This window comes from Sphingomonas sp. Leaf257 (assembly GCF_001422185.1).
Classification (GTDB): domain Bacteria; phylum Pseudomonadota; class Alphaproteobacteria; order Sphingomonadales; family Sphingomonadaceae; genus Sphingomonas; species Sphingomonas yabuuchiae.
Genome location: NZ_LMMH01000037.1, coordinates 56,631 through 114,301 on the forward strand (window position 1 = coordinate 56,631; position 57,671 = coordinate 114,301).

General features: G+C 66.8%; 51 protein-coding genes and 1 tRNA gene (2 of these 52 cut by a window edge). 18 read left to right on the plus strand and 34 right to left on the minus strand.

Translation table 11 applies throughout. The features are described 5' to 3' along the window. The 3 genes from ASF14_RS20120 to ASF14_RS20130 all read left to right on the plus strand — a co-directional run. A protein-coding gene (locus ASF14_RS20120; RefSeq protein ID WP_056439634.1) for an efflux RND transporter periplasmic adaptor subunit crosses the window boundary here: on the plus strand, positions 1–444 show its final stretch. Its footprint begins 741 nt before the window's first position; 444 of the gene's 1,185 nt are visible here — the last part of the coding sequence; its start codon lies off the left edge, out of view; its stop codon occupies positions 442–444. After that, positions 444–2,003, plus strand: a complete 1,560-nt coding sequence (locus tag ASF14_RS20125) for a DHA2 family efflux MFS transporter permease subunit (RefSeq protein WP_056439637.1) — start codon at positions 444–446, stop codon at positions 2,001–2,003. The genes ASF14_RS20120 and ASF14_RS20125 overlap by 1 nt, the downstream gene beginning before the upstream one ends. 160 nt (positions 2,004–2,163) lie before the next feature. Then, positions 2,164–2,964, plus strand: coding sequence for a ThuA domain-containing protein (locus ASF14_RS20130; protein WP_056439639.1), 801 nt, complete (start codon positions 2,164–2,166; stop codon positions 2,962–2,964). Here the strand turns inward: ASF14_RS20130 and ASF14_RS20135 are convergent, their stop codons facing one another. The 14 genes from ASF14_RS20135 to rpsB all read right to left on the minus strand — a co-directional run bounded on the left by ASF14_RS20135 (position 2,965) and on the right by rpsB (position 16,665). Further along, positions 2,965–4,365, minus strand: coding sequence for an L-serine ammonia-lyase (locus ASF14_RS20135; RefSeq protein WP_082442389.1), 1,401 nt, complete (start codon positions 4,363–4,365; stop codon positions 2,965–2,967). Positions 4,366–4,437: 72 nt separating this feature from the next. Then, positions 4,438–4,755: a PilZ domain-containing protein gene (locus ASF14_RS20140; protein WP_056439642.1), complete on the minus strand. Its 318-nt coding sequence runs from the start codon at positions 4,753–4,755 to the stop codon at positions 4,438–4,440. A 136-nt stretch (positions 4,756–4,891) separates the two neighbouring features. Beyond that, a complete protein-coding gene (gene rpmE / locus ASF14_RS20145; RefSeq protein WP_042487709.1) occupies positions 4,892–5,122 on the minus strand; it encodes a 50S ribosomal protein L31 in 231 nt (76 codons plus the stop codon). Between the two features lie 100 nt (positions 5,123–5,222). Continuing rightward, positions 5,223–5,666 (minus strand): 3-hydroxyacyl-ACP dehydratase FabZ, encoded by a 444-nt coding sequence (gene fabZ, locus ASF14_RS20150; protein WP_042487765.1) that lies wholly within the window; start codon positions 5,664–5,666, stop codon positions 5,223–5,225. 52 nt (positions 5,667–5,718) lie between these two features. Then, positions 5,719–6,390, minus strand: a complete 672-nt coding sequence (locus ASF14_RS20155) for an OmpH family outer membrane protein (RefSeq protein ID WP_056439645.1) — start codon at positions 6,388–6,390, stop codon at positions 5,719–5,721. Next, on the minus strand, positions 6,390–9,134 hold the full coding sequence (gene bamA, locus ASF14_RS20160) for an outer membrane protein assembly factor BamA (protein ID WP_056439648.1): 2,745 nt from the start codon (positions 9,132–9,134) through the stop codon (positions 6,390–6,392). Before bamA ends, ASF14_RS20155 begins: the two co-directional genes overlap by 1 nt. A 70-nt stretch (positions 9,135–9,204) precedes the next feature. Continuing rightward, the gene (rseP, locus tag ASF14_RS20165; protein ID WP_056439650.1) at positions 9,205–10,341 is read right to left on the minus strand and encodes an RIP metalloprotease RseP; all 1,137 of its coding nucleotides are present in this window, start codon (positions 10,339–10,341) and stop codon (positions 9,205–9,207) included. Further along, complete coding sequence (dxr, locus tag ASF14_RS20170) at positions 10,338–11,495, minus strand: 1-deoxy-D-xylulose-5-phosphate reductoisomerase (protein ID WP_056439652.1); 1,158 nt, start codon at positions 11,493–11,495, stop codon at positions 10,338–10,340. Before dxr ends, rseP begins: the two co-directional genes overlap by 4 nt. After that, positions 11,495–12,262 (minus strand): phosphatidate cytidylyltransferase, encoded by a 768-nt coding sequence (locus ASF14_RS20175; protein WP_056439842.1) that lies wholly within the window; start codon positions 12,260–12,262, stop codon positions 11,495–11,497. The genes dxr and ASF14_RS20175 overlap by 1 nt, the downstream gene beginning before the upstream one ends. A gap of 65 nt (positions 12,263–12,327) precedes the next feature. Further along, complete coding sequence (locus ASF14_RS20180) at positions 12,328–13,044, minus strand: isoprenyl transferase (protein ID WP_156361347.1); 717 nt, start codon at positions 13,042–13,044, stop codon at positions 12,328–12,330. Between the two features lie 41 nt (positions 13,045–13,085). After that, positions 13,086–13,643 (minus strand): ribosome recycling factor, encoded by a 558-nt coding sequence (gene frr, locus ASF14_RS20185; RefSeq protein ID WP_042487694.1) that lies wholly within the window; start codon positions 13,641–13,643, stop codon positions 13,086–13,088. A 3-nt stretch (positions 13,644–13,646) separates the two neighbouring features. Further along, positions 13,647–14,372: a UMP kinase gene (gene pyrH, locus ASF14_RS20190; protein ID WP_056439658.1), complete on the minus strand. Its 726-nt coding sequence runs from the start codon at positions 14,370–14,372 to the stop codon at positions 13,647–13,649. Positions 14,373–14,759: 387 nt separating this feature from the next. Continuing rightward, the gene (gene tsf / locus ASF14_RS20195) at positions 14,760–15,695 is read right to left on the minus strand and encodes a translation elongation factor Ts (protein ID WP_056439660.1); all 936 of its coding nucleotides are present in this window, start codon (positions 15,693–15,695) and stop codon (positions 14,760–14,762) included. Between the two features lie 160 nt (positions 15,696–15,855). Continuing rightward, positions 15,856–16,665 (minus strand): 30S ribosomal protein S2, encoded by an 810-nt coding sequence (gene rpsB, locus ASF14_RS20200; RefSeq protein ID WP_042487688.1) that lies wholly within the window; start codon positions 16,663–16,665, stop codon positions 15,856–15,858. A 372-nt stretch (positions 16,666–17,037) separates the two neighbouring features. Here rpsB and ASF14_RS20205 point away from each other — a divergent pair, with 372 nt between their 5' ends. Beyond that, a complete protein-coding gene (locus ASF14_RS20205; protein ID WP_076718045.1) occupies positions 17,038–17,274 on the plus strand; it encodes a hypothetical protein in 237 nt (78 codons plus the stop codon). On the opposite strand, the gene pssA is transcribed toward ASF14_RS20205, so the two are convergent. Beyond that, positions 17,213–18,034, minus strand: coding sequence for a CDP-diacylglycerol--serine O-phosphatidyltransferase (gene pssA / locus ASF14_RS20210; RefSeq protein ID WP_056439665.1), 822 nt, complete (start codon positions 18,032–18,034; stop codon positions 17,213–17,215). The genes ASF14_RS20205 and pssA overlap by 62 nt on opposite strands. A 13-nt stretch (positions 18,035–18,047) precedes the next feature. Then, positions 18,048–18,770, minus strand: coding sequence for a phosphatidylserine decarboxylase (locus ASF14_RS20215; RefSeq protein ID WP_056439669.1), 723 nt, complete (start codon positions 18,768–18,770; stop codon positions 18,048–18,050). 143 nt (positions 18,771–18,913) lie between these two features. On the opposite strand from ASF14_RS20215, the gene ASF14_RS20220 reads away from it, so the two are divergent. Continuing rightward, complete coding sequence (locus ASF14_RS20220; protein WP_056439671.1) at positions 18,914–20,134, plus strand: NADP-dependent isocitrate dehydrogenase; 1,221 nt, start codon at positions 18,914–18,916, stop codon at positions 20,132–20,134. A 112-nt stretch (positions 20,135–20,246) separates the two neighbouring features. Further along, positions 20,247–20,789 carry a TIGR02594 family protein gene (locus ASF14_RS20225; RefSeq protein WP_082442390.1) on the plus strand — a complete coding sequence of 181 codons (543 nt, stop codon included), beginning with the start codon at positions 20,247–20,249 and terminating at the stop codon, positions 20,787–20,789. Positions 20,790–20,798: 9 nt separating this feature from the next. Here the strand turns inward: ASF14_RS20225 and ASF14_RS20230 are convergent, their stop codons facing one another. Further along, positions 20,799–21,251: a c-type cytochrome gene (locus ASF14_RS20230; protein WP_056439674.1), complete on the minus strand. Its 453-nt coding sequence runs from the start codon at positions 21,249–21,251 to the stop codon at positions 20,799–20,801. 113 nt (positions 21,252–21,364) lie between these two features. Between ASF14_RS20230 and ASF14_RS20235 the strand changes: the two genes are divergently transcribed. Further along, positions 21,365–23,143, plus strand: a complete 1,779-nt coding sequence (locus ASF14_RS20235) for a cation:proton antiporter domain-containing protein (protein ID WP_056439676.1) — start codon at positions 21,365–21,367, stop codon at positions 23,141–23,143. A gap of 139 nt (positions 23,144–23,282) precedes the next feature. Here the strand turns inward: ASF14_RS20235 and ASF14_RS20240 are convergent, their stop codons facing one another. The 5 genes from ASF14_RS20240 to ASF14_RS20260 all read right to left on the minus strand — a co-directional run bounded on the left by ASF14_RS20240 (position 23,283) and on the right by ASF14_RS20260 (position 30,512). Then, the gene (locus ASF14_RS20240) at positions 23,283–25,955 is read right to left on the minus strand and encodes a valine--tRNA ligase (protein WP_056439679.1); all 2,673 of its coding nucleotides are present in this window, start codon (positions 25,953–25,955) and stop codon (positions 23,283–23,285) included. A gap of 44 nt (positions 25,956–25,999) precedes the next feature. Then, entirely contained in the window at positions 26,000–27,622 is a 1,623-nt protein-coding gene (locus tag ASF14_RS20245; protein ID WP_056439682.1) for a histidine kinase famiy protein, read from the minus strand. 73 nt (positions 27,623–27,695) lie between these two features. After that, a complete protein-coding gene (locus ASF14_RS20250; RefSeq protein ID WP_076718043.1) occupies positions 27,696–28,262 on the minus strand; it encodes a DUF2497 domain-containing protein in 567 nt (188 codons plus the stop codon). A gap of 42 nt (positions 28,263–28,304) precedes the next feature. Then, on the minus strand, positions 28,305–29,837 hold the full coding sequence (locus tag ASF14_RS20255) for a TolC family outer membrane protein (protein WP_056439685.1): 1,533 nt from the start codon (positions 29,835–29,837) through the stop codon (positions 28,305–28,307). A gap of 6 nt (positions 29,838–29,843) precedes the next feature. Continuing rightward, entirely contained in the window at positions 29,844–30,512 is a 669-nt protein-coding gene (locus ASF14_RS20260) for a protein-L-isoaspartate O-methyltransferase family protein (protein WP_156361341.1), read from the minus strand. A 183-nt stretch (positions 30,513–30,695) separates the two neighbouring features. Between ASF14_RS20260 and ASF14_RS20265 the strand changes: the two genes are divergently transcribed. From ASF14_RS20265 to ASF14_RS20290, 6 genes are all read left to right on the plus strand, one after another. Then, complete coding sequence (locus tag ASF14_RS20265; protein ID WP_156361342.1) at positions 30,696–30,947, plus strand: hypothetical protein; 252 nt, start codon at positions 30,696–30,698, stop codon at positions 30,945–30,947. A gap of 107 nt (positions 30,948–31,054) precedes the next feature. Further along, positions 31,055–31,128, plus strand: a tRNA-Cys gene (locus ASF14_RS20270). Positions 31,129–31,287: 159 nt separating this feature from the next. Beyond that, a complete protein-coding gene (locus ASF14_RS20275) occupies positions 31,288–33,174 on the plus strand; it encodes a M61 family metallopeptidase (protein WP_056439691.1) in 1,887 nt (628 codons plus the stop codon). A gap of 132 nt (positions 33,175–33,306) precedes the next feature. After that, positions 33,307–33,867, plus strand: a complete 561-nt coding sequence (locus tag ASF14_RS20280; protein ID WP_236697170.1) for a PAS domain-containing protein — start codon at positions 33,307–33,309, stop codon at positions 33,865–33,867. Next, entirely contained in the window at positions 33,864–37,325 is a 3,462-nt protein-coding gene (locus tag ASF14_RS20285) for a CheR family methyltransferase (RefSeq protein ID WP_330218806.1), read from the plus strand. Before ASF14_RS20280 ends, ASF14_RS20285 begins: the two co-directional genes overlap by 4 nt. Further along, positions 37,318–37,704: a response regulator gene (locus ASF14_RS20290; protein ID WP_056439694.1), complete on the plus strand. Its 387-nt coding sequence runs from the start codon at positions 37,318–37,320 to the stop codon at positions 37,702–37,704. The genes ASF14_RS20285 and ASF14_RS20290 overlap by 8 nt, the downstream gene beginning before the upstream one ends. Before the next feature lie 169 nt (positions 37,705–37,873). On the opposite strand, the gene ASF14_RS20295 is transcribed toward ASF14_RS20290, so the two are convergent. From ASF14_RS20295 to ASF14_RS20315, 5 genes are read right to left on the minus strand one after another with little or no spacing between them, the layout of a single operon-like run. After that, on the minus strand, positions 37,874–39,127 hold the full coding sequence (locus tag ASF14_RS20295; RefSeq protein ID WP_236697171.1) for a TolC family outer membrane protein: 1,254 nt from the start codon (positions 39,125–39,127) through the stop codon (positions 37,874–37,876). Between the two features lie 13 nt (positions 39,128–39,140). Beyond that, entirely contained in the window at positions 39,141–41,570 is a 2,430-nt protein-coding gene (locus ASF14_RS20300) for an ABC transporter permease (protein ID WP_056439699.1), read from the minus strand. Between the two features lie 25 nt (positions 41,571–41,595). Beyond that, complete coding sequence (locus ASF14_RS20305; RefSeq protein WP_056439702.1) at positions 41,596–42,354, minus strand: GIN domain-containing protein; 759 nt, start codon at positions 42,352–42,354, stop codon at positions 41,596–41,598. Positions 42,355–42,366: 12 nt separating this feature from the next. Then, positions 42,367–43,044 (minus strand): ABC transporter ATP-binding protein, encoded by a 678-nt coding sequence (locus ASF14_RS20310; RefSeq protein WP_056439707.1) that lies wholly within the window; start codon positions 43,042–43,044, stop codon positions 42,367–42,369. 12 nt (positions 43,045–43,056) lie between these two features. After that, a complete protein-coding gene (locus tag ASF14_RS20315) occupies positions 43,057–44,289 on the minus strand; it encodes an efflux RND transporter periplasmic adaptor subunit (protein WP_056439710.1) in 1,233 nt (410 codons plus the stop codon). 90 nt (positions 44,290–44,379) lie between these two features. Here ASF14_RS20315 and ASF14_RS20320 point away from each other — a divergent pair, with 90 nt between their 5' ends. Both ASF14_RS20320 and ASF14_RS20325 read left to right on the plus strand, forming a co-directional pair. Then, positions 44,380–45,708 carry a sigma-54-dependent transcriptional regulator gene (locus ASF14_RS20320; RefSeq protein WP_082442391.1) on the plus strand — a complete coding sequence of 443 codons (1,329 nt, stop codon included), beginning with the start codon at positions 44,380–44,382 and terminating at the stop codon, positions 45,706–45,708. Next, entirely contained in the window at positions 45,698–46,879 is a 1,182-nt protein-coding gene (locus tag ASF14_RS20325) for a sensor histidine kinase (RefSeq protein ID WP_082442392.1), read from the plus strand. Before ASF14_RS20320 ends, ASF14_RS20325 begins: the two co-directional genes overlap by 11 nt. An 82-nt stretch (positions 46,880–46,961) precedes the next feature. On the opposite strand, the gene tpiA is transcribed toward ASF14_RS20325, so the two are convergent. Then, a complete protein-coding gene (gene tpiA, locus ASF14_RS20330) occupies positions 46,962–47,687 on the minus strand; it encodes a triose-phosphate isomerase (RefSeq protein WP_056439863.1) in 726 nt (241 codons plus the stop codon). Between the two features lie 2 nt (positions 47,688–47,689). Further along, positions 47,690–49,183 carry a glycerol kinase GlpK gene (gene glpK, locus ASF14_RS20335; protein WP_056439711.1) on the minus strand — a complete coding sequence of 498 codons (1,494 nt, stop codon included), beginning with the start codon at positions 49,181–49,183 and terminating at the stop codon, positions 47,690–47,692. A gap of 121 nt (positions 49,184–49,304) precedes the next feature. Here glpK and ASF14_RS20340 point away from each other — a divergent pair, with 121 nt between their 5' ends. From ASF14_RS20340 to ASF14_RS20350, 3 genes are all read left to right on the plus strand, one after another. Continuing rightward, positions 49,305–50,822, plus strand: coding sequence for a glycerol-3-phosphate dehydrogenase (locus tag ASF14_RS20340; protein WP_056439714.1), 1,518 nt, complete (start codon positions 49,305–49,307; stop codon positions 50,820–50,822). Further along, positions 50,819–51,628: a DeoR/GlpR family DNA-binding transcription regulator gene (locus tag ASF14_RS20345; RefSeq protein WP_056439717.1), complete on the plus strand. Its 810-nt coding sequence runs from the start codon at positions 50,819–50,821 to the stop codon at positions 51,626–51,628. Before ASF14_RS20340 ends, ASF14_RS20345 begins: the two co-directional genes overlap by 4 nt. Positions 51,629–51,690: 62 nt before the next feature. Beyond that, entirely contained in the window at positions 51,691–52,443 is a 753-nt protein-coding gene (locus ASF14_RS20350) for a FadR/GntR family transcriptional regulator (protein ID WP_056439720.1), read from the plus strand. A gap of 46 nt (positions 52,444–52,489) precedes the next feature. On the opposite strand, the gene ASF14_RS20355 is transcribed toward ASF14_RS20350, so the two are convergent. From ASF14_RS20355 to ASF14_RS20375, 5 genes are all read right to left on the minus strand, one after another. Next, positions 52,490–54,760, minus strand: a complete 2,271-nt coding sequence (locus ASF14_RS20355; RefSeq protein ID WP_236697172.1) for a TonB-dependent receptor — start codon at positions 54,758–54,760, stop codon at positions 52,490–52,492. A 99-nt stretch (positions 54,761–54,859) separates the two neighbouring features. Next, the gene (locus ASF14_RS20360) at positions 54,860–55,855 is read right to left on the minus strand and encodes a DUF2891 domain-containing protein (protein WP_056439723.1); all 996 of its coding nucleotides are present in this window, start codon (positions 55,853–55,855) and stop codon (positions 54,860–54,862) included. After that, positions 55,852–56,757 carry a DUF979 domain-containing protein gene (locus ASF14_RS20365; protein WP_056439871.1) on the minus strand — a complete coding sequence of 302 codons (906 nt, stop codon included), beginning with the start codon at positions 56,755–56,757 and terminating at the stop codon, positions 55,852–55,854. Before ASF14_RS20365 ends, ASF14_RS20360 begins: the two co-directional genes overlap by 4 nt. Beyond that, a complete protein-coding gene (locus ASF14_RS20370; protein WP_056439731.1) occupies positions 56,754–57,416 on the minus strand; it encodes a DUF969 domain-containing protein in 663 nt (220 codons plus the stop codon). Before ASF14_RS20370 ends, ASF14_RS20365 begins: the two co-directional genes overlap by 4 nt. Continuing rightward, positions 57,416–57,671 carry the end of a hydantoinase B/oxoprolinase family protein gene (locus tag ASF14_RS20375; protein ID WP_236697173.1) on the minus strand. The gene runs 3,338 nt beyond the window's last position, so 256 of the gene's 3,594 nt are visible here — the last part of the coding sequence; its start codon lies beyond the right edge, outside the window; it ends in the stop codon at positions 57,416–57,418. Before ASF14_RS20375 ends, ASF14_RS20370 begins: the two co-directional genes overlap by 1 nt.

The following is a 57,671-nucleotide window of genomic DNA, read 5'->3' on the forward strand; positions in this document are numbered from 1 at the left end:
ACGCCGTTGATGGCCGTGGTGCCGCTCGACCGGCTGTGGGTCGACGCCAATTTCCGCGAAACCCAGCTCAAGGACCTGCGCATCGGCCAGCCCGCGACGATCACCGCCGATATTTACGGCGGCAAGACCGTCTATCACGGCAAGGTCATCGGCCTGGGTGCAGGCAGCGGCAACGCCTTCGCGCTGCTGCCGCCGCAGAATGCCAGCGGCAACTGGATCAAGATCGTCCAGCGCGTGCCGGTGCGCATCGGCCTGAACGCCGATGAGTTGCGCCAGAACCCGTTGCGGGTCGGCCTGTCGGCGACGGTCACGGTCGATACCGCCGACCAGCGCGGGCCGCGTATCGGTTCGGCCGCGACCCAGGTCGACAGCACCAGCGGCACCGATGGCAAGGACCCGGCGATCGAGGCGCGCATCGCACAGATCATCGCGGCCAATCGCTGATGGCCGGGGCCTCCGCTCAAGGTGGCGCGGGGGCATCCCCGGCGCCGCTGAAAGGCCCGGCGCTAGCGCTCGTCGCCTTTGCGCTGGCGCTGGGCACCTTCATGCAGGTGCTCGACTCGACCATCGCCAACGTCTCGCTTCCCACCATCGCGGGCAATCTGGGCGTCAGTTCGGACAACTCGACCTGGGTCGTCACCGCCTTTGCCGTCGCGAACGGCGTGGCGGTGCCGCTGACCGGCTGGTTGATGGGCAAGTTCGGGGTGGTGCGGACCTTCTGCGTCTCGGTCTTCCTGTTCACCATCGCGTCGTTCCTGTGCGGCATCGCCTGGAACCTGTCCTCGCTGATCGGCTTCCGCATCCTTCAGGGCGCGGTATCGGGGCCGATGATCCCGGGCAGTCAGGCGCTGCTGATCTCGATCTTCCCGCCGCAAAAGCGGTCCACCGCACTCGGCATCTGGTCGATGACCACGCTGGTCGCGCCGATCATGGGGCCGATCCTGGGCGGATACATCTCCGACAATTACCACTGGAGCTGGATTTTCCTCATCAACGTCCCCGTAGGTCTGTTCTGCGCGGGCGTGTGCTGGCGCGGGCTGTCGAGCCGCGAAACCCCGACCCGCAACCTGCCGATCGACAAGGTGGGGCTGATCATGCTGGTCGTCTGGGTCGGTGCGCTTCAGATGATGCTGGACCTGGGCAAGAATGACGACTGGTTCAACTCGACCCGGATCGTTGTGATGACGGTGATCGCCGTCGTCGGCTTTATCGCCTGGCTGATCTGGGAGCTGACCGACGCCAATCCGGCGGTCGACCTGTCGCTGTTCAAGGGCCGCAATTTCAGCATCGGGACGCTCGCCTTCTGCCTGGGCTATGCTGTGTTCTTCGCCAACACCCTGCTGCTGCCGCTCTGGCTCCAGACGCAGCTGGGCTATACCGCGACCTGGGCGGGCCTGGTTGCCGCGCCGAGCGGGGCGGTGGCGGTGGTGCTGACCCCCATCGTCGCGCGACTGTCGGGCAAGGTCGATGCGCGGATCATGGCGACCATCGCCTTTGCCGCCTTCGGTCTCTCCTATTGGATGCGCTCGGGCCTGAATACGCAGGCGGGTTTCAGCGACTTCGTGCTGCCGCTGATGGTGCAGGGCATTGCGATGAGCACCTTCTTCCTCGCCATGCTGACCATCGCGCTGGACGGCGTGCCGCAGGCGCGCATCCCCTCGGCGACCGGCATCTCGAACTTTGCGCGCATCACGGCGGGCAGCTTCGCCGCCTCGCTGACCACGACCATGTGGGACCGGCGCGAGGCAATGCATCAGGCCCATCTGTCCGAGGCGATCGGCCAAGGCCCGGTGTGGCAGATGGCGAAGAACGGCCTGAATCATCTGGGCCTGACCGACGTCCAGGCCGCCGCCGCCGTCACGCGGCAGATGGTGGGCCAGGCCTATCTGCTGGCATCGACCGACATCTTCTATGTGTCGGCGTGGTTATGCATCGTGCTGGCGGGACTGACCTGGTTCACCCGGCGGCCCAAGCCGCATGACGGCCCCATCGCGGCGGATTGATAACGATCCTCCCCGGTCCGGGGAGGTGGCAGGCCGTCAGGCCTGACGGAGGGGGGCTTCCTCAAGGGACGACCTTCGCGGCGATCCCCCTCCACCAGCTTCGCTGGTCCCCCTCCCCGTGCCGGGGAGGATTTGCTACGCTCCCCCAAAAGGGAGACGGATGATGCTGAAAACGCTGATGATGATGGCGCTGGTCGCCGTGACGCAGGCGCCGTCCGACCCGCATCTGCCGCCCAGGGTCGTCGACACCGTCGCCCCCACCCTGCCCGCCGGGCTTAGCCACGGCGTGCTGATCGTCTCCAAGACCAATGGCTGGCGGCATTTCGAGCATATCCCGCATTCCAACGCAGTCCTGGCCGCCATCGCCAAGCAACTGCACCGCCCCAGCTTCACCACCGAAAATGCCGCCGTCTTCAACGACGATCAGCTGTCCCGTTTCTCCGTGGTGGTCCTGAACAGCGCCAGCGGCGACTTCCTGACGCCCGAGCAGCAGGCCGCCTTTGCCCGTTTCGTCGCACGCGGCGGGGGCGTGGTCGCGCTCCACGCGGCGGGTGACAACAGTCACAAGGCGCCCTGGTATGTCGACACAATCATCGGCACGACCTTCACCGGCCATCCGAACGGCGACGACCATATCCAGCCCGCCCGCGTCGACATCGTGCAGCCCCGCCATCCGATCATGGCAGGCGTACGGACGCCGTGGACCCCGCGCGACGAATGGTACAGTTTCGACAGCAACCCCGCGACGCACGGCATGACCATCCTGGCGCAGGTGGATGAGGCCAGCTACCGTCCCGGCGAGACGCTGCGCATGGGGGCAGCGCATCCCGTCATGTGGATCAACCCTCGTAGCAAGGGCCGGGTCTTCTATTCCGCACTGGGGCATGAGCCACAGCTGTACGACGATCCCGATTACCGCCGCATCCTGACCAACGCGGTACGCTGGGCGGCGGGGAAGTAATCAGCACTCGACGACGTTGACCGCCAGACCGCCGAGGCTGGTTTCCTTATATTGCGACTTCATGTCCTCGCCGGTCTGGCGCATCGTCTCGATCACCTGGTCCAGGCTGACGATGTGCTTGCCGTCACCGTGCAGTGCCAGATAGGCGGCGTTGATCGCCTTGATCGCACCCATGGTGTTGCGCTCGATGCACGGGATCTGGACCAGCCCGCCGATCGGGTCGCAGGTCAGCCCCAGATTATGCTCCATGCCGATCTCGGCGGCATTCTCGACCTGCGCCGGCGAGCCGCCCAAGGCCGCCGCCAGCCCCGCCGCCGCCATCGAGCAGGCGACGCCGACCTCGCCCTGGCACCCCATCTCGGCGGCCGAGATCGACGCCCGCTTCTTGTAGAGCATCCCCACCGCCGCCGCCGTCAGCAACAGCGTACGCACCCCGTCGCGCGTCGCGCCATGGACGAAGGTTTCGTAATAACGCAGCACCGCCGGAATGACGCCTGCCGCGCCATTGGTCGGCGCGGTCACGACCCGGCCGCCCGCCGCATTCTCTTCGTTCACCGCCAGCGCCCAGAGGCTGACCCATTCGAACACCAGGCTGGGATCGGTGCGCGGTCCCCGGTCTAGCAGCTTCTGCCGGATCGCCTGCGCGCGGCGCTGAACCTTCAACCCGCCCGGCAGGATGCCTGAGGCGGCGCAGCCCCGCTCGATCGAGGCGCACATGGCGTCGCGCACCCGGTCCAGGAACGCGTCGGTATCGGCGTCCTCGCGCCATGCGGCCTCGTTGGCGCGAACGATCTGGGCGATGGACAGCCCGGTTTCGTCGGTCCGTTCCAGCAATTCGGCGCCCGAGGCGAAGGGATGCGCCAGCCGCCGGTTGGTCCGCATCGGCTCGGCCCCCTCCATCCGGATCGCGCCGCCGCCGATCGAATAGAAGCGGCGGACGACCGAACTGCCATCGGGCAGGAAGGCGGTGAAGACCATGCCATTGGGATGCGCGGGCAGGAAGCCGGGCCGGAACAGCAGGTCCTGTTCGGGATCGAAGGGCAATGGGTGGCGTCCGTCGAGCATCAACTGCCGCGTCTCATGGATCCTCCCGAGCAAGCCATCGATGGCATCGGGATCGACCCGTTCGGGCGTCTCGCCCGCCAGGCCCAGCAGCACCGCCCGGTCGCTATGGTGCCCGCGCCCGGTCAGCGAGAGCGATCCGAACAGCTCGGCCTGCACCCGGTCGGGGATCAGACCGGTGTCGAGCATCTCGACCGCGAATGCCTTGGCCGCGCGCATCGGGCCGACCGTGTGCGAGCTGGAGGGGCCGATGCCGATCGTGAACAGCTCGGTCACGCTGACCGCAGCGATACTGTCCTCGCTGCGCGGCGTACCCACGGGAATGGCGGAGAGCGTCAAGATCGTTCCAATTGTTACGGCTTTTGCCTCGTCTAGCGCACTCGCCATGCACTGACCAGCCGATGGAACGGATCAGGCGGTCATCGGGGCCAGTATGCCGAACGCCTCAGGCGTCAATGGCGTCTGGAAATGGCAACCGGCGGAAAAGTCGGACGCCCACACGATCTTGGCCTCGACCTCGCCGACATGGGGCAGGCGCAACCAGATCTTCAGGCCGCGACGCAATTCGGTATAGGTCTGGAGACGCGCGCCGGTGGTGGAAATGTCGGTGACCCGGCACAGTGCGCGGTCGAGTCCGCCACGTCCCAGATCGGTGTCCAGCGCGGTCGCCGTACGCGGGGAGCGGCGGCGATTGGCAAATTCGGCAGGTTCGAATTCGGCGGCGAACATGGCTTCACCCTAAACACCGCTGGTTAACATACTGCAAACCTATTCCGCCCTCCCCTTCTCCGGCGGACGCGAAAAACCCGGCGCTTCGTGGGAAGCACCGGGTCCTTCGATCGTCCGGCGATGAGGCCGGAAGCGATTACTTGCGGAGCGTGAGACCGCCGCCGAAACGCTTGTTGAAGCGCGCGACCTGACCGCCGGTGTCCAGCATGGTGCCGCGACCGCCGGTCCAGGCCGGGTGCGCCAGCGGATCGATGTCCAGCTGCATCGTGTCGCCTTCCTTGCCCCAGGTGGAGCGGGTTTCGAACACGGTGCCGTCGGTCATCTGCACCTTGATCATGTGATAGTCGGGATGCGTATCGGTCTTCATGATATTGCTCCGGAAAATGGCTGGTTCCGACCAGCCTTCAAGCTCAAGGCGCGGCCCATAGCGGACCGCGCCCCGTTAGTCAAAAGCCCGTGACGGTCGCTTACGCTTCTGCGGGCGGATCGGCGATCATCGCGGTGAAATTGGCTTCCGCGACGACGACGCCGTCGATCTTGGCGACCCCTGCGAACTTGCAGACGCGGGTCCGCTTCGACACGAACTCGACCTCCAGGTGCAGGAGCACGCCGGGCTCGACGGGCTTGCGGAACTTCACGCCGTCGATCGACATGAAATAGACCAGCTTGCCCGAATTCGCGAGGCCCAGGCTTTCCACGCCCAGCACACCGGCGGCCTGCGCCAGCGCCTCGACGATCAACACGCCCGGCATGATCGGACGGCCGGGATAGTGACCCTGGAAAAAGGCCTCGTTGATCGTCACCGCCTTCACCGCGCGGATCGACGTGTCGAGAACCAGCTCCTCGACACGATCGACCAGCAGCATCGGGTAACGGTGCGGGATCGCCGCCATGACCCGCGTCACGTCCATCGGGCCGATGACGGTCTTCGCCTCTTCGTTCACGACATCGCTCACCGGGATATTACCGGCCGCTGTTCTGGCGACGGGCAGGCGCCGGGGCGGCGGCGGCCGGAGCGGCAGCGGCGGGGGCAGCGCCCTGCTGCTGACCCTGCTGGCCGGGCTGCCAGTTGGCGGGCGGCGTGATGCTGACGGTCGGGACCAGCTTGTCCAATTCCGCCGTCACCGCGGACGTGATGTCGGCGGTCGGCTGCATGAACAGCACGGCCTGCGGGCTGACCAGCAGGCTGACATTCTTGGCGCGCACGGCGTTCTGCACCGCTTCGCCCAGACGCGCCTGGATTTGCTCGACCGCATAGGTCTGCGCACGGACGGCGGGCTGGGTCAGACGGCCGAGTTCCTGCTCGGCGGCCTGCTGCTTGGCCTGGATCGACTGGGCCTGGGTGCGCAGCGCGGCTTCGTTGGCGTTCGGCGCGGCGCGGGCGGTCTGGAACGCCTGGACCAGCGGCTCCAGCTCACGGCCGAGCGCGGTGCGGCGGGTTTCGGCCTGGTCGAGCTGCGCCTTGTAGGTCGTCTCGATCTGCTGACGGGCGGCGGCCCAGGCACGCGAACCGGCGATCGCACCCTGCGGGTCGGCCACGGCGACGCCGTTCACCTGGGCGCTGGCGGTGGTGGCGACGGTCGCGGCCGGCGCGACAAGGGCCGCCGCGAGGAGGAGCTTGGAAATCGTCTTCATCAGAACTGCGTCCCTACGTTGAAAGTAATGAGCTTGGGGTCGTCGCCCGGCTGCGTAACCAATGCCTTGGCAAGGTCGATGCGCAGCGGTCCGAATGGTGAATTCCAGTTCACACCGATGCCGATCGACACGCGCGGCTTCCAGGTGCCGAGATAGAATTGTTCCTGGGCATAGTTGGTGTTCTGAAGCGCGATGTTGGCCGTCCCGCCGGAGCAGGCGCCACCCAGCGTCGCGGAGTAGCCGGTCTGGCAGGTGGTGGTGAGGCCCGCCGTCTTGTCTGCCGTCGTGCTGTCATTGGTAGGCACCTGAAACAGCGGGCGCCCCTGTGCATCGGTCTGCGCCACCGGCGCCAGCGTCGGCGAGCCGTCCTTGTTGAACAGCGGATTGCCGTTGGCGTCCTTCGCCTGCGGGAAGTTGAGCGAGGCCAGCGGGCGGGTGACGCCCCACAGGCTGCCGGCCTGGACATAGACGCTGGGGCGCAGGCCCATCTCACGCGCACCCGAACCCAACGGGATTTCCAGCTCCGCACGCGCCAGATAGTAAGCGCGGCCACCCAGTGCGTCGTCGACGAACTGCTGGCGGTCCTTGCTCAGCGACTGGCTGCCGTCGTTGCCGATGACATAGGGCACGCGCAGCACGCGCGGACCGACGCCGCGAATGTCGAAGCCGCGGAACTGCGGCTCGCCCAGATAGAAGCGGTCGACGATACGAACCGGATCGATGCCCGGACCACGGCTGCCCTCGAGCGAGTGGATGTAACCGCCCTCACCCAGGATCGAGAAGACGAAGCCCTTGCCCAGCCCCTTGAACTTGGCGCCTTCCGCGCGGGTGCGGATATACTTCACGTCGCCGCCCAGACCGGCAAAGTCCTGACTGAACGAGAAGCGATGACCCGCCGTCGGACGCAGGCGGCTGTTCAGGCTGTCATAGATCAGCGAGTAGCCGACCGACGAGGTCCAGCGATTGCCGATCGAGTCGCAGAGATAGCGACCCGCCTGCTGGAAGTTACAGGTCCCGTCCGCGTTGAAGAACGACGCGTCTAGGCCAACCTGGTCATAGGTCAGGCCGTAACGACCCGACAGCGACCAATATTCGGTCAGCGGCACGCCCGCGCGCACCTGGAAGCCGGTCGACACCTGGCTGTAGGTCGTCTGGCGCGTGGTGCCCAGATAGTTGAACGAATTGAAGTCGCGACGGAACACGTCGACGCCCAGCGCGATATTCTTGTCGAACACATAAGGCTCGGTGAAGCCCAGTTCGATCGACTTGGAATAGGCCGAATAGTTCACGCCTGCGCGCAGTTCCTGGCCCTTGCCGCGGAAGTTACGCTGGGTGATGTTCGCCTGGATGATGAAGCGTTCCAGCGACGAGTAACCGGCCGACAGCTGGAGCGAACCGGTCGACTGTTCCTCGACATTGGTCTCCAGCACGATGCGGTCGGGCGTCGAGCCGGGGTTCTGCTTGATCTCCAGCTTTTCCTGGAAATAGCCGAGCGAGTTGATGCGATCCTGGCTGCGGCGGACCTGGAAGCTGTTGAAGGCGTCACCCTCGGCCACGCGGATTTCGCGGCGGACGACCTTGTCCTGCGTCTGCGTGTTGCCGTTGATGTCGATCCGCTCGACATAGGTCCGCTTGGCCTCGGCGATGTTGAAGGTGATCGCCATCGTCAGCGTGTCCTTGTCACGCTGGAAGTCGGGGTTCACATCGGTGAAGGCATAGCCGAACAGGCCCGCCGTCTGGCTGAGGCTGTCGATCGAGTCCTCGATCAGCTTGGCATTGTACCAGTCGCCCTTCTTCATGGGCAGCGACTGGGCAAGCTTCTCATTGTCGAAGTCGCGAATCTGGCTGTCGACCTTCACGTCGCCGAACTTATAGCGAGGGCCTTCCTCCACCACATAGGTGATGATGAAGTCCTTCTTGTCCGGCGTCAGCTCGGCGACCGCGCTCGTCACCCGGAAATCGGCATAGCCGTTGGTCAGGTAGAACAGGCGCAGCTTCTGCTGGTCGGCGGCCAGGCGATCCTGGTCATAGCTGGTGGCCGAGGACAGGAAACGGAACCAGCGCGACTGCTTGGTGTACATCGCACCGCGCAGTTCGTCGTCGGAGAACTTCTCGTTGCCGATGATGTTGATCTGGCGGACCTTGGACTTCGGCCCTTCGCTGATCTCGAACACCACGTCGACGCGGTTCTGGTCGAGATTGACCATCTTGGGCTCGACCACCGCGCCGAACCGGCCCTGGCGGCGGTACAGCTCGACGATACGCGCCACGTCCTGGCGAACCGCGGTCCGGGTGAAGATCTGGCGGGGAGACAGCTTGATCTCCTTCTTGATCTTGTCTTCCTTCAGGCGCTTGTTGCCCTCCAGGATGACCCGGTTGATGATCGGGTTCTCGCGCACGCGCAGCACGATGTCGCCCGTCTCCACACCGGAGATCGAGAAGTCGGCGAACAGCTCGGACGCCTGAAGATCCTTCAGTGCCTGGTCGAGCGTTTCCGGGGTATAGGGAATGCCGACCCGCAGCTTGGTGTAGGACAACACCGTCTCGGGCTCGATACGCTGGGCGCCTTCGACCCGCAGTGTCTTGATCGTGCGCACCGGCGCAGGTGCCACGGCCTGCGTCGGGGCAGCACCGGCCCCCGCGCTCGGCGCGGCAGGCGCGGTCTGCGCCATGACGGGAACACCCGACAGCATCGTGCCCGCCAGCAGCATGGCGCCCGCGCGCACAGTCTTCATACCCGTCATTGCTGTCACCAAACCCACCCCAGAAAAGTCGAACCGACCCCTGTCGTCGTCGCGCCCTGCCCCATCGGCGTCAGCCGATCAAGCTGCGGATATTTTTCCACAGCCCCAAATTGCCCAGATCGTTGAACGTTACGAAGAGCATCAGGGCCAGGATCGCGATCATGCCGCCACGGAATGCCCATTCCTGAGCCACCGGCTCCAGGGGGCGTCGCCGCACCGCTTCGATCGCATAGAAGAGAAGATGACCGCCATCCAGCATCGGCACTGGCAAGAGGTTGATGAACCCCAGATTGATGGACACCAGCGCCACGAAGAAAACGAACGCGTCGAGGCCCAGCGACATCTGCTCGCCCGACACTTTCGCAATGGACACCGGTCCGCCCAGTTCCTTGACCGAGCGGCGGCCCGAAATCACCTGGCCCAGCGTCTCGACCATCATGCGGACGATCTCGCCGGTACGCTGGACCGCCACCACGGGTGCGCGCACCAGGCTGACCGGACGGACGTCGACCGTACCGGCACCGCGCAGGCCCAGACGGCCGATGCGATAGCTGTTGCCGAAGCGGTCGCGCTGTTCCTCGGTGCCGATCGTCGCGCTGGTGGTGAAGGGCGTGCCGCCGCGCGTCGCCGCGATCGTCACCCGGTCCCCGGCGCGAATCTGCACATAGCGGGCGATATCGGCAAAGTCGGTGACGGCACGGTCGTCGATCGCCGTCACCCGGTCACCGGGGCGAAGCGAGGTCGCTGCCGCCGCGCTGCCGGGCATGATCTGTCCCACGACGGGCGGCACCACCGCCTCGCCATAGGCGTAGGCGAAGCCCGCCAGGATCAGGATGGCGGCGGCGAAATTGATCGCCGGGCCCGCCGCGACGATGATCGCGCGCTGCCACACCGGCTTGGCCTGGAAAGTACGGGCGCGTTCCTCGGGCGGCAGCGACAGCCAAGCGGCATCGGGCTGGCTGGCCGGGTTCATGTCGCCCGCGAACTTCACATAACCGCCCAGCGGCAGCCAGCCGATCTTCCACCGCGTATCGCGCTTGTCGGTGAAACCGGCGATCTCGCGCCCGAAACCGACGGAGAAGGTCTCGGCCTTCACGCCGAACAACCGTCCCGCGAGATAATGCCCCATCTCGTGCACGAACACGAGCGGGCCGAGGGCAAGGACAAAGGCCAGGATGGTCAACAACAGGCCGGGGGTTTCGATCAAACGACGCAATCCTCAACGCGCTCGGCCGTTATTGCCCTGGTCTCCGCATCGATCGCGATCACCGCATCGAGCGACTCCGGTGGGGCGGGGTCGTAGCGATGGAGAACATCCTCGACGATTGCGGCAATTTCGAGGAAGCCGATGCGACGCGCGAGAAAAGCCGCCACCGCGATCTCGTTCGCGGCATTGAGGATGGCCGGAGCCGCCCCGCCCGCCTCCAACGCGGCCCGTGCCAAGCGCAGCGCCGGGAAGCGCACCGGATCGGGCGCGGCGAAGTCCATCCGCCCCAGCGCGACCAGGTCGAGCGGCGCCATCGGCGTCGGCATCCGGTCGGGCCAGGCCAGGCAATGCGCGATCGGCACGCGCATGTCCGACGGCCCAAGCTGCGCCAGCATCGAGCCGTCGACATAATCGACCGCCGAGTGGATCACCGACTGCGGATGCAGCACGATCTCGATCCGGTCGGAGGGGACCGGGAACAGGCGCGCCGCCTCGATCAGTTCCAGCCCCTTGTTCATCATCGTCGCCGAGTCGACCGAGATCTTGGCGCCCATCGACCAATTGGGATGCGCCACCGCCTGTTCGGGGGTGACGCGGCGCATCTCTTCGGTCGTAGACTGGCGGAACGGGCCGCCGCTGGCGGTCAGGACGATCCGGCGCACCCGCTCGGGCCGTTCGAAGTCGAAGCATTGATAGATGGCGTTATGCTCGCTGTCGGCCGGGAGCAGCGTCGCCCCCGCCTTGGCCGCCGCCGCCAGCACCACCTCGCCCGCCGACACCAGCGGCTCCTTGTTGGCGAGCACCACCGTGCCGCCATTGGCGATGGCGGCCATGGCGGGTTCCAGCCCGGCGCAACCGACGATGGCACCCATCGTCCAGTCGGCGTGCAGGGCCGCAGCCTCGATCACCGCCGCCCGACCGCCCGCCACGTGGGTTTCGGTTCCGGCCAGCGCCGCGCGCAGATCGGGCAGGCAGCGTTCGTCCGCCACGACCGCCAGTTCGGCGTTGGTCCGCTTCGCCGCCGCCGCCAGCTTGGCGACGTCGCAATTGGCAGTCAGGGCCCGGACGCGGTAACGATCGGGCTCACGCTCGATCAGGTCCAGCGTCGAGGTGCCGACCGATCCGGTCGCGCCTAAAATGGTCACGCTACGCATCAGAACAGGTCCGGCAGGAGGATCAGCAGCGCGGCGATCGGCGCGACCGGCACGATGCCGTCCAGCCGGTCCATCACGCCGCCATGGCCGGGCAGCACGTTACCGCTGTCCTTGACGCCTGCGCGCCGCTTCAACGCGCTCTCGAACAGGTCGCCCATCTGCGCCAGCACCGCCAGCACCGGAGTCGCGATGACCAGATGCAACGGCAGGCCATGCGCCCAGCGCATCAGCACCGCCAGCAACGTCGCCGCCGCCACACCGCCGATCAGGCCGGACCAGGTCTTGGCCGGGCTGATGCTCGGGGCCAGCTTGGGTCCACCGAACTGCCGCCCGACGAAGAACGCGCCGCTGTCACAGGCCCAGACGATCGCCATCGACCAGAGCGACAGCACCAGCCCGTCGTCATGCAGCCGGATCGCCAGCAGCGAGAAGACGGGCAACCCGACATAAAGGGCCCCTGCCCCGAACTCCGGGCGGCGCGACACGATGGTCAGGAAGAAGAAGGTCGCCGCGATCAGCCCCAACGCGAAAAAGCCCGGCCCGGCGGCCAGACCCGGCGCCATGATGGCCAGTGGCACCGACAGCGCGAACTGGGCCAGCCGCTTCTGCTTGGCATCGACCTTCAACAGGTCGGACCATTCGGCCATCATGAACAGCGCGACGACGACGGCCAGCAGCCAGAAGGCCAGACCGCCCAATACGAGCGAAACGCTGGCCACGGCGATCATGACGATGCTGGCCAGCACCCGCTTGGTCAGGTTGGACATGCCGGACGCGGGTGGGTTGGCCGGGGCCGCCTCGGGCGCTCCGGCCTTGGGGGATTTGGGCTCGGTCACAGGCCGCCGAAACGCCGGTGTCGTCGGCCGAACTCGGCCACTGCATCGGCCAGCGCCGTCTCGTCGAAATCGGGCCAGAGCTTGTCGACGAACAGCAGCTCGGCATAGGCCGCCTGCCACAGCAGGAAGTTGGACAGGCGCTGCTCGCCCGAGGTGCGGATCACCAGGTCGAGCGGCGGCAGGCCTTTGGTCTGCAACTCGCCCTCGATCGCCTCCGGGGTGATCGCCTCCGCCGTCATCTCTCCGGCCGCGACCTTGCGGGCCAGCCGCCGGGTCGCCTCGACCAGTTCCGCCTGCGCGCCGTAATTCAGCGCGATGGCGAGGATCGGACCGCTATTGGCCGCCGTACGCTCGATCGCATCGTCGATCAGCGCCACGAGGTCGGCGGGGAAGCGGCGATAGTCGCCGATCACCCGCAACCGGACATTGTCCGACACCAGCTCGGCCAGGTCCTTGCGCAGGAAGATGCGCAACAGGCCCATCAGGTCGCTGATCTCGGTCTCGGGCCGCCGCCAATTCTCCGACGAGAAGGCGTAGAGCGTCAGCGCCTCGATCCCCATCGCCCGTGCCGCGCGCGCGATCCGGCGCACGGCATCGACCCCGGCCTTGTGACCGGCGAAGCGGGGGAGCAGACGGCGTTTGGCCCAGCGGCCATTGCCGTCCATGATGATCGCGACGTGACGCGGGACCGCACCCGTATCGGGCACGGCCACCAGCGACCCCAGAGCCGTCTGGGCCGAGGCGGCCGGAGGACTCACTTGCCCAGGATTTCCTTTTCCTTGGCCGCCGCAGCCGCATCCAGCTCGGCGATGGTGGCGTCGGTCAGCTTCTGCACCTCGGTCTCGTGGCGCTTGCGCTCGTCCTCGCCGAAGACGCCCTTCTTCTCGTCGACCTTCAGGCTGTCCATGCCGTCGCGGCGCACGTTGCGCACCGCGATGCGGGCGCCCTCGGCATACTTGCCGGCCAGCTTGGCGAGTTCCTTGCGGCGCTCCTCGGTCAGGTCGGGGATGGGCAGGCGCAGCGTCTGGCCGTCATTGATCGGGTTCAGGCCCAGACCCGCCGAGCGGATCGCCTTTTCGACCGACGACACGTTCGACTTGTCCCACACCTGCACCGACAGCATGCGCGGTTCGGGCGCGGAGACGGTGGCGACCTGGTTCAGCGGCATGTGGCTGCCATATACCTCGACCGTCACCGGATCGAGCAACGCCGTCGAGGCGCGGCCGGTGCGCAGACCGTTCAGGTCGTGCTTCAGCGATTCGACCGCGCCCTGCATACGGCGCTCGAGGTCGGACTTGTCATAGGCTGCCATGATTTAAGCTCCTGCGTTCTGGACGATCGTCGACACACCCTGGCCCGACAGCACGGCACCGAAATTGCCATGTTCGCGGATGTTGAAGACGACGATCGGGATATTGTTGTCGCGGCACAGCGCGATGGCCGAGGCGTCCATGACCTTCAGGTCGTCGGACAGCACCTTGGAGAAGGTGACGGTTTCGTAGCGGGTCGCGGTCGGCACCTTCTTGGGATCGGCATCATAGACGCCGTCGACGCTGGTGCCCTTGAACAGCGCATCGCACTTCATCTCGGCGGCGCGCAGCGCGGCACCGCTGTCGGTGGTGAAGAAGGGCGAACCGACACCGGCGGCGAAGATCACGACGCGGCCCTTTTCCAGATGCCGCTCGGCACGGCGGCGGATAAAGGGTTCGCACACGCTCGACATCGGGATGGCCGACTGGACGCGGGTATCGACGCCGATCTGTTCCAGCGCGTTCTGCACCGCCAGCGCGTTCATCACGGTCGCCAGCATGCCCATATAATCGGCGGTCGCCCGCTCGATCCCCTTGGCCGCCGCCGACAGGCCGCGGAAGATATTGCCGCCGCCCACGACGATGCACAGCTCATAGCCCTGCGCGCGGACATCGGCGATCTCCTGCGCGACGCGCGCGGTGATCTCCGGCGAGATGGCGAGGCCACCCTCGCCCATCAGGACCTCACCCGACAATTTCAGAAGGATACGTTTGAAGCGCGGGGTGGTCATCGTTTCTCGGATCTTGGTGATGAAAGTGGCGCGGACCTTAGGCGGCGACCGGCCAGCGGGCAACCATGGAGCGGCGGGTTGCGGGGATTTTCGTGGGACAATGGGCAAGCCGCCCCGATCCATTGCCCCGCCCCGCGTTCAGGTTGGGCGAACGGTAAACCCATTCCTCCCCAAGCTGTGCTTGGGGAGGGGGACCGCGCCCGCAGGGCGTGGTGGAGGGGCATGGCCGGTCCGTCACGCCCCTCCACCATCGCTGGCGCGATGGTCCCCCTCCCCGAGCATAGCTCAGGGAGGATTTGGAGAGACCCCAAACGCAAAGGGAGCGGCCCCCTCGCGGCGGCCACTCCCCTCTACCCTTACCGTCCCATCACGGAACGGCGCGAGGCATTACGCCTTCTGCGGAACGCCCGACGCGGCGGCCACTTCGGCCGCGAAGTCCGACGCTTCCTTCTCGATGCCTTCGCCCAGCTGGAAGCGGACATAGTCCACCAGCTTGATCTCGGCACCGGCGTCCTTGCCGGCCTTCGCCACGACGTCGCTGATCTTGGTCTTGCCGTCGATCACGAACAGCTGGCTGACCAGAGCGTGCTCCTTGCGGTACTTGGCGATGCCGCCTTCGACCATCTTGGCGATGATGTCGGCGGGCTTGCCCGATTCGGCGGCCTTTTCGGTCGCGATCGCGCGCTCACGCTCGATCTCGGCCTCGTCCAGGTCTTCCTCGTTCAGCGCCTTGGGGAAGGCAGCGGCGATGTGCATCGCCAGCTGACGGCCCAGCGACTGCAGCACGTCGTCGGCGGCTTCCGACTCCAGCGCGACCAGCACGCCGATCTTGCCCAGGCCCGGGGCCTGCTGGTTGTGGACGTAGGACACGACGGCGCCCTTCGACACTTCGAGGCGCTTGGCGCGACGCAGCGACTGGTTCTCACCGATGGTCGCGACATTGTTGGTCAGCACTTCGGCGACAGTGCCGCCCTGCGGCATCGCTTCGTTCTTCAGCGCTTCGACGTCGTCGCTGGTCTTCAGCGCGATCGCGGTCACGTCCTTCACGAACGCCTGGAACTGGTCGTTCTTGGCGACGAAGTCGGTTTCCGAGTTCACTTCGACGGCAGCGCCCACGGTGCCGCTGGTGGCGACGCCGACCAGACCTTCGGCTGCGGTACGGCTCGACTTCTTCTGCGCGGCCGCCAGGCCCTTCGTGCGCAGCCAATCCAGCGCGGCGTCCATGTCGCCAGCGGCTTCGTTGAGGGCCTTCTTGCAGTCCATCATGCCCGCGCCGCTTTTTTCGCGCAGGTCCTTGACCATCGCTGCGGTGATATCGGCCATTGTCTGATTTCCTCTGTCTGAAAAGGGGGATGCGGGTAGGGCCGCCCCATCGGAGGCGGCCCTTAGCACGGCTTGCATGTCAAGCCGATGTCACCGACCGGAGGCCATGCCCGCCTGGTCGATGATCGCCCCGCCCGCACCGCGGGGCATTGTCACGCGATTACGCGTCGATCTGGCGCTCGGCCTCGACCGCCTGCTCGGCGGCTTCGGTCGGGGCGACGGTCAGCGCTTCCTCGACGGGCGGCTCGGCCATCGCGCCGAAGTCCGCGCCGCTGCGGCGCTGCTGCTCGTTGTTGCCACGGGTGGCGGCAATGGCGACGGCTTCGCAGTACAGACGGATCGCGCGGCTGGCGTCGTCATTCGCCGGAACCGGGAACGCGATGCCGTCGGGCGAGACGTTCGAGTCCAGGATCGCCACGACGGGGATACCCAGCGTGTTGGCTTCCTTGATCGCCAGCTCTTCCTTGTTGGCGTCGATCACGAACATCACGTCCGGAATGCCGCCCATGTCGCGGATGCCGCCCAGCGACAGCTCGAGCTTGTCGCGCTCGCGGGTCAGGTTCAGCACTTCCTTCTTGGTCAGGCCGTGCGTGTCGCCCGACAGCTGCTCTTCAAGGGTCTTGAGGCGCTTGATCGAGTTCGAGATCGTCTTCCAGTTGGTGAGCATGCCGCCCAGCCAGCGGTGGTTGACGAAGTGCTGGCCCGCACGGCGAGCGGCCTCGGCGACCGGCTCCTGCGCCTGGCGCTTGGTGCCGACGAACAGGACCTTGCCACCGCCCGCGACGGTCGAGCTGATGAACTCCAGAGCGCGCGCGAAGAGCGGCACGGTCTGCGACAGGTCGAGGATGTGGACGCCGTTGCGGTCGCCAAAGATGTAGGGCTTCATCTTCGGGTTCCAGCGGTGGGTCTGGTGGCCGAAGTGCGCGCCGGTCTCGACCAGCTGCTGCATGGTGACGACGGGTGCCGCCATAATGTAATTCCTTCCGGTTAATCCTCTGGGAAGCGGATGACGCGGCGGGCAAAGCCCATGCGCACCGAAATATGATGCTTCCCATGCGGTGTTGAGGCGCGGGCCCTTAGCCGATGCAAAACCGGATGGCAAGCGCGCGAGCGCGTTCACTTTTGTTCCAACACCGATTGACAAGAGAACATCGGCGGAACATAAAGCGATCACAACAGGGTTGAGATTCCAGCCATCGCATAACGTCTTCGTAACGTCGCGAATTTGGCACGACTCAACCTGATGTCGGCGTTTCGGCGACGGAACTCGACGAAAAAATCAATGGTTACGGTCTGGTTAATGTGCCGGACCGTATCGGACGGACGGCAGGAGGCTGGCATCATGATGATCGTGGTGAGTGTTCTGGTTTTCACGGGCGCACTGGTCGCCGCCCTGACCACCATAGCGATGATGGTGGCGCCGCAATGGCGTCGCATCCTGCATCTCGCCACGGGTCACATCGAACCGGCCTTCACGCCATTGGCCACCCTGGTAGTGGCCGAGCGCCGGATCGCCGTCAGGCGCTGGGCGGCGGGCTCCCCTGCCCCTTCGCTGGTACGCCGCCGCGTGGCCGCCTGAGCCGCGCATAGGCGATCATGGTGGCGGGGATGCTCAGCAGATAGGCCAGACACAGCGCGGTCAGCGCGTGCCAGGGTGCCGAGATCAGCGCGACGCCGACCAACACGATGATCGCCAACGCTTCGAACCGCACATGGCGGCGCAGGCGGAACGAGGTCCAGGACAAGGTCGGCAGGCTCGACACCATCAGCAAGGCGACTAGCGCGACCCACGGCGCGACCAGATAGGGCGACGAAAAGATCGGCTCGCCCGTCCAGAACCATAGATAGAGCGGCAGCATGGCCAGCCCGGCTCCGGCGGGGGCCGGAACGCCGGTGAAGAAGCCCGCCGTCTTGCGCGGCTGATCCGTGACATCGAGCTGCGAGTTGAACCGTGCCAACCGCAATGCGCAGAACACCGCCTGGAGCACCGCGCAAATCCAGCCGATGCGCGGGAGGTTTTCGAGCGACCAGAGATAGAGGATCAGAGCAGGCGCGACGCCGAAGGAAATGGCGTCGGATAGCGAATCGAGTTCCGCTCCGAACCGGCTTTCCCCGCGCAGCAAGCGCGCGATCCGGCCGTCCAACCCGTCCAGCACCGCCGCGACCATGATCATGGTGACGGCCGCCTCCCATGATCCCGCAATGGCGAACTTCACCCCCGTCAGGCCGGACACCAGCGCAAGCGCGGTCACCGCATTGGGAATGATCGCCCGCAGCGGCAGACCGCGGGGCGGCTCGCCATCGGCGCGGCGACGGGCGAAACGGGGGGAAATGGCCATCGGAGCGTGCGGCTTACTGCGCGATGCCGGTCATCGGCTTGCCGCCGACACGGCCGATCACCGTCTCGCCCGCGACCGAACGCTGGCCCAGGCAAACCTGCGGCGTGACGTCATCGGGCAGGTACACGTCGACGCGGCTGCCGAAGCGGATCAGGCCGACACGCTGACCGGCGGCGACCATATCCCCGGGCTTCACGAAGCCGACGATACGACGCGCGACCAGCCCGGCGATCTGGGTGAAACCATATTTCCGGCCATCGCGACCCTCGACCACGAAATGCTGGCGCTCATTCTCGTCCGACGCCTTATCGAGATCGGCGTTGAGGAACTTGCCCGAGATATAGACGACCTGGCGGATGACACCTGCGACCGGCGTGCGGTTGATATGCACGTCGAACACCGACATGAAGATCGACACGCGGACCAGCGGCGCCTCGCCCAGTTCGCCGACCAGCTCGCGCGGGATCGGAACGCGCTGGATCATCGTCACCAGGCCATCGGCGGGCGCGACGATCAGGTCGTCGCCCTGCGGCGTGGTGCGGACGGGGTCCCGGAAGAACGCCGCGATCCAGATGCACAGGCCGACGAACGGCCAGAACAGCACCTTGGTGATCAACGTGGCGACGATGGTCAGGCCCGCCCCGATCAGCACATATTTGCGCCCTTCGGGATGGACGGCGGGGAAGCGCCACTTGACGGTGGTGGTCGCGACGGGGGGCTTTTCAAGCGAAGGCATCGGGCCTGTGTACCTGTCCACCGGCCATCGCACAATCTTTTCGGTTCGCCCCGGCCCTTTCGCGTGATGTGCAGGGTGGTTGATCCGCCGCGCCCCCTCCCCTAGACGCGTCACCAAACCTGCCTAATCTGAAGGATGCGCATATGGCGAAGATCAAGGTAAACACCCCCGTCGTGGAGATCGACGGCGACGAAATGACCCGGATCATCTGGGAATGGATTCGCGAACGCCTGATCAAGCCGTATCTCGACATCGAACTGGCCTATTTCGACCTGTCGGTCCAGAATCGCGACGCGACCGCGGACCAGGTGACGATCGACAGCGCCCATGCCACGCAGAAGTACGGCGTCGCCATCAAGTGCGCGACCATCACCCCCGACGAGCAGCGCGTCGAGGAGTTCGGCCTGAAGAAGATGTGGAAGTCGCCCAACGGCACGATCCGCAACATCCTGGGCGGCGTGGTCTTCCGCGAGCCGATCGTCATCAAGAACGTTCCCCGCCTGGTCCCCGGCTGGACCCACCCGATCGTCGTCGGCCGTCACGCATTCGGCGACCAGTATAAGGCGACCGATTTCAAGGTGCCCGGCAAGGGCAAGCTGACCCTGAAGTGGGAAGGCGAAAATGGCGAGTCGATCGAGGAGGAGGTGTTCAACTTCCCCGCCGCCGGCGTCGCCATGGGCATGTACAATCTCGACGAGTCGATCCGCGACTTCGCGCGCGCCTCGATGAACTATGGCCTGAATCGCGGCTGGCCGGTCTATCTGTCGACCAAGAACACCATCCTGAAGGCCTATGACGGCCGCTTCAAGGACATCTTCCAGGAGGTGTTCGACACCGAATTCGCCGAGCAGTTCAAGGCGGCGGGCATCGAGTATCAGCACCGTCTGATCGACGACATGGTCGCCTCGGCACTCAAGTGGCACGGCGAATTCGTCTGGGCCTGCAAGAACTATGACGGCGACGTGCAGTCGGACACGGTCGCGCAAGGCTTCGGCTCGCTGGGCCTGATGACCTCGGTCTTGATGACCCCGGACGGCAAGACGATCGAGGCGGAAGCGGCGCACGGCACCGTGACCCGTCACTATCGCCAGCACCAGCAGGGCAAGGCGACCTCGACCAACCCGATCGCCTCGATCTTCGCCTGGACCGGCGGCCTGAAGTATCGCGGCAAGTTCGACAACACCCCCGACGTCGTCCGCTTCGCCGAGACGCTGGAAAAGGTCTGCGTCCAGACCGTCGAGAACGGCCAGATGACCAAGGACCTCGCCATCCTGATCGGCCCGGACCAGCCCTGGATGACCACCGAGCAGTTCTTCGAGGCGATCCGCGTCAACCTCGAAACCGCGATGGCCAACTGGCAGTAAGGTCCGTTTCGGTTCGGTCGTCGATAGGCGACCGATCGCAGCGCGAGCAAGTTGGACCCGGGGGGCATGCCTCCCGGGTCTTTTTGCGTATCGCTCGATCGGGAGACAGGAAATGGATCTGGGAAATTATAGCTGGCTGACGACGATCGGCACCTTGCCCCGCATGGTGTCGGAGGCGCTTGGCATCTATGGCACCAAGGAAGCGCCGGGTGACGAAAACAACGCTGATATTTTGGCATGGGCCAAGGAGGTCGGTGGCGAAGTCGGCAAAAGCTATAAGGCAGATTCCACTCACTGGTGCGGGCTGGCGATGGCGCTCGTGGCGCGCCGGGCTGGCAAAACGCCGCCTTCCGAACCCTTATGGGCCTTGAATTGGCGGAAATTTGGTGAGCCTAGCGGCCAGCCCGATCTGGGGGACGTCGTCGTCTTCGTTCGCCCTGGTGGTGGCCATGTCGGGCTCTATGTCGGCGAAGACGCCACCCATTATCATGTGCTCGGAGGCAATCAGAGCGATACCGTGCGCATCAGCCAATATTCCATCGAGCAGTTCCGGGAAGCACGCAAGCCTCCCTATATGACCGCTCCTTCCATCGCGGTTCCGGTAGACCTGAATGAAGACGGGACATTGATGGACGGTCAATTCCCTACGGCCTGACCGTTAAGCCTATCTGGAACGCCCTTCGCGCTCCAGATAGGCGATCACATCCGCCCGGGCGAGCGGGTCGGGCAGGCCCGGAAAGGTCATCTTCGTCCCCGGTGCGAAGCGTTGCGGCGAGGTCAGCCAGCGGTCCATCGTCGCGCGGTCCCAATGCCCACCGACCCGCTCCAGTGCGGCGGTATAGCCATAGCGCAGGCTGCCCCCGGCGACCGGCTTGCCCATGATGCCGTGCAGATTGGGCCCCGCCCGATCGAGTTCGCCCTTGCCGATCGTGTGACAGGCCAGACACTGGCCGAAGGTCCGCGCGCCCGCATCGGCATCCGCGACCCGCATCAGCGCGTCGAGCGACGGGTTGGGCCCCGCCGCCTTCAGCCGTTCGGCCCGGTCGCCATCCCCGCAGGCGGTCAGTGCCAGGCAAGGCAGGATGGCGAACAGGACGGTCGATCGGGGCGGCTTCATCGTGCCGCCCTAACGCCGCCTTCGCACCATACCCCATTGGACGAATCGCCCCATCGTCGTTTCGTGGGATTAACGACCTGACAAGCGCGGCAAAGCCGGGTTAGGCTGTCGTCATGGCACTTCGGTTAGACAATCAGGGCTTTTCCGACGCCCTCGTGATCCTCGGGTCGGCGGGGATCGTCATTCCGGCCTTCGCGCGCTTTCGGGTCAGCCCGGTCATCGGGTTCATCCTGGTCGGGCTGCTCGTCGGCCCGGCCGGGCTGGGATCGCTCGTCCCCCATGCACCGTGGCTCTATTATCTAACCATCTCCAACCCGGAGTCGATCGAGCCCTTTGCCGAGTTTGGCATCATATTATTGCTGTTTTCCATCGGGTTGGAGCTATCCTTTCGCAGGCTTTGGGCGATGCGACGGCTGGTGTTCGGCACCGGCGCGGCCGAGTTGATCGGCTCGGCGGCGCTGATCGGGATCGCGCTCCATATGCTGGGGCAAGGCTGGGCGGGAGCGATCGGGCTGGGCCTTGCCCTTACCCTCTCCTCGACCGCTTTGGTGCTGCCGCTGGTCGGCACGACGAGCCCGGTGGGCCGCGGCGCGTTCGCAATGCTGCTCTTCGAGGATCTGGCGCTGGTGCCGATCATCTTCGCGCTGGGCGCCATGGCGCCGACCGCCAGCGACGAGGGCTGGGTCGGGATTGCGGGCGTCGCCCTGCGCGGCGGCCTGACGGTGGTCGCCATGTATCTGGGCGGCAAGTTCGTCCTGCCGCGCCTGTTCGCCCAGGCCGCGCGGACCAAGAGCCCCGAGCTGTTCCTGGCCGCCTCGCTGCTGGTCGTCATCGTCGCCAGCGTCGCGACGACCGCCGCCGGGCTGTCGCCGATCGTCGGCGCGCTGCTGGCGGGCCTGCTGATCGCCGAGACCGAATATCATTCCGAGGTCGAGGTGATGACCGCGCCGTTCAAGGGCCTGGCGCTCGGTGTGTTCCTGATCACCGTGGGCATGAGCCTGGACCTGCGGTTGATCGCGAAGAACTGGGACATGCTGCTACTCGCGGTGGTCGGCGTGGTCGCGGTGAAGGCGATCGTCACCTATCTGCTGCTGCGCGTCGCCCATGCCCGGCGCGGCGTGGCGGCGGAGACGGGCCTGCTGATGGGCAGCCCGTCCGAGACGACGCTGATCGTGCTGGGAACGGCAGCACAGGCCCAGCTGATCCTGCCCTCGACCGCCAGCTTCTGGCAGACGGTGACCGCGATCGGCCTGACCATCACCCCGTTGCTCGCCAAGGCAGGCCGGGTCATCTCGCGTCGGATCGAAGCGCGCAGCGGCGAATTGCCCCCCGCTCCCGAGGCGGATGCCGATACCGGACGCACCGTGGTCATCGGCTTCGGTCGCGTCGGCAAGATGATTGCCGACATGCTGACCGTCCATGGCCAGCCCTATGTCGCGGTCGAGGCCGATATCGATTCGGTCAGCGAGGCGCGGCGGGCAGGCTATCCGGTGCTGTTCGGCGACGTGGCGCGGGCCGAGCTGGTCGACCGGCTGAACCTGCCCGCTGCGCGCGCGCTGATCCTGACGATGGACGATCCGGTGCTGACCGTGCGGCTGGCGCGGCGCATCCGTGAGGCCGCGCCCGACCTGCCGATCATCGCGCGCGCCCGCGACATGGCGCATGCGACCGAGCTGTACCGTGCGGGCGTCAGCGAGGCGGTGCCCGAGACGCTGGAAAGCTCGCTGCAATTGTCGGAGGCGGTGCTGGTCGATCTGGGCGTCGCGATGGGACCGGTGATCGCGTCGATCCATGAAAAGCGCGACGAGCTGCGGCAGGTGATCCGGCGCGAGGCGCAACTCCAGCGCGAGCCGCGTATCCGGCGACTCAAGCGGCTGGGGGAACAGGGGTAACGAACCCCATTCCTCCCCAAGCTTGCTTGGGGAGGGGGGCCGCGGCCGTCAGGCCGTGGTGGAGGGGCATAGCCCCTCGCCCTTCCACCATCGCTTCGCGATGGTCCCCCTCCCCATGCCCAGCATGGGGAGGATCGGGTCAGCCCAGGCGACCCAGTGCGGCGTGCAGGCGCGCGGCCTCCGCCATCTTGTCGGCATGGTCGGCGCGGGCCTTTTCGACCGCTTCGGGCTTGGCGCGCTCGACGAAGCTGGCATTGCTCAGCCGCCCGCCCAGCGCGTCGCGTTCCTTCTCGACCGCCGCAATCGCCTTGGTCAGGCGCTGGCGTTCGGCGTCGAGGTCGATCACGCCTTCCAGCGGCAGGACGAAGGTCGCCTCATCCACCACGACCTGCGCGGCCCCGCCGGTGGCATCGCCCTCGGCAGCCTCGACACGCGCCAGACGCGCCAGTGCCGAAGCCTGACGGGTCAGACGTGCCGTCGTCCCCTCGTTCGCATCACGCACATGCATCGGCAAACGCGCGCCCGGCGGCACGTTGAGTTCGGTGCGCGCGGCGCGGATCTCGCTGACCAGACGGATCAGCCAGTCGATCTCACGCTCCGCCTCCGGGTCGAGCGCGCGGGCGTCGGCCATCGGCCACTGGGCCACGATCAGGTCATGATCGCGCGCACCCATGGCATGCCACAGTTCCTCGGTGATGAAGGGCATGAACGGGTGAAGCAGGACCAGGATCTGGTCGAGCACCCAGCCCGCCACCGCGCGGGTTTCCTCCCCGCCCTCTTCGCCGCCCTGGAGGACCGGCTTAATGAGTTCGAGATACCAGTCGCAGAAGCGGCTCCAGACGAACTGGTAAATGGCGTTCGCCGCGCCGTCGAAGCGGTAATCGGCCAGCGCGAGGTCGACCGTCTGCACCGTCTTCACCGTCTCGGCGATGATCCACTTGTTGACCGCCAGCGTCGCGTTGGGCGCCTCCAGCGTGGTCGAGGCGCCGATGCCGTTGGCCTGGGCGAAGCGCGCCGCGTTCCACAGCTTGGTCGCGAAGTTGCGATAGCCCTCGACCCGGCGTTCATCCATCTTGATGTCGCGGCCCTGGCTCTCCATCGCCGCCATGAAGAAGCGCAGCGCGTCGGCGCCATACTGGTCGATCAGGCCCAGCGGATCGACCGTATTGCCCTTCGACTTCGACATTTTCGAGCCATCGGCGGCACGGACAAGACCGTGGAGATACAGCGTCTTGAAGGGCACCTCTTTCATGAAGTGCATGCCCTGCATCATCATCCGCGCATCCCAGAAGAACAGGATGTCGAAGCCGGAGATCAGCACGTCGTTCGGGTAGCGGCCCGCCAGCGTCTTGTCGCCGTTATCGGGCCAGCCGAGCGTCGCGAACGGCCAGAGGGCGGAAGAAAACCAGGTGTCGAGCACGTCCGGATCGCGGGTCAGGGTGACGCCCTCACCTGCTTCTGCGCGCGCCTCTTCCTCGGTTTCGGCGACGAACACGCGGCCGTCCTCGGCGAACCAAGCCGGGATCTGGTGGCCCCACCAGAGCTGGCGGCTGACGCACCAGGGCTGGATATTCTCCATCCAGTTGAAGAAGGTCTTTTCCCAGGCCTGCGGCACGATCTTGATATCGCCGCCGCGCACCGCCTGGATCGCGGGCTGGGCCAACGTCTTGGCGTCGACATACCATTGGTCGGTCAGCCAAGGCTCGGTCACCACGCCCGAACGGTCGCCGAACGGGGTCTGGATCGTGCGCGGCTCGGCGTCGTGTTCTTCGCCGTCCTTGTCGACATGCGGGATCAGGACGCCCTCATCCTTCAACCGCGCGACCACGGCCTTGCGCGCGTCGGCGGTCGACAGGCCCAGGAACGCGTCGGGGATCAGACCGTCCGCCGTCTGGCAGATATGCGCCTTGCCATCGAGCATGTTGAGCATGTCGCGGGCTTCGATCCCGGCGCGGCGGCCGACCTCGAAATCGTTGAAGTCGTGGCCGGGCGTGATCTTGACCGCGCCCGATCCCAGTTCGGGGTCGGCATGTTCGTCGGCGACGATCGGGATCAGGCGGCCGGTGATCGGCAGGCGGACCTGCTTGCCGATCAGCGCGGTGTAGCGCGCGTCGTCGGGGTGAACCGCGACCGCCATATCGGCCAGCATCGTCTCCGGCCGGGTCGTCGCGACCTCGATAAAGCCCGATCCGTCGGCCAGCGGGTAGCGCAGGCGCCAGAAGCTGCCCTTCACTTCGCGAGTCTCGACTTCCAGGTCGCTGATCGCGGTGCCGAGCCCCGCATCCCAGTTGACCAGCCGCTTGTCGCGGTAGAGCAGCCCTTGGCGGTACAGGTCGACGAATACCTTCAGCACCGCCTTGCTGAAGCCCTCGTCCATGGTGAACCGTTCATTGACCCAGTCCATCGAGCAGCCCAGACGGCGCAGCTGGCCGGTGATCTGGCCGCCGCTTTCCGCCTTCCACGTCCAGACCTTTTCCAGGAACTGGTCGCGGGTGAAGTCGGTGCGCTTCTCACCACGCGCGTTCATCTGGCGCTCGACCACCATCTGGGTCGCGATGCCCGCATGGTCGGTGCCGACGACCCACAACGCATCCTTGCCCTTCAGCCGGGCATGGCGGACCAGAATGTCCTGCAACGTGTTGTCGAGCGCATGGCCGATATGCAGGTTGCCGGTGACGTTGGGCGGGGGGTTGACGATCGTCCACGGCTCGGCGTTCGGGCGGTCGGGGCGGAACAGGCCCTTTTCCTCCCAATGGCCATACCAGCGGGCTTCGATTGCGGCGGGGTCGAACGTCTTGGGCAGCTCAGTCATGACGCTGCCTTAATCACCCGCGCCGCGATCCGCCAGATATTGTATCAGGTTCGCGCACCCGGCCGGTCGAGGACCGCGCGGATACGCTCGTTCAGGTCGGCGCGGCGATAGGGCTTGCGGATCAGCTCATAGGAGCGCGCGCCCTCGTCGATCGCCTCGTCGGCAAAGCCGGTGGTCAACAGGACCGACAGATGCGGATAATCGCGCCGCACGACCTGCGCCAGCGCGACGCCGTTCATCCCACCGGGCATCAGGATATCGGTGAACAGCAGGGCGAAGTCGCTGTCCTGCGCCAGATGGTCGAGCGCTTCGCGCGCGCTGCGGGTCAGGACGACGTCATAGCCCAGATCCTCGAGCATCGATTTGCCGAGATCGCCGACATCATCCTGGTCCTCGACCATCAGGACGCGCTCGACCCCACCACTGCGGGCAGGCTGAACGGGTGCGGCGCGGCGTTCGGTGACGCCCGCAGCCCGCGGAAAATAGAGCGCGATCGCCGCGCCGTCCGTGTCGGTTTCGACCGTGGCGAGGCCGCCCGACTGGCGCATGAAGCCATAGACCATGGCGAGGCCCAGCCCGGCACCCTTCCCCATTTCCTTGGTGGTGAAGAAGGGGTCGAAAATCTTGTCGGCGATCTGCGGATCGATGCCCGGCCCGTCATCGGCGACGCGCACCATGACATATTCGCCCGGCTCCAGATTGGCGGGCCCTTCGGGACTGTCGCCGGAGTGGATCATGTTGCGGGTCGAGATGGTGATCTCACCCTGCCCCGACTGACGGCCGATCGCCTCGCGCGCGTTGCCGACGATGTTGAGCAGCGCCATTTCCGCCTGGACCGGGTCGATCCGGCAGTTCCAGAGATTTTCCTCCAGCCGCTGGCGCATCACCACGCCATCGCCCGCCGTCCGGTTCAGGATCGGGCGGAAATCCTCGATCAGCTGGTTGAAGTTGAGCAGCCGGTCGCGCAGTTCCTGTTTGCGGGCAAAGGCGAGCAGCTGCTGGGTCAGTGTCGCGCCCCGCGCGGCGGCGGCGGCGATCGCCTCGACCGCACGACGGCCGCTACGATCGCCCTGATCGACCCGCGCCTCGAGGATATCGGCATAACCGATGATGACCTGGAGCAGGTTGTTGAAGTCATGCGCGATGCCGCCGGTCAGCTTGCCGACCGCCTCCATCTTCTGCGCCTCGTGCAACGCATCCTCGGCCTCGCGGCGGCGCGATATGTCGAGCTGGCTGCTGAAGAAATAGACCAGCTCGCCCGCATCGTCATAGACAGGCGAGACGAACAGCGCGTTCCAGAAGGTCGAGCCGTTCTTGCGATAGTTGAGCAGTTCGACCGCGATCTCGTCGCGCCGCGCAATCGCCGCGCGGACCTGGGCCACCACGTCGCGATCGGTTTCCGGCCCTTGCAGGAAGCGGCAATTGGTGCCGAGGATTTCCTCCTCGGAATAGCCGGTCATGAAGCTGAAGGCTTCGTTGCAGAAGACGATGGGATTGTCGGGCTGCCGGGGATCGGTGACGATCATCGGCATCCGCGTCGTCTTCACGGCGGCGAAGAAGATGTCCGACTGCCCCGAATGCGGCTGGCTCGCATCCGCGATCGGGGGGGACGACACGTGCGAGCGCGTCGATTTCGACAGATCGGGCGTCTCGGGTGTCGGGTTCATGCCCAACGAACCCGGACGGGTGCCGCCGGTTCCGCTTTCATCTTGATGCAGGTCGAAAAGCCGGCGGGCAGGATCAGCGCCCTTCGCGCGTGATCCGGGCGATTTCGCGCGCGACCATCGCCTCGACCATCTCGGGCAGATGGGTATCGAGCCATTCGCGCAGCATCGGGCGCAGCATGTCGCGGACCAGCCCTTCGAGCGTGCCGTCGCTGGTGGGTTCCGGCTTGACCATCATACGGCTGAGCGCCTCCAGGGAACCACGGCTGGCCTCGGCCACGCGCGGGGATACGATCGCCTCTTCCGCGTCGTCCAGATCGGCCTGGACCGGCGGGGCGACGGGTGCGGGGGCGGCGACATGCGCCACCGGCTCGGGGGCCGGAGCAGGCGCCGGGGCGGGTTCGGGCGCGACGGCGCGCATCGCCGATTCGGCGGCGCGGGCGGCGGCGGCCTCGACCTTCATGCGCAGCGGCATGGGATCGCTGAGTTCCAGGACCTCGGGCGAATCATCCTCGACCGCAGGCGCGGGCACGGGGCGCGGCTGGCGACGCTGGCGCGCGGGCACTTCGCCCTCTTCGGCAATGATCCGTTTGATCGAGGAGAGGATCTCTTCCATCGACGGCTCTGCGCTGACATCACCCATGACCGCAAACCCCATTCTTGCCCCCAAGGCCCCTGTCCGGCCTTATTGCCGGCTTGGTGCCTCCGCACCTGTGGTTAATGCGGGGCTTCTGTCAACAGGGGCGTTGACGTCGGCGTCGAGCGGACGGGTGATCGCCGCCGTCTGCGCCGGGGTTCCGGCGGTGGTGCTGGCGACCGGCGCTGGCTCGCCATCGCCGCCCCAGTCGCTGATCTTATTGCGGACACGCTTGTAGTTGGCGACCGGATCGTAGAGAGAACCGCCGTCCAGGCCCAGGTCTCGCGCCTCGGCATTGCCCATCGCGGCGATCAGCGCGAAGCCCGCGACATAGGCGTCGCGCCGCGCCGTCACCAGCGTCACCTGGCTGTTCAGCAATTCCTGCTCGGCGTTCAGAATGTCGAGCACGGTCCGGGTGCCGACGCTGTTCTCGGCGCGCACGCCCTCCAGCGACAGCGAGTTGGCGCGCACCGCCGATTCGGCCGAGGCGATCACCTCCTGCGAGGACTGCCACACGGCGTAGGCGGAGCGGACCTGCGCCACGACCTGCCGCTCGGTACCTGTGGCGTTCTCCAGCGCCTGGCCGCGCAGTGCCTCGGCCTGTCGGACCTGCGCCGCTGGCCGGCCGCCCTGGAACAGCGGCATGGACAACTGAGCCCCGACCGTCGCGTTGATGCCCGAACCCGGCACGTTGCCAGCCCCCGGCGGCGCGTTGATTGAGCCGAGATAGTTGAAATAATTCCCGCTCGACACCGCTGTGATCCGGGGCAAACGGTTGGCGCGGGCGACGTTGATGTCATAACGGGTCGCATCCGCCGTGCGCCGTGCAGCGATCAACTGCGGATTCTGGTCGAGCGCGATGGCCACCGCCTGATTGGGCGAAGCGGGAAGCGCGGGAAGCGCGGGTGGCTGCTCCAGACCGACCGGCGCGACGCCAACGATGCTGACATAGTTTTCGCGGCTGGAGATCAGGTTTGCCTGCGCCGACTGGAACTGCGCGCGCGCCTGTGCCAGACGGGCTTCGGACTGGGCGACGTCGGTGCGGGTCAGGTCGCCGACCTGGAACCGATCGCGCGAGGCGCGCAAATTGGTGTCCAGCACATTGACGTTGCGGGTGTTGAGGTTGACGATCGCCTCGTCGCGGATGACGTTCATGTACGCCGCGACGACATTGGTAAAGAGGTTCGCCTCTACCCCGCGCAGCTGTGCCCGCCCGGCATCGACCCGCGTCTCGGCCGCGCGCACCGCATTCTTGACCGCGCCGCCCTGATAGAGCGGCACCGACAATTGCAACTGCCCCGTGCCGACGCGTTCCGGGTTGAGGAAGTTGTTATTGGCCACGACGATATTGTCGATGATCTGGCCGTTCGACTGCAGCGACGGCAGGCCGCTGGCCCGTGCGATCGGCACATTCTCATCGGTCGCGCGCTGGGCGGCACGCTGACCGGTGATCGCCGGGTTGCTCTGATACGCCCGCACCATCGCCTCGCGCAACGTCTCCGCCGAAGCCGACCCGGCCATCAACAGGGCCGAGCCGATCAGAACGCCGGAGGTCAGGGAGGAAGTCAGGTGCAGGCGCATAGTCCCTCAGAATTGAAAGGCGCGAGGACGGGCAAAGCCCGGCAGGATGGTGCATTCGGCATCGGCAAAGGCGCGCACGCCGTGGCCGCCCTCGGTCCGGCGACCGCTGGCCAGACGCGTGACGCCGTTCTCGACCAGACCCGTGACGATCCGGCCGCCGATCTTGACCTGCTCGACCAGCGCGGTCGGCAGTTCCTCGACCGCACCGTCGATGACCAGCACGTCATAGGGCGCAGCGGCGGCGTGCCCCGCGTTGAGCGCACCCTGCACGACCTCGACCCTGGTCTCACTGGCCAGCGCGGTGCGCGCGGCCGCGACCAGATCGGCATTTTCCTCGACCGCGATCACCTGGGTCACGATCCCGGCGAGCAGCGCGGCGGTATAGCCGGTCGCGGCGCCGATCAGCAGGACACGGTCGCCCGCCTCCAGATACGCCTCGGTCAGCAGACGGCCGGTCGCCATCGGCAGGTTGACCGCGCGCCCCTGCCCCAGGTCGAGCGTCCCGTCGCGATACGCCACCGGGCGCAGCGCCTCGGGCACGAACGCCTCACGCGGCACGCGCGCCATGGCGGCGACGACCCGCTGGTCGCTGACCGCCGTGGTCCGCAGCTGGCTGGCCACCATCGCATGGCGCATCGCGTCGAAATTCGAGGAATCAAAGCTGGTTGTCATCATCGCCCTACCCTGTCGCACAGCCGTTTTAGTTGTGCAATACACTAAATTGGTTCCCGCCGCTTCTATCGCGTGGGGCGATTTCCGCCAAGCGGTTGAGCGGCGCGGGTCTCCGGTTTGGAAATATACGCCAAACAGCGCGCCTTGCGGATACAATATCGCGGGAGCCTATCTAGAAGGTCCGAGTTGTATCGCTGGATTAAACCAACCACCGGCATGGAGGATCACATGAAGCGGAGCTTGGGGCTTATCGGCGTGGGCGCCATCGGCTGCGCCGTTCTGGGTGGCTCCGTTGCTGCGGGCTATATGGAGAAGCGCTTCAAACCCCAGGCCAATACCGAACGGTCATTCGGTCAGGGCGCATCGCCCGCGCAGAATATGGAACGCCGACGTGGCCGGGCCGCGACGATCGCCGTGGCCGAAGCAGCCGTTCGATAACGTCCGCATCTCCGCTTCAGAAAATCTCACGACTTTTTCGATGCGACGACACTCCCCTGTTGACGCCGCGCGAAAAACCGCACACATGCCCGCCTCCCACGCATCGAGGCGCGATGGCGGAGTGGTGACGCAGAGGACTGCAAATCCTTGCACCCGGGTTCGATTCCCGGTCGCGCCTCCAGATTTTCCTGACATTTCGGATCACTGGACCAGCCCTGCGGGGCGGGCCGCACGGTGATTCGGCCGTCTCTCGGCGAACCAACCATGTTCCGGAAAAGCGGTGGACCCTGGGCCGCCTCCATGCCTAAGTCGCTGCCTTGGCGACACGAAGGGGAATGGCATGCGGTTTCTGGCGATGACGGCGGCGGTAGCGCTGGTCACCACGGCGATGCAGCCGGTCGCGGCGCAGACCGCTCCCAAACGTCAGGCCGCCCAGGCGCCGGTCGAATATGACATCGCCTTCCCCCGCGCCCAGCATCATGAGGCGCAGGTCAGTGTCACCTATCGCGGGCTGCCTTCCAAACCCGTCCGCTTCCAGATGGCCCGCTCCTCGCCCGGCCGCTATGCGCTGCACGAGTTCGCCAAGAACGTCTATTCGGTGTCCGCCGTCGACGGCGCGGGCAAGCCGCTGACCGTCGAGCGGACCGATCCCTATGGCTGGACCGTCGCTGGCCATGACGGCACGGTGACGGTGCGCTATACGCTGTTCGGTGACCGGGGCGACGGCACCTATGCGCAGATCGACCCGACCCATGCCCGGCTGAACATCCCCGCGACCTTCCTATGGGCGGTCGGGCAGGACGCACGGCCGATCCGTGTCCGCTTCCACCCGCAAGCCGGCTGGAAGATCGCCACGCAGCTCGCCCCGACGAACGACCCGACCGTCTTCACCGCGCGCGACCTGCAATATTTCATGGACAGCCCCGTCGAGCTGTCGGCCTGGGACGAGCGCCACTGGACCGTCGCGAACGGGGCAAAGACCTACACGATCCGCCTGACCGTCCATCATGACGGCAGTGCCGCCGATCTCGACCGCTTCGCCGCGATGGCCCAGAAGGTCACCGCGCAGCAGATCGCGATCTTCGGCGAGACGCCCGCCTATGATTACGGCACCTATACTTTCCTGGCCGATTACATGCCGCAGATCAGCGGCGACGGCATGGAGCATCGCAACTCGACGGTGATCAGCCAGGCGCGCTCGCTGGCGGCGGGCAAATTCTCGCAGATCCAGACGCTCAGCCACGAATTCTTCCACAGCTGGAATGTCGAGCGGATCCGCCCGGTCGAGCTGGAGCCGTTCGATTTCACCCGCGCCAATGCCACGCCCTCGCTTTGGCTGGCCGAGGGCTTCACCCAATATTACGGACCGCTCGCGGTGGTCCGCGCGGGCGAGATGCCGGTCGAGGATTATGTCGCCCAGCTGTCGGGCACGCTGAACGCGCTGATCCATTCCCCGGCGCGGCGTTATGGTGGACCGCAGGAAATGAGCCTGCGCGCGCCCTTCGTCGATGCGGCGCAGTCGATCGACCCGACCAACCCGAACATCTTCTTCTCCTATTATCCCTATGGCGCGGTCATCGCGTTGGCGCTGGACATGGAGTTGCGGCAGCGTTTCCCGCAGCTGACGCTGGACGATTACATGCGCCAGCTCTGGCGCAGCTTCGGCAAACCCGAGCGCAGCTATCGCCCCGACGATCTGCGCATCGCGCTGGGGCAGGTGACGGGCGATCAGGCTTTTGCCGACCGCTTCTTCGCACGCAGCATCACCGCCAGCGGCCTACCCGATTTCGCGCCGCTGCTGGCCCAGGCCGGGCTGACCCTGCGCAAGGCGAACCCGAATGCGGCCTGGGCTGGCGGGATGCCAGGTCCGCTCGACGGCGGTATGGCGCTTACCGCGCCGACCCTACCAGGCACACCGCTCTATGAGGCGGGGCTCGACAAGGGCGACCGGATCGTCAGCGTCGATGGCCGCCCGCTGGCCGACCAGCAGGCCTGGACCGCGATGCTGGCACGTCATGCGCCCGGCGACCGCCTGCCCATCGTCTATCGCCAGCGCGGCGGCGAGCGCAGCGCCACCCTGACGCTGGCCGCCGATCCGACCATCGAAGTGGTCCCGAACGAAAAGATCGGCCAGCCGCTGACGCCGGAGCAGACGCGCTTCCGCCAGTCCTGGCTGGGGCCGCGTCCCGTCCCGACGACCCTCTCACCTGTTCCGCCCTCGCAATGATTCTGAGGCGAGACGGGAACGCCACGGCGCCCTAAAGGGTTTATCCATGTGAAGATTTCGGGGGGCGCCGGACGTTACGGCACTTGCGGAGGGGAGGACGCCATGCGAATGCGCGTCATGGAGCCAGATTTCGTGCACGATACAGAAATTCCGAGTCATCTGGCCGCTTATCTGGACCAGTCCCCCATCGCTTTGGCTTTGGCCGATGCGCGCGATGACAATCCGCTGATTTTCATCAATCACGGCTTTCGCGAACTGACCGGCTATACCAGCGAAGATGTCGTCGGACAGAATTGCCGGATGCTCCAGCGCGATGCCGACAATGAAGAGGCCCGCGAGCGCATTCGCGAATTCCTGGCCAATGATCGTCAGGTGAACGTCCGCACCATGCTGATCAATTTCCGCAAGGACGGCTCGCCCTTCGTCAATCTGCTTTACATGTCGAAGCTGCGCCAACTGGGCGGTGAGATGCCCTATATCTTTGCGTCGCAATTCGACGTCAGCCGCTCCCAGCCCGAACGACTGGCCGCCTATGACGCGGAACTGGGCCGCACCCTGGGCAAGCTGACCCCGATCCTGGCGGAAAGCGGCATCGTGCTGGAGGGGTTGCTGACCGCGATCGCCAACACCGCCGCCACCATCGCCCAGGCCAAGCTCACCTTGTCGGACCTCGACCGGGCCGCCTTTCCGTGAGCGCGGACGCAGAGGCTCCGCAGACCGCCCCCCATCAGGATAGCACCGCGAAAGACGGGATCGCCCCGGTGCCCGTGGTTGGTATCGGCGCGTCGGCGGGCGGGCTGGAGGCCCTGCGCGAGATGCTGACCCCGGCACGCGCGCCGACCGGCATGGCGTTCGTCGTCGTCCAGCATCTCGACCCCAATCACGAATCCATGCTGGCCCAGCTGCTCGACCGGCATACCAATCTGGAAGTGCGCCAGTGCGAGGGGCTGGAGCGGATCGAGGCCGACCGCGTCTATATCATCCCGCCCGGCCGGGGCCTGGCCATTCGCGGCGGCGTGTTGGAGCTGACCGACTTCATCCAGCCGCGGGGGCTCCGTCGTCCGATCGACGACTTCTTCCTGTCGCTGGCCAGCGACCAGCAGGCCAATGCCGCCTGTGTCATCCTGTCGGGCACGGGCGCGGACGGCACCACGGGGCTGCGCGCGATCAAGGAAAATGGCGGGGTCAGCGTCGTCCAGAAGCCGGAAAGCGCCCGTTATGACGGGATGCCCCTGTCGGCGGTCGGCACCGGGCTGGTCGATTTCGTCAAGCATCCCGGCGAGATCCTCGACTGCCTCCACGCCTTCTTCGCGCGCCGCTCGGGCGATCCCAAGGAGCAGGAAGCCGAGGTCGTCGCCGACCATATCGACGATATGTGCCGGGTGCTGCGCAACGCGGTCGGCCACGACTTTTCGGGCTATAAGCGCACGACGCTGGTCCGCCGGGTCGAGCGGCGGATGCATGTGCTCGGTATCGGCACCGGCTCGGCCTATCTGGCGCGGGTCAAGAGCGATGCGGACGAGTGCGAGGCGCTGTTCCGCGACCTGCTGATCAACGTCACCCGTTTCTTCCGCGATGCCGAACTGTTCGAGACGCTGCGCACCAAGGCGGTCGAGCCGCTGACGCGCGGGCGCGATCCGGACGAGGATATCCGTGTCTGGATCCCCGGCTGCTCCAGCGGCGAGGAAGCGTACAGCATCGCGATGCTGTTCGCCGAGGCGGCGCGCGAAACCGGACAGCCGCTGGCGGTGCAGATCTTCGCGACCGACATCGACGAACAGATGCTCCAGATCGCGCGCGAGGGCAGCTATCCCGCCTCCGCCATGGCCGACATTCCGGCCCATTTGCGCGAACGCTATACCATGCCGCACGCCGAGCGATTCAGCATCGCCGCGCCGATCCGCGACATGATCCGCTTTTCCAACCACAGCCTGGTCAAGGATCCGCCCTTCTCGCGGATCGACCTGGTGTCGTGCCGCAACCTGCTGATCTATTTCGACGACCGGTTGCAGCAATCGGTGCTGCCGCTGCTCCATTATGCGCTACGGCCCGGCGGCTGTCTCTTCTTGGGTCCGTCCGAAAGCGTCGGGCGGTTCGATCACCTGTTCCCCGCGATAGACGGCCATGCCCGGCTGTTCGAGCGGTCGCCCGGCTCCCCCTCCTACCCCATCGACCTGCCCGGCGGCATGAGCCGCAGCCCGCGTCGGCGCGGCGAGCGGGGCGAACGCGACGGGGGTACGCCCAGCGGCGACGAGAGCACGGCGATGCGCCGCATCGTCGACCGCTATTCCCCGCCCAGCATGGTGGTGGACCAGGACGGCGGCATCCTCGCCGCGTTCGGTCGGCTGAGCCGTTACTTCAACTTCCCCGTCACCCGCGCGGGCGGATCGAGCGCGATCACGCTCGCCCGCCCCGGCCTGCGCGAGGTGATCGGCCCGATGCTCCGCCAGGCCCGCGACGCGCGCAAGCGGATCGCGGCGCGCGACGTGGCGGTGACGACCGAGTTCGGCGTGCAGAAGGTCGAGGTGATCTGCGACCCCCTGACCGACGGATCGCTGCTGTTCCTGTTCCGCGACTCCGCGCCGTTCAGCCCGGTCGAGGCGAGCGACCTCGCCGATCTGGAGCCGGGCGACGACCATATCGAGGCGCTGGAGGACGAACTGCGCCTGACCCGCCACCGGCTGCGCTCGACGGTCGAGGAGCTGGAGACGGCGAATGAGGAGCTGAAAAGCTCCAACGAAGAAATGATGTCGATGAACGAGGAGCTTCAATCGACCAACGAGGAATTGTCGACCGTCAATGACGAGCTGAAGACCAAGGTCGACCAGCTGACCGTCGCCAATTCCGACCTGCGCAATTTCTTCGAATCGACCGACCTCGCGGTGGTCGTGCTCGACCGCAACCTGCGGATCCGCAGCTATACCGAGGCGGCACGGGCCATCTTCCCGTTGCAGCCCAGCGACCGGGGGCGGTTGCTGGCCGATGTCTCGACCCGGCTGGCGACCACCGACTATCTCGACGGCGCGGCGCAGGTCGCGGGCGGCGGCGCCTCGATGCAGCAGCGGGTGACGACGCGCGACGGCGGGCGCACCCTGTCGCTGCGCGTTTTGCCCTATCGTACACAGGGCGACGGGATCGACGGCGCGACGTTGGTCCTGACCGACATCACCGACGCACTGAGCCTGGAGCGTGAGCTGGCCGCCGAGCGCGAGCGGCTGGACCTGGCCATCAAGGCAGGCGGCATCGGTGTGTGGGAATATCGCGGCGGCACCGGCGAGATCTTTCTGGACGAAACCGGCCGCCACCTGTTCGGCTTCGACCCCCAGGACAGCGCGGACCAGGTGCATCAGGTCTTCGACCGGATCGTCCCCGAGGACCGGCCCGGCGTCGAGCTGGCGCTGGCCGAGGCGATGGCCGGGCGCGGCGATTTCGAAATGACGTTCCGGCTCGACCTGAACGGCAAGGAACGCTGGATCAAGGGCTTCGGCCGGGTCGTGACCTCGTCGGCGCCGCACCGGATGGTCGGCGTGTCGATCGACGTCACCGCCGAATATGCCATCGCCGAAACGCGCGAGCTGATGTTGCGCGAGATGAACCACCGGGTGAAGAACCTGTTCGCGATCATCTCCGGCATCGTCTCGGCGGCGTCGCGCTCGCATGACGACGTGACCGAGATGGCCGACGATGTGCGCGAGCGGATCGCGACCCTGGGGCGCGCCCATTCGCTCGCCTCGCCCGCGGGGGAGCAGCAGGCGATCCCACTGGCCGCGCTGGTTGACGCGACGATCGCCCCCTATCGCGGTCAGTCGACCATCACTATCGACGGACCGCCGCTGCTGGTCGACCGCCGCTGCCTGTCCCCGCTGGCGCTGATCCTGCACGAATGGGCGACCAACTCCGTCAAGTACGGCGCGCTGGCCCAGCCTTCGGGCGAATTGTCGGTCGGCTGGACGCTGGCGGACGGCAAGTTGCGGCTCGACTGGTCCGAGACCGGCGGCCAGGTGCCCGACGATAGCAATGCCAAGGGCTTCGGCACGGTGCTTGTCCAGACTTCTTCACGCCAATTGGGGGCGGAGCTGGAGCGCAAAAGCCTCGATGGGCGTTTCCTCCTCAGCCTCACCTTGCCGGAGACGGTACTCTCGCATGACTAAAACCATTTTGCTGGTCGAGGACGAGTTCTTCGTCGCGCTGGATCTTCAGTCCATCATCGAGGATGGCGGCTATCAGGTGGACGGCCCCTATGTCAGCGTCGAAGACGTGCTGGCGCATCTGGACGGCGACAAGCCCGAACTGGCCTGCGCGATCCTGGACGTGCGGCTGCGCGACGGCGAAGTCTTCCCAGCGGCCGAGCGCCTGCACGAGGCGGGTGTGCCGCTGATCTTTCATTCGGGCCATGCCGACGAACATGCGCTGCAATCGCGCTATCCGGGCGCGGCGGTGTGCGGCAAGCCGTGTTCGCCGTCCCTGCTTCGGCGGACCCTGTCGATGGCGGTGTCGGGACCGGCCGAAGGGGACCGGGCGGCGGGTTAGATGGGGGCGTGAGGCTCGGTGAGACACCTTGCCCTCCCCCAACCCCTCCCGCTTGCGGGAGGGGAGTTATTGGTTCCGAGCGTTGGCCCATAAACCTCTCCCCTCCCGCAAGCGGGAGGGGTTGGGGGAGGGCAAGGTGTCTCACCGAGACCGACCCTCTCCACCCCCCTCAATCAAACGCCCCTCGTCCCATCCGCCCCGTCGCGCGCAAAAGCGCCGCCTGCGCCGTCAGCACATCGACCTGCGCCCGCGCCACCGCCAGCTGCGCCGCGCGATAGCTCTGGTCGGCCACCAATATGTCGATCGTCGAGCGCAATCCGAAGCCATATTCGGCCCGCACGCCCTTCAGCGCCAGATCGGCCGCCTTCAGCCCCTCCGCACTCGCGGTCAGCCGTCCTTGCGCGGCGGTGAGCGAGGCCCAGGCCGAGTCGGCCGCCCGCACCACGCCCCGCGCCACGGCATCCGCATCGAAGCGCTCCGCCCGCCGCACCGCCTCCGCCTGCCGCACGCGTGAGGAAACGAGGCCGCCGGTCAGCAACGGAATACGCAGCGCCAGTCCGGCATTGGCGGCACTGTCGAAGCCGTTCGTCTGCCCTCCCGCCCATTGCACGCCGCGCCCATAGCCCCCGGCCAGATCGACCGCCGGAGCGCCATCGGCGCGTGCCTGATCGATGCGCGCAGCGGCGGCATCCACCCGCCGCTGCTGGGCGAGGAGCAGCGGGTTGCCCGCCTCCGCCGCCGCCCGTGCATCGGCCAGTGTGCGCGGCAGGGCGGCGGGGGTCGCGATCGTCGCGTCCAGCATCCCTGCGTCACGCCCCACGATCGCGCGGTACGCCGCCGCCGCCGTCGCCGCCGCGCCCTCGGCATCGACCAGATTGGAGACGACGCTGGCCCGCTGCGCCTCCACTTGCGCGACATCGGTCCGCGTCGCCTGTCCCAGGCCGTAGCGGGACTTGGCCTCGGCCACCTGGCTGTCGAGCCGCTCGATCCCGACCCGCGCGACCTCGACCGCCTGCTGGGTATAGAGCAGATCGGCATAGGCGCCGACGACCCGCTCCAGCACATTGGCTTCGGTATCGCGCAGGGCTTCGCCCCCCGCCGCGACATCGCCCTTCGCCGCTCGTACTGCCGAGGGCACCCGCCCGCCGGTCCAGATCGGCAAGGTCGCGTTGACACCGCCCAGCGCCGAGGTCGCCCCCGTCCGCGTGCCGGTGCCGTCATAGCCCAGCCGGTCGTAGCCCGCATTGCCCGTCGCCCCTGCCGTCAGCCGCCCGGCGGCGCGGGCCTGATTGGGGGTTTCCGCCAGCGCATCCTGCCGGGCGCGTGCAGCGGCGAGTTCGGGATTGCCCTCCCACGCCGCCGCCATCGCCTCCCGCAGCGTCTCGGCCGAGACGGGAGCGGCGGCGACCAGAGCCACCCCCATCAGCCACCACCGCCTAGTCATGGCGCAATGCCCAGGCGGGTGCGGCGCGGCTGGCCTTGAGCGACTGGCCCAGCACGGTCAGCACCGCAATGGTCAGCGCCAGCGCCGTGGCGGCCACGAAATAGAGCGGGGACAGGGACACGCGGTCGTCGAACCCCGCCAGCCACGTCCGCATCGCGACATAGGCCAGCGGCCAGGCCACCAGATTGGCGATCAGCACCGGCCGCAGGAACTGCCCGACCAGCAGCTTGACGATATCGGTGGCCGACGCGCCCAGCGTCTTGCGAATCCCGATCTCCTTCACCCGCCGCTGCGTATTGAACGAGGCCAGACCCCAGAGCCCGACGCAGCCGATCAGGACCGCGAGCCCCGCACCTATGCCGAAGAGACGAGTCGCGCGGTCGTCGGCTTCGTAAAACTCCTCCAGCTCGGTGTCGGCGGTCTTTCCGTTGAAGGGGACGTTGGGCACCATCTGCTGCCACAAATTGCGTACCGCCGCCATCATCGCGCGGGGATCGCCCTGGAAGCGGATCGAAGCCACCGCACCGGCTATCGAATTTTCCGGCTTGGCGTCATACACATAATAGGTCGCGTCATTAGGTACGCGCGGCGAGAAGAAACGCATATCGTCGATCACGCCGATGATCGTGCGCGGTCGGTCCCCACCCACCGTCTTGCCCACGGCTTCCTGTGCGGTGCGGAAGCGCAGGGTCGGAAGCGCCCGACGATTGATGATGATCGCCCTGGGCTGACCCTTCTCAACAGTCTGAGAGTCATCGCCACGATGCGCGTCGTCGAAGAAGCGTCCCGCCAACAACCGGGTCCCATAAACCTTGAAGAAGTCCGGCCCCACCTCGATCCGGCGAAGCGACGGGCCCTCCCCCGGCACGCCGGGCAGGGGAACATTGTCGGCATTGTTGTCTCCGCCGCCGCCCACGCCGCTATCGGCCATGGCGACGGACGACACTTTCGGAAGCCGTCGCATGGCCTCCATCACGGCGCGACGACGTGGTGCATCGACGAGGGAGTCGCTGATCGACGTGACGGTCAGCAATCCATCACGGCGAAAACCCAGATCGGTCGAACGAAGATGTCGGGTTTGCGCGACCAGAATCAGCGTCCCGATCATGAACGCGATCGCTAAACCGAACTGAAAGATGACCAGCGCCTCACGGATACGGGCCCCCGCACGGCCGCCACCCGGTGCCCGAGCCGAGGCCAGGACGCTCGCAGCCGGGAAACGCGACAGGAGAACCGCGGGATAGGCGCCCGCGAGCAAGCCGACCATCACGGTCAGCACCGCCAACGCCGGAAGGATGACGATATAGGGAATGGTGAGGTCCAGTCCCCCCGCCGCGTTGATCATCGGGAGGCCAAGTTCGGCCAGTATCAATCCCCCCAACGCAGCGATCGCGACGGTTAGGATCGCTTCGCCCAGAAATTGCGAAACCAAGGCCGATCGACTGGCCCCAAGCACCTTGCGCATCGCCACTTCTCGGGCCCGCAGGCCCGACCGCGCAGTCGCGAGATTCACATAGTTCACGATGGCGATGATCAGCGTCAGGATACCCACCAGACCCAGCGTCACCACGGTCAGCTTGCGGCTGGCACTTTCCTTACCTTGCGGTTCCAGATGCATCCTGGTGATAGGCATGACAGTGATGCCCAGCGACTTGGACGCATCCTTGCCCATGTCGGTCAGCGCACGGCGATCGACGAAAGACGGCATCTTGGCGACAAACGCCCGCGCCGCCTCGGGCGTGTCGAATTTCAGGAAAGTCTGCAGCGATGAGCTGCCCCAATGATACCACCATTTCTTGCTCGAAGCCGGCGGCGTGCGGGGAAGCGGCAGTAGGATCGCGAATTCATTGATCTCGGTATTCTTGGGCAGATCCTTGAAGACACCCGCGACCCGATACGTGCCGATATCGTCGGTCGCCAGCTTGATCGTCTGGCCGACCGGGTTGGACGATCCAAAATATTTACGCGCGGTCGTTTCGTTCAGAAACGCGTTGGTCGGGGTGTTCAGGCCGTCGCTGCTGCCGCTGACCAGGGGCAGGCCGATGATGCAGAAGAAATTGGCATCGACTTGGACGATATTCTCGGCCGTTGCGACCTGTCCCTTGATGACACTGCCACCCGCGCCGCGAATTCGCGTGCCCTGGACGCCGGGAAAGTCGTCGCGCAGTTGTTCGAGTAGGCCGCCCATCGTCCAGTTGCTGGCACCGTTGAAGGGGCTTTCCGGCATGTTCCAGACCGACTGGGCGACATAGATCTTATCATATCCCGGCAGCCATTTCTCATACCCCGTCTCGAATCGGACATAGAGGCTGAGGACCAGGAAGACGGCGATGCCGACCGCCAGGCCGCCGATGTTGAGCGCGGCGTAAAGCTTGTGGCGCACAAGCGAGCGGTAGAGCGAGAGAAGCGCGAAGCGGTTCATGGTTGCATGCCCCCGGACAAGACGGTCATCGACCGCAGGCGATGCGGGCGAGCCCGCTCTTGGCGACGGTGCAGCGGGGATTTCCCTCGACGCTGACATTCGCCATGCCGCTGGCGCTCACATTCGCCTGTTCGGCGGCCCCGGCGCGAACATGGGCCGTGCCGCTGGCACCGATCGTGACCTGGGGTGCGGACAGGGCGCGTCCATTCACCGCGCTGGCGCCGCTGCTGTCGATGGTCAGTTGCCGCGCATTGCCGTCCGCGCGAAGGACGCTCGCCCCCGACGTGGCCAGCTTCGCACGTTCGGTGCGCAGGCTCCGTACCGTCAACTCGCTCGCCCCCGACAGGCCGAAACTCGCCACGCCGCTGTGCAGCGCCGACAGCCGAAGGACGCTGGCGCCGCTGGTATCCGCCGCGAAAGCCGGTGTCTCGATGGCGGGCAGGTTCATCTCCACCGCGCCGCTGAGCTTGACCGCCTTGATCGCGGGCAGTGTGACGGCGATCGCGACGCGGCGATCATGGCCGTTGCAGCTATTGTCCTTGCGGCGGATGCGCAGTGCGCCGCCGCTGGTGTCGATGCGCAGCGTGTCGATATTGGCCGCCCGCCCCCTCGCCGACACGGCATAGCCGGAGCCCAGCGAGACGGTCACGATATCGCACCCGCCGACATCGATCCGGTCGAAGCCGCGAAGGTCGTAGCCGCGCGTCGTCTGCACGCTTTCCTGTGCGGGCGCGGCAGCGGCGGCGAGCGAGAACAGGGCGATGGCGGGGATCATCTTCTTCATCGGAATGTCCTTTCAGATCGCGCGCATGGCGCTGGCAACGATGCGACCGTCGAGCATGTCGATGCGGCGCTTGGCGAGGTCGGCATGGCTGGGCGAGTGGGTCACCATCACGATGGTCGCACCCGCATCGTTCAGCCCGGTCAGGATGTTCATCACCTGCTCGCCATTGGCGGTGTCGAGGTTACCGGTCGGCTCGTCGGCCAGGATCAGCTTGGGATCGCCGACGATGGCGCGGGCGATGGCGGCGCGCTGCTGCTGGCCGCCCGACAGCTGATGCGGGAAGTGGCGCGCGCGGTGGGCGATGCCGACCTTGTCCATCGCGGCGGCCACCCGCCCCCGGCGATCCCCCACGTCGCCGCGATAGGCGAGGCCCAGCGCGACATTCTCCTCGATGGTCAGCTCGTCGATCAGGTTGAAGCTCTGGAAGACGAAGCCCAAAGTCTCGGCGCGAAACCTGGCCAGCTGCTTCTCGTCCATCGCCGCCAAGTCGCGATCGCCGAACATGTAGCGCCCGCCCGTCGGCCGATCGACCGTGCCCAGCGTGTTGAGCAGCGTCGACTTGCCGCAGCCCGAAGGCCCCATGATGGCCAGGAACTCGCCCGCCGCGACATGCAGGTCGATATCGTGCAGCGCGGTCGTCTCCACCTCGTCGGAGACGTAGCGGCGCTGAATGCCTTCCAGTCGGATCATCGATCTTCCCCCTTATCGGATGTTCAGGATGTCGCCCTTCACGGACGCGGTGTTGCTGATGACGATGCGCTCGCCGGGATTGAGGCCGGAGAGGATCTCCACCTGTTCGGGATTGCGGCGGCCGATGCGGACGGCGCGGCGGCGGGCATGGGCACCGTCGGGATCGAGCACGAAGGCGGAAGCCCCTCCCGCCTCCAGCCAGCCGCCGACCGGCGCCACCACCGCGCGGCTCGCCGCCCCCAGCGTGATACGGATGTCGACCGTCTGCCCGCGATTGAGCCCGGCCGGTGCCTTGTCGAAGGTGAGTTCCACCTGGAACCGCCCGTCCTTCACCGCCGGAAGCACCTTGGACACGGTCAGCCTGGCGCCGTCCGAGCCGGTCGCCGTCTGGCCCGGCGCGACGCGGCCGAGATAATATTCGTCGACCTGCGCGACCAGCTTCCACGAGCCCTCGCTATCGACCTGCCCCGCCGGATCGCCGGGCTTCAGCGTCTGGCCCGGCTGGATGATGAAGTTGGTCAGCCGCCCACCGGCAGGCGCACGGATGGTCAGTGCCTCCAGTCCCGCGCGCACCGCCGACAGATTGCCCGACAGCCTTACTTGCGTGTCGTTCAGCCGCGCGGACTGGGTGGCGGTGATCCGCGCCTCGGTAGCGCGGCCTGACCTTAGCTGGGCAAGGCGCTTTTCCTGATAGGCGGCCTCCTCCTCGAAGCTCTTCACGCCCGCGTCCGACAGAAAGCCCTGATCATGCAACTGGCGGCGGATGCCCAGGTCGCGGCGCGCCTTGATGAGGTCATATTCGGCCTGCGCCACCTGCCCGGCCCGGTCGAGCTTGTTACGCTCGATCCCCAGCCCCTCGCTCGCCACGCCGCCCAGCTGGCTGGCGATCTGTGCTTCGCGGGTCAGCACGTCGAGCTTCAGCTGCGGATTGGCGAGCGTGGCCAGCGGCTGTCCCGCGCTGACCATCTGCCCGTCCTGGGCCAGCAGCTTTTCCACCTGCCCGCCCGACAGCACGCCGACCAAAGTGGTGATGCGCGGCGTGACGGTGGCACGGACGGGCAGATAATCGTCGAATGCGGCGCGGGTGACCTCGCCCGTTTCGATGTTGGCGGCGGCGATATCGGTCGATCCGGCGGCGGGCAACAGCCGCCAGACCAGCACCGCGCCGATCGCCAGCAAGACGGCGATCACCACCGGGCGGCGACGCCACCAGGGCACGGTTTTGCGCGCGATTACGCGGTCCATTCCCGCCCCCGGTGAAGCGCTTGCGTGTACGGGCTGTTCGGTCATCATGGATGGAGTGTCACCCCGAATGGGCAAAAAACCTAAACCCCTATGAATACGCCATTTTCATCCACCCCGGCCGAATCCGACCGTTCGTGTCCGGACGCACCGTCCGGAAATGGACGGTCTGGGGATGCGTCAAGCCCGCCATCCACTGCCCTGGCGATCCTCCTGATCGACGACAATCCGCGTATCGCCGAATCGCTGGCCATCGCGATCGATCTGGCGGGGCATAGGCTGGACATGGCGCAGGGGCCGGAGGACGGCTTTTCGCTTCTGGCGGCCCGGCGCTACGACGCGATCCTGCTCGACCTGAACTATGCCGCAGGGCGGACCGACGGGGCGGAGGGGCTGGCGATGCTCGAACGGCTGCTCGCCGATGATCCGGGTGCGTGCATCATCGTCATCACCGCGCATAGCGGCATCCGGCTGGCCGTCACGGCGATGCAGGCGGGCGCGCGTGACTTCGTGATGAAGCCGTGGCGCAATGCCGAGTTGATCGCCAAGATCGAACTGGCTGCGCGCCGCCGCGCCGCGCCGCGCGATCATGTCATGACCGAGGGCACCGCCGAACCCGCCCGCCTGCTGGGCGACAGCTCCGCCATCGCGCGTGTCCGCGACCTGATCCGCCGTGTCGGCCCGACCATGGCGGGGGTCGTCGTGACCGGGCCATCGGGCGCGGGGCGCGGCCTGATCGCCGCCGCGCTCCATGCCGCCTCCCATGCGGCCGGGCGGCCGATGCAGCGGATCGACGTGCGCGATCCGCTGGCCTGGGCGCGACTGGACGGCGCCGAAGGGGGGACGAGCTGGCTGCTCCGCCATCCCGACAGGCTGGACGACGTGACACAGGCCCGACTGCTCGACCGGTTGCGGTCGGGGGATCGCCATATCGCCATCGCCGACGATCCTCGCGCGATCACACCCGCGCTCGCGCGGCAGATCGCGGCCGTGGAGATCGCAGCACCCTCGCTGGCCGAACGACAGGACGATGTGCCGCTGCTCGCCCGCCATTTCGCGCGGATCGCGGCCGAGCGGCACGGCCTGCCCGCGCCCCGCTTCACTCCCGCCGCCGAGGCATTGCTGGCGACGGCGCACTGGCCCGACGAGGCACGCGGCCTTGCCGCCGCGATCGAGCGGGCGCTGTTGCTGGGCGAACAGGGCGTGATCGAGGCCGCGCTGCTCGCCCCGCCGGTCGCCCACAATGCGGCTCCGGCCCCTGCCTCGACATCGTCCCGCGCCAGCTTCGATCTGGACGAAAGCGAACGCGTGATGATCGAGGCGGCGCTGGTCGAGCATCACCACAATGTCACCCAGGCGGCGCAGGCGCTGGGGCTCAGTCGCGGGGCGCTGTATCGGCGGATGGCGCGCCATGGGCTTTGACCTGTCGCGGCGACGCGCGGTCGCGGCGGGGCTGTCCGGGCTGGCGCTGACCGTCCTTGGTGCGGCGATGCTGTTGGCGTGGCAGCAGGGAATGCTGGGGTCGATCCTGGGTGCGGGGCTGTGCGTCGCCTGGCTGATCGGAACCGGCTGCTGGACGGCGGCGCGGGCGGGGAGCGGGCGTCGCGATCATGAGATGATGCGCCCGGCCCCGGATGGCCCGCCGCTGGATGCGCTGTTCGACCAGATCCCGCTGCCACTGCTCCGCGTCGATGCCGGGCGGGCGCAGGCGATCAACCGGGCCAGCCGCCGCCTGTTCGCCACCGACGACCGGGTCATCCCGACCCCGCCCGCACTGCTCGACACCGGGCAGACGCAGCTGCGCCATGAAGGCAGGAGCTGGCGGATCGAGCGGGTGGCAGGCACCGGCCGTGCGCTGGTGATGCTGGTCGATATCGAGGCCGAACGCCGCGCGGCCGAGGCTCATGCCGATAACGAGATGATCGATATTCTCGGCCACGAACTGCTGAACGGCCTGTCACCGATCGTCTCGCTGGCCGACAGCGCGCAGGTGGCGGCGGAACGGGGCGATGCGCGGCTACCCGGGATATTGGCGACGCTGACCCGGCGGATCGAGGGGCTTGAGCGCTTCACACGGGCGTATCGGATGCTGGCCAGGCTACCCGATCCGGTGCGGGCCACGGTCGATATGGGGGAACTGGTCGGTGATCTGTCCCGCCTGTTCGCCGAGCGTTTCGGCGACCGGGTGACGCTGTCGGTCGACATGCCCGAGGCCGCGACCGGCTGGTGCGACCGCGACCAGATGACGCAAGGGCTATGGGCACTGCTCCACAATGCGGCCGAAGCCGCCCTGGCCGGGACGGTCGCCCCGGCGGTGACACTCGCCGTCGTCGGGCAGGCGGACCGGCTGGTGATGCGCGTGTCGGACAGCGGCCAAGGCGTCCCCGCGCCGGAGCGGGCACGGATCTTCCGCCCGTTCCACACCACCAAGCCGGAGGGCTCGGGCATCGGCCTGACGCTGGCCCGCCGGATCGCGCAGGGACATGGGGGTGATTTGAACCTGCTGCCGGTGGCGGTGACGACGTTCGAATGGGTGGTGCCGGACGACCCACTTTCCTCTCCTGCAAGGGGAGGTGGCGGCGCGCAGCGCTGACGGAGGGGTGTCGCGCTATCGAGAGGGGGGATACTCCTCCACCAGCTTCGCTGGTACCCCTCCCCTTGCAGGGGGGGGAAGTTTAGCGTGTTGCCGCGTCCATCAGTTCCAGGATCGCCGTGAACGCCTCGGCATCCAAGCTCTGGCGACCCACCAGAAAGCCGTCGATCCCGCCCTCCTCGAACAGTGCCGCACCGTTGTCGGGCGTCACCGAACCACCGTACAAAACGCGTATGCCCGAAACCGTGTCGCGGATCAGCCCGGCCATCGCCGCAACCTCCGACGGATCGGGCGTACGGTCGCCACCGATCGCCCAGACGGGTTCATAGGCGATGGCGATCCCCTGCCCGTCCATCCCGGCGAGCGAACGGGCCAGTTGCTCCCGAACCACCTGCGCCGAGCGACCGGCGGCATGATCCTCCGCCGTCTCGCCGACGCATAGCACGACCTCCAGACCCGCCGCCCGCGCCGCCCGCAGCTTGGCGGCGATCAGCGCATCGTCCTCATGATGATCGTGCCGCCGCTCGCTATGACCCAGCAGGACCAGCGACGCGCCCGCCTCGCGCAGCATCGAGGCGGAAATGTCGCCGGTATGCGCGCCGTTCGGCTCGGCATGGCAGTCCTGCCCCCCGATGGCGAGGCCCCCAGAGACGCCACGCGCCCGGTCGATCAGCGTGGCGGGGACGCACAGCGCGACATCGACCGCCGGATGCCGCCGCGCCGCCTCACCGATCGCGACGATGACGGCCAAGTCGCCGCCATCGCCATGCATCTTCCAATTGCCGACCAGCAGCGGCCGCTTCGCCATCGTCACGCGCCCGGCTTCGCCAGCGTCCGCGCCACCGCGTCGCGCCACCCGGCGACCAGCGGCGCGCGGGCCTCCTCGGTCATGGAGGGCTCGAAACATTCTTCCCGCGACCAGAGCGCCTCCAGCGCATCGAGGCCCGACCACACCCCGGTCGCCAGCCCGGCATGAAAGGCCGCCCCGCGCGCCGTCGTCTCCAGATCCGCAGGCCGTTCGACCGGCGTACGGATCATGTTGGCGAGGAAGCGGCACAACCAGTCATTTGCCGCCATGCCGCCATCGACGCGCAAAATGGCGGGGCCTTCGCCCGCATCGGCCTTCATCGCCTCGGCTAGATCCATCGTCTGATAGGCGACCGACTCCAGCGCCGCGCGCGCCAGATGCGCCGCACTTGCCCCCAAAGTGAGGCCATAAATCGCGCCGCGCGCATCCGGCTCCCAATAGGGCGCGCCCATGCCGACAAAGGCGGGGACCATATAGACGCCGTGACTGTCGGGTACTTGCGTCGCGAGGTCGTCGGTCTGGCTGGCATGGGTGATGACGCCCAGGCCGTCACGCAGCCACTTCACCGCCGCCCCCGCCACGAAGATCGATCCCTCCAGCGCATAGGTCGTCCTGCCGTTCAGCCGATAGGCGGGCGTGGTCAGCAGCCGGTGCTTAGACGCGACCGCCGTCTCGCCGGTGTTGAGCAGCATGAAGCAGCCGGTGCCATAGGTCGACTTGGCCATGCCGTGACGGAAACAGGCCTGGCCGAACAAAGCCGCCTGCTGGTCCCCCGCCATCCCTGCGATCGGGATCGCCGCGCCGAGCAGATCGGGCGCGGTGGTGCCGAAGACATGCGCATTGTCATGCACCTCCGGCAGCATCGCCATCGGCACCCGCAGCAACCGGCAAAGCTCCTCGTCCCAGACCCCGCGATGGATGTCGAACAGCATCGTGCGGCTGGCATTGGTGATATCGGTCGCGTGCACCGCCCCGCCGGTCAGTCGCCAGAGCAGGAAGCTGTCGATCGTGCCGAAGGCCAGTTCACCGCGTTCGGCCCGCCCCCGCGCGCCATCGACATGATCGAGCAGCCAGGCGAGCTTGGTCGCCGAGAAATAGGGATCGATCAGCAAACCCGTCCGCTCACGCACCAGATCCTCGGCACCTTCCGCCTTCAGCGTCTGGCACAGATCGGTGCCGCGCCGGTCCTGCCAGACGATGGCGCGGTGGATCGGCTCGCCCGTGGCGCGGTCCCAGACGACCGCCGTCTCGCGCTGGTTGGTGATGCCGATCGCGGCGATCTGCGCCGGAGCGACGCCGCTCTCCGCGATCGCCTTGCGCGCGGTGGCCAGCGCGTCGCGCCAGATATCCTCCGGATCATGCTCGACCCAGCCCAGCGCGGGGTAATGCTGCGCGAACTCGGCCTGTGCGATGGCGACCCGCCGGGCCTGTCCATCGAACACGATGCTGCGCGTCGAGGTCGTCCCCTGATCGATCACCAGAATGTGCGACGCCATCGCTCACCCCTCTCCCTGTTTTCGTTTCGAAACGTCACACGCTTTCATATGAACGTCAATACTTTCGTTTTGTGCTGACATGGTATAGCAAGGGGGGCGCTCAAGAACAGGGACAAGCGGCATGACGGACCACGCGATGGAGAGGATCGACCTGCTGATCGTCGGCGGCGGGATCAACGGCGCAGGCATCGCGCGCGATGCCGCCGGGCGCGGCCTGTCGGTGCTGCTGGTCGAGCAGGACGATCTGGCGAGTCACACCTCCTCGGCCTCGACCAAGCTGATCCATGGCGGCTTGCGCTATCTGGAATATGGCGAGTTCCGGCTGGTGCGAGAGGCGCTGATCGAGCGAGAGCGGCTGCTGGGCATGGCCCCGCACATCATCTGGCCGCTGTCCTTCGTCCTGCCGCAGACCCAGTCGCCGCGCCCCGCCTGGATGGTGCGGCTGGGCCTGTTTCTCTACGATCATCTGGGCGGTCGTGAGAAGCTGCCCGGCACGCGCACCGTCGCGCTGGAACGCTCGGCGCTGGGCGACGGGCTTTCGCCGCGAAAGGGCAAGGCTTTCGTATATTCGGACTGCTGGGTCGAGGACAGCCGCCTGGTCGTGCTCAACGCGATGGACGCCGCCGAGCGGGGCGCGACGATCGCGACCCGCACCCAGCTGGTCGATGCCCGGCGTGAGGGCGACGGCTGGGTCGCGACGATCCGGACGGTGGGCGAGGCGGCGGCTGAAACCCGCACCGTCCGCGCCCGCGCGCTGGTCAATGCGGCGGGCCCCTGGGTCGCCGACGTCATCGGCCGCACCCATGGCGCACGTGCCGATCGCGGCGTCCGGCTGGTCAAGGGCAGCCATATCATCGTGCCGCGCCTCTATGAGGGCGACCATGCCTTCATGCTCCAGAATGACGACCGGCGGATCGTCTTTGCCATTCCCTATGAGGGCAAGTTCACGCTGGTCGGCACCACCGACGAACCCTGGACCGACGCGCCCGCCAAGGCGCAGATCGGCGCGGCGGAAACCACCTATCTGCTCGACACGGTGAACCGCTATTTCGCACGGAAGACCGGGCAGGCCGATATCGTGTGGAGCTATGCCGGTATCCGCCCGCTCTATGACGATCATTCGGCCAATGCGTCGGCGGTGACGCGCGATTATGTGCTCGACCTCGACACCGGGGCGGAGGGCGAAAGCCGGGCGCCGATGCTCAATATCTTCGGCGGCAAGATCACCACCTATCGCAAGCTCGCCGAGCACGCGATGCGCGAACTGGCGCGTTTCTTCCCCGCTGCCGGGGGGGCATGGACGGCCGGGGCGGTGCTGCCCGGTGGGGATATTGCGGACGCGGATTTCGATGGTTTCCTGCGCAATCTGACCGCCCGGCATCCCGACCTGCCCCCCGCCCTTTTGCGCCGTCTGGCCCGCGCCTATGGCACGCGCGTCGAGGCGGTGCTTGGCCAAGGCGATCTCGGCCCCGATCTGGGTGGTGGGCTGCACACCGCCGAGGTCGATTATCTGGTGAAGACCGAATGGGCGCGTACGGTGGAGGACATCCTTTATCGCCGTAGCAAGCTGGGCCTGCACGTGCCCCCCGAGACGCCCGAGCGGCTGGCCGCCTATCTGGCCGGGCAGGGCATCGCGTGAAGCCCCCCGCCCCCGGATCGGCGGAGATCGTCGCAAGCCGCCATGCCGCGATCCTCGACGTCGCGCGCCGGACGGGTAGCGTCAGCGTGGACGAACTCGCCGAAAAGCTGGGCGTGACGCCGCAGACCATCCGCAAGGACCTCAACATCCTGGCGGGCCAGTCGATGCTGGCGCGGGTTCATGGCGGCGCTGTCGTGACCTCGGGCACCGACAATCTCGCCTATGCCGAGCGGCGCAGCGTCGCCGCCCCCGCCAAGGCCGCGATCGGTGCCGCCGCCGCCGCGCTCGTCCCGAACGGGGCCAGCCTGTTCATCAATATCGGCTCCACCACCGAGGCGATCGCCAGGGCACTGGTCGATCACCGCGACCTGATGGTCATCACCAACAATCTGAACGTCGTCGACATATTGGGTGGCCGCCCCTCGATCGAGGTCATCGCCGCCGGGGGACGGGTCCGCGCCAGCGACCGGGCGGTGGTGGGCGCATTGGCCATGGACTTCATCCGGGGTTTCAAGGTCGACATGGCGCTGATCGGCGCGTCGGCGATCGACCCCGACGGCAGCTTCCTCGACTTCGACGTGGACGAGGTACGGGTGTCGCAGACGATCATCGCCCAGGCGCGACAGGTGCTGCTGGCCATTGACGGCTCGAAGCTGGAGCGCGCCGCGCCGGTGCGGGTCGGCGACATGGCCGATGTCAATTTCCTCGTCACCGACATGGCGGATGCCCGGCTGGCGGAGGCCGCGCGTACCGCCGGGACGGTCGTCGTCGAAACCGAGCGCAATGGAATGTCGCAATTGGCCTGACAGACATTGGTCTGACACTGGCGCTTGACCAGCATCCCGCCTCGGCCCCTATAAGGGTCGTGATGGACAACAATACGACCCAGGACCGGCTCTACCGGGAACTCGCCCGCACGCTGATCACCGAGTTGCAGGAGGGCCGCTACCCGATCGGTACGCGCATGCCCGCCGAACGCGAGCTGGCGACGCGGTTCGACGTCAGCCGTCCGGTCATCCGCGAGGCGCTGATCGCACTGGAAGTCCAGGGTTTCATCGAGGTGCGGATCGGGTCGGGCGCGCATGTCGTGGCGCTGCCGGGCCAGGGCGAGACGCCCGATTTCGGCGTGTCCGCGATGGAAGTGGCCGAGGCGCGTCTGTTGTTCGAGCCGGAAGCGGCGGCGCTGGCGGCGTCGCAGATCACTGACAGCGAACTCGATGAGCTGGCGACCTTGGTTGATGCGATCGAGGAGGAGAACAACACGGTCGGCGGCGCATTCCATGCCGACCGCGCCTTCCACACGCTGATCGCCCGGTCGACGCGCAACAGCGCGATCCTGGAGACGATCGACCGGCTGTGGGAGCAGCGACTGCGTTCGGCCGAAAGCGTGCTGCTCGACGCCAAGGTCCGCGAGATCGATGTGCGCCCGATCGTCGAGCATCATGCCGCGATCCTAGAGGCATTGCGCTCGCGCGATGCGGTGGCGGCACGGGTCGCGATGCAGCGGCATTTGACGGCGGCGCTCGAGGGTCTGCTGATCGCCAGCGAAGCCCGCGCGGTGGCCGAGGTGCGTCAGGCCCTGGCGGCGAAGCGCGACCGGACGGCGCATCTGAAGATTTGACGTCTAAGTGAGCCCCTCCCCTGAAGGGGAGGGGTAAATGATGAAATCAGAAATTCACGCCGAACCGCACGCCCGCATAGCGGCGGAAGTCGCGCGGCAGCACGGCCTGGGTCGCCATGCGGCCGCTGAAATTGCCCGCCGTGTTGACCAGCGACGCATAATATTGCTGATCGAACAGGTTGTTGACGAACGCCGTCACGTCCCAGCGTTTGTCATGCGAGCGCACGCCCAGCCGCAGGTCGAAGATCGCGAAGCCCGGCTGGAAGGTCTGGGGATCGGCCGCGACATAATAGAGGCTCGACTGATACTCCCCGGCGACCTGCGCGAAGCCGTCCAGCGTGTCGGTCAGCGGCGGCGTATAGTCGACCGACCAATTGCCCTTCCACACCGGGGCCTGCGGCGCGCGCACGCCGGTCAGGTCGCGACGGGCGGGCGATCCGCTGCACCCCTGCACCGCCGTCTGCATCGGATAGCATTGCGCCGAGGGGAAGGAGGTATACTTCGCATCCAGATAGGTGATCGCCCCGCGCAGCGCGATGTCGCGGCCCAAGCGCGCCGCCGTATCGATCTCGATCCCGCGCGTCTTGAACTTGCCGACATTGGTCAGGCGGAAATTGCTGGTGCCGTCCGCCAGCGTCTCGATCGTCTGCGCCTGGAGATCGGTATAGTCGGTGTCGAACAGCGTCGCGTTCAGCGTCAGGTGCCGGTCGAAGAACTGCGTACGAATGCCCAGTTCTTTGTCGCGCGACCGCTCCGGCTTGACCGGCCCCGCTGCCGCCCGGTTCCGGTTGAACCCGGTCGTCAGATCATAGGTCTGGCCCTTATAGCCGGTCGAATAGCTGGCGAAGGTCATGACATCGGGCGTCGCCTGATAGGTCAGGCCCAGATGATAGGTGGCGGCGGTATCGTCGGCATTCCCGGCATAGCTGGTCCGCGCCAGATTGTCGGCGAAGGTATATTTGACGCGCTCGTTCTGGATACGACCGCCGACGGTGCCGGTCAATTTCGACACGAATTCCCAGTCGATCTGGCCGAAGGCGGCGACCTGTCGCGATCCGGTGGTGGCATACCAGTTGGCGAGCGAGAAGGCCGGGCCGCGCTGGAACGGGCGATCGAAGCCGGTATTGGCGTAATAGACACCCAGCGCATAACGGAACGCGTCCTCGCCCGGCGACAGCAGGCGAAGCTCCTGCGTGAACATCCGCGACTTGAAGGCGCCGACCTGGATATTGCTGCCGATCGCCGTCGGGGACGCGGTGTCGTCCTGGTCGAGATAATCGTCCAGGCGGAAGCGGTCATAAGAGGTCAGCGACAGGATGTTCATCCGGCCGATATTGGCTTCGCTCCGCAGCAGCGCGCCGCCGCCCGAGAATTTGTTGTGCGACCAGTAATTGTTGCTGACATTCTGATTGTCCGGGCCGGGCGTCACGCCGGGGAAGACGACCGACGGAGTCTGTCCCGCAACGCCGCGCAGCAGCGCGTCCGGTGCGACCGCCACGAAGGGGCGCGCGATGGTGGCGTTGCCGTCGACATAATTGCCCGACAGGGTGAAGGTGACGTCGGGCGACGCCTTCCAGCGCAGCTTGCCGCGCGTATTGAAGGTCTCGCGACCATTGGTCCGCTTGCCGTTGAAGACGTTGCGGACATTGCCATCCCAATTGGAATAGCCGGTCGACAGGACATAGCCGAGCGTATCGCTGATCGGCCCGGTCACGCTGACATTGGTGCCATATTCGTGATCGCCGGTGACGGTGGCGTTGGCGCGGACATGGAAATCGTCGGTCGGCTGCACCGTCATGATCTTGACCAGACCGGCTGAGGCCGCCTTGCCGTACAGCGTGCTCTGCGGCCCGCGCAGCACCTCGATCTGGGCGATGTCGGGCAGGTCGGTATAGACCCGCGCCATGAAGGGCAGCGCGGCGCCGTCGACGGTGATCGCAACGGCGGTTTCGACACCGATGCCGAAGGCCAGCGTGCCGACACCCCGGAGCGAGACGGTGCCGTTGACCGGCTGTTCGGCGGGACGGATCACCAGCGAGGGACTGACCTTGCCCAGTTCCTGGAAGTGGCGCACGCCGTGCGCGTCCAGTTCGGCGGGGGAGATGACCTGGACGGCCAGCGGCACGTTCTGGATATTCTCGAAACGCTTCTGCGCCGTCGTGGTGACGACGATACCGTCCTTCTTGGTGGTGCCCTTCGTCTCGGCCGGATGGGCCGCTTGGGTGGGTGCGGACGGCGAGGTTTCCGCCCGAGCCTGCGTTACCGACAGCGCACACAGAGCCACGCCGCACAATAGGCGCGGAACACATATGTTCATTCTTGATCCCCTCCTTGTATGAAAAGGAGGGATAGGAACGATTGCTTAAATTAAGATTATTCGGCTGTCCTACGCCTTACAGAAGTTGGATGGTCCCGATCACCCCGCTTCCAGCGCCAGCAGGGCGAAGGTGGCGAGCCAGTGTTCGCCCATATAATCGTCGCCCAGATGCGGCAGGCTGGCCGCCAGATGCACCTCCGCCGTGGCCTCCGCACGGGCCGCCACCGGGTGCGCCGGCCCCAGCTTCGCGGCGATCACCCGCCAGCACCAGGCACGGGTCAGGTTCAGCCCGTCGAGATGCGCGATCTTGCCGTCGGTCCGGTCTGACACGATGGCGGGGGTGAACAAGGTCGCGGGCTCGCCCGCCCCGACATGCGGCAGGAAGGCGTCGAACCAGTCGCGGAAGGCCGCTACATCCAGCACCCGGCTCATCAACAACGCCTCGCATAAGGCTGGCGACAGGAACTCGTCGCCGCCGGGCTCCCAGGCCTGACAGCCGCGATCCTGCCCGAACCAGCCCTGCGCCGCCAACGCGATCCGTTCGCGCAAGCCCGGGTCGCGCTCGCCCGCCCAGTCCCATGCCAGCGTCAGGGCAAAGCCGCTGTTGAAATGGGTGCCGACCCGCAACGGATAGGTCAGGCGCGGCAGGAAGTCGGCGAAACGGCGGGCGAAGACCAGCGCGAGCGGCTCCAGCACCTCGCCCCAGCCCGCATCGTGACGGCTCGCCTCGTCATGCAGCGCCAGCATCCACGCCCAGCCATAAGGTCGTTCGAACCCCGCCGCACCGGGTCGCTCCAGATAGGCCAGTTCGCCCGCGACCTTGTCGGCGACGAGCATCGCATCGGCCCGCGCACGGATGGCGGGGGCGGCGTCCAGATCGGGATAATGGCGGATCAGCCGCAACAACTGCCACCAGCCATGGACGCAGCTATGCCAGTCGAAACTGCCATAGAAGATCGGGTGCAGCTCGGACGGGGTGCGCGCATCCTCCGGCCCGTTCAGGACATGCATCAGGACATTGGGATATTCGCGTCCGACATGGCCCAGCGTCATGGTGGCAAAGCGTTCGGCGACGGATCGGTCCAACCGGGTCATGCGATCATTCCGTAAAGGAGGAGGATGTTGAAGACGAGCAGCGGCAGCGCGGTCGGCACCTGCGCACGGATGACGGCATATTTGTCCTTCAGCCCCAGCAGCGCGGCGGGCAGCAGGTTGAAGTTCGCCGCCATCGGCGTCATCAACGTCCCGCAAAAGCCCGCCAGCATGCCCACCGCCGCGACGATCGCGGGGTCCGCACCCATCTGTCGGATCAGGATCGGCACGCCGACCGCCGCCGCCATCACCGGAAAGGCGGCAAAGGCATTGCCCATGACGATGGTGAACAACGCCATACCCAGCGCATAGGCCAGCACCGCGCCGATCACGCTGCCCGCCGGGATCACTGCACCGATCAGCGTACCGACAACGCCCCCTACCCCGGCCAGCGCGAACACCGCCCCCAGGCTGGCGAGCATCTGCGGCATCACCGCGACCCAGCCGATATCGTCGATCAGCCCGCGCCCGGCGGCGAACGGCTCAGCGGGCCGTGCGCGCAGCAGCACTCCGCATAGAACCAAAGCGATCACGGTACCCAATGTCAGCGCGACCAGCGTCGCCTGTTTGGGATCGACGAGCATAGGCACATGCTTGAACGCCAGCGTCCCGACCAAAGCGACCGCCGGAATGATGAGTGCGGGCACGAAGACCTTCGCGCCATGGCGATCCTCGGCAGGCTTCACCGCGTCGGCGCGGCGCATCCGCCCCGACGCCGCAATGGCGACCAGCGCCAGCACGAGCACACCATTGGCGACATCGCCCAGCCTGTTACCGAACAGGAACGACAGGGTGATCAGCGCATAAAAGGCGGCATTGGCGAAGCGCCGGTCACGCGCCGACAGAAGCGCGAAGACCGCAAAGACGATCCCCCCCACCGCATAGACCAGGTTCAGCCCGATCATCGCGCGCCGCCCCGCGACAGGCGCCGGTCGAGCCACCACAATCGCGTCCCATGGATGACAAAGGCTGCGATCGCCGTCGGAATCGCCCAGATGGACAGCTGGAACGGCTCCAGCAGGATGCCATAGCCCTCCAGCACACCCTTCATCAGCAGGATCGATCCGACCGCCAGGAAAATATCCTCGCCGAAGAACAGCCCGACCGTGTCGGTCGCCGCCGCCATCGCCTTGACCCGTTCCGCGTCATCCGCCGCCCCGCCCTGACGCTCGGCGGCCGCCTCCGCCATCGGCGCGACCAGCGGGCGGACGGTCTGGGCAGGTCCGGCGACCGAGGTCAGGCCCAGCGCCGCCGTGACCTGCCGGAACAACAGATAACCGGTCAGCAGCCGCCCCGCCGTTGCGCCGCGCAAGCCCGCAACCAAGGCCCGTGCCCGCGCCTGAAGCCCCCGCCGCTCCAACAGGCCGATCACGGGCAGGACCATATAGATCGCGGTCACATAACGCGTCTCGTTAAAGGCATGGCCGAAGGTCGCGACGATCCGCACGGGGTCCAGCCCCGCCGCAAAGCCCGTGACGAACGCCGAGACGATGATGACCAGCAGCGGGTTGAAGCGCAGCAGGAAGCCGCCCGCAATGACGACGATTCCCGCCAGCACCCACATCAGCGCGTCCCCCGCCCAAAGCCGCCGCCACCCGGCGTCTCGATGACCAGCACATCCCCCTCGCCCATATCGATCCCGGCGGTCGAGGCGAGATCCTGCACGCTTCCATCGGCGCGCTCGACACGGTTACGGCCCAACTGCCCCGCCCCGCCACCGTTCAGGCCGAACGGCGGGACGACTCGCCGGTTGCTGAGGATCGCGGCGCGCAGGGGCTGGCGGAAGCGCAGGCGGCGGACGGTGCCGTCGCCGCCCTGC

Excerpts from the sequence above, each read along its gene's own strand:
- ASF14_RS20125 (WP_056439637.1), top strand. The coding sequence starts at position 444 with ATGGCCGGGGCCTCCGCTCAAGGTGGCGCGGGGGCATCCCCGGCGCCG.
- ASF14_RS20130 (WP_056439639.1), top strand. The coding sequence starts at position 2,164 with ATGATGCTGAAAACGCTGATGATGATGGCGCTGGTCGCCGTGACGCAG.
- ASF14_RS20140 (WP_056439642.1), bottom strand. The coding sequence starts at position 4,755 with ATGTTCGCCGCCGAATTCGAACCTGCCGAATTTGCCAATCGCCGCCGC.
- rpmE (WP_042487709.1), bottom strand. The coding sequence starts at position 5,122 with ATGAAGACCGATACGCATCCCGACTATCACATGATCAAGGTGCAGATG.
- fabZ (WP_042487765.1), bottom strand. The coding sequence starts at position 5,666 with ATGGACGTGACGCGGGTCATGGCGGCGATCCCGCACCGTTACCCGATG.
- ASF14_RS20155 (WP_056439645.1), bottom strand. The coding sequence starts at position 6,390 with ATGAAGACGATTTCCAAGCTCCTCCTCGCGGCGGCCCTTGTCGCGCCG.
- bamA (WP_056439648.1), bottom strand. The coding sequence starts at position 9,134 with ATGACGGGTATGAAGACTGTGCGCGCGGGCGCCATGCTGCTGGCGGGC.
- dxr (WP_056439652.1), bottom strand. The coding sequence starts at position 11,495 with ATGCGTAGCGTGACCATTTTAGGCGCGACCGGATCGGTCGGCACCTCG.
- ASF14_RS20175 (WP_056439842.1), bottom strand. The coding sequence starts at position 12,262 with ATGTCCAACCTGACCAAGCGGGTGCTGGCCAGCATCGTCATGATCGCC.
- frr (WP_042487694.1), bottom strand. The coding sequence starts at position 13,643 with ATGGCAGCCTATGACAAGTCCGACCTCGAGCGCCGTATGCAGGGCGCG.
- pyrH (WP_056439658.1), bottom strand. The coding sequence starts at position 14,372 with ATGACCACCCCGCGCTTCAAACGTATCCTTCTGAAATTGTCGGGTGAG.
- tsf (WP_056439660.1), bottom strand. The coding sequence starts at position 15,695 with ATGGCCGATATCACCGCAGCGATGGTCAAGGACCTGCGCGAAAAAAGC.
- rpsB (WP_042487688.1), bottom strand. The coding sequence starts at position 16,665 with ATGGCGGCACCCGTCGTCACCATGCAGCAGCTGGTCGAGACCGGCGCG.
- ASF14_RS20205 (WP_076718045.1), top strand. The coding sequence starts at position 17,038 with ATGATGATCGTGGTGAGTGTTCTGGTTTTCACGGGCGCACTGGTCGCC.
- pssA (WP_056439665.1), bottom strand. The coding sequence starts at position 18,034 with ATGGCCATTTCCCCCCGTTTCGCCCGTCGCCGCGCCGATGGCGAGCCG.
- ASF14_RS20215 (WP_056439669.1), bottom strand. The coding sequence starts at position 18,770 with ATGCCTTCGCTTGAAAAGCCCCCCGTCGCGACCACCACCGTCAAGTGG.
- ASF14_RS20220 (WP_056439671.1), top strand. The coding sequence starts at position 18,914 with ATGGCGAAGATCAAGGTAAACACCCCCGTCGTGGAGATCGACGGCGAC.
- ASF14_RS20225 (WP_082442390.1), top strand. The coding sequence starts at position 20,247 with ATGGATCTGGGAAATTATAGCTGGCTGACGACGATCGGCACCTTGCCC.
- ASF14_RS20230 (WP_056439674.1), bottom strand. The coding sequence starts at position 21,251 with ATGAAGCCGCCCCGATCGACCGTCCTGTTCGCCATCCTGCCTTGCCTG.
- ASF14_RS20235 (WP_056439676.1), top strand. The coding sequence starts at position 21,365 with ATGGCACTTCGGTTAGACAATCAGGGCTTTTCCGACGCCCTCGTGATC.
- ASF14_RS20240 (WP_056439679.1), bottom strand. The coding sequence starts at position 25,955 with ATGACTGAGCTGCCCAAGACGTTCGACCCCGCCGCAATCGAAGCCCGC.
- ASF14_RS20245 (WP_056439682.1), bottom strand. The coding sequence starts at position 27,622 with ATGAACCCGACACCCGAGACGCCCGATCTGTCGAAATCGACGCGCTCG.
- ASF14_RS20250 (WP_076718043.1), bottom strand. The coding sequence starts at position 28,262 with ATGGGTGATGTCAGCGCAGAGCCGTCGATGGAAGAGATCCTCTCCTCG.
- ASF14_RS20255 (WP_056439685.1), bottom strand. The coding sequence starts at position 29,837 with ATGCGCCTGCACCTGACTTCCTCCCTGACCTCCGGCGTTCTGATCGGC.
- ASF14_RS20260 (WP_156361341.1), bottom strand. The coding sequence starts at position 30,512 with ATGATGACAACCAGCTTTGATTCCTCGAATTTCGACGCGATGCGCCAT.
- ASF14_RS20275 (WP_056439691.1), top strand. The coding sequence starts at position 31,288 with ATGCGGTTTCTGGCGATGACGGCGGCGGTAGCGCTGGTCACCACGGCG.
- ASF14_RS20290 (WP_056439694.1), top strand. The coding sequence starts at position 37,318 with ATGACTAAAACCATTTTGCTGGTCGAGGACGAGTTCTTCGTCGCGCTG.
- ASF14_RS20295 (WP_236697171.1), bottom strand. The coding sequence starts at position 39,127 with ATGGGGGTGGCTCTGGTCGCCGCCGCTCCCGTCTCGGCCGAGACGCTG.
- ASF14_RS20300 (WP_056439699.1), bottom strand. The coding sequence starts at position 41,570 with ATGAACCGCTTCGCGCTTCTCTCGCTCTACCGCTCGCTTGTGCGCCAC.
- ASF14_RS20305 (WP_056439702.1), bottom strand. The coding sequence starts at position 42,354 with ATGAAGAAGATGATCCCCGCCATCGCCCTGTTCTCGCTCGCCGCCGCT.
- ASF14_RS20310 (WP_056439707.1), bottom strand. The coding sequence starts at position 43,044 with ATGATCCGACTGGAAGGCATTCAGCGCCGCTACGTCTCCGACGAGGTG.
- ASF14_RS20315 (WP_056439710.1), bottom strand. The coding sequence starts at position 44,289 with ATGGACCGCGTAATCGCGCGCAAAACCGTGCCCTGGTGGCGTCGCCGC.
- ASF14_RS20320 (WP_082442391.1), top strand. The coding sequence starts at position 44,380 with ATGAATACGCCATTTTCATCCACCCCGGCCGAATCCGACCGTTCGTGT.
- ASF14_RS20325 (WP_082442392.1), top strand. The coding sequence starts at position 45,698 with ATGGGCTTTGACCTGTCGCGGCGACGCGCGGTCGCGGCGGGGCTGTCC.
- tpiA (WP_056439863.1), bottom strand. The coding sequence starts at position 47,687 with ATGGCGAAGCGGCCGCTGCTGGTCGGCAATTGGAAGATGCATGGCGAT.
- glpK (WP_056439711.1), bottom strand. The coding sequence starts at position 49,183 with ATGGCGTCGCACATTCTGGTGATCGATCAGGGGACGACCTCGACGCGC.
- ASF14_RS20340 (WP_056439714.1), top strand. The coding sequence starts at position 49,305 with ATGACGGACCACGCGATGGAGAGGATCGACCTGCTGATCGTCGGCGGC.
- ASF14_RS20350 (WP_056439720.1), top strand. The coding sequence starts at position 51,691 with ATGGACAACAATACGACCCAGGACCGGCTCTACCGGGAACTCGCCCGC.
- ASF14_RS20355 (WP_236697172.1), bottom strand. The coding sequence starts at position 54,760 with ATGAACATATGTGTTCCGCGCCTATTGTGCGGCGTGGCTCTGTGTGCG.
- ASF14_RS20360 (WP_056439723.1), bottom strand. The coding sequence starts at position 55,855 with ATGACCCGGTTGGACCGATCCGTCGCCGAACGCTTTGCCACCATGACG.
- ASF14_RS20365 (WP_056439871.1), bottom strand. The coding sequence starts at position 56,757 with ATGATCGGGCTGAACCTGGTCTATGCGGTGGGGGGGATCGTCTTTGCG.
- ASF14_RS20370 (WP_056439731.1), bottom strand. The coding sequence starts at position 57,416 with ATGTGGGTGCTGGCGGGAATCGTCGTCATTGCGGGCGGCTTCCTGCTG.